This is a genomic window from Streptomyces scopuliridis (genome assembly GCF_042790125.1).
Taxonomy (GTDB): domain Bacteria; phylum Actinomycetota; class Actinomycetes; order Streptomycetales; family Streptomycetaceae; genus Streptomyces; species Streptomyces scopuliridis_A.
This window is the reverse complement of record NZ_JBHTZS010000008.1, coordinates 55,260-110,945: the sequence shown is the minus strand read 5'-3', so window position 1 is coordinate 110,945 and position 55,686 is coordinate 55,260. Positions and strand designations below refer to the sequence as shown.

Annotated in this window: 51 protein-coding genes and 2 pseudogenes (2 of these 53 running past the window's edge); 17 read left to right on the top strand and 36 right to left on the bottom strand. The window is 69.4% G+C overall.

Annotated features, from left to right (window positions below):
• The 7 genes from ACFRKB_RS15070 to ACFRKB_RS15040 form a co-directional block, all read right to left on the bottom strand.
• Window positions 1-1,755, bottom strand: the 5' portion of a protein-coding gene (locus tag ACFRKB_RS15070) for a DoxX family protein (protein WP_383106179.1). It extends 42 nt beyond the left edge of the window; only the first 1,755 of its 1,797 coding nucleotides appear in the window; its start codon is at window positions 1,753-1,755; its stop codon lies beyond the left edge, outside the window.
• Window positions 1,756-1,880: 125 nt separating this feature from the next.
• The gene (rlmB, locus tag ACFRKB_RS15065) at window positions 1,881-2,831 is read right to left on the bottom strand and encodes a 23S rRNA (guanosine(2251)-2'-O)-methyltransferase RlmB (protein WP_383106177.1); all 951 of its coding nucleotides are present in this window, start codon (window positions 2,829-2,831) and stop codon (window positions 1,881-1,883) included.
• A gap of 161 nt (window positions 2,832-2,992) precedes the next feature.
• Window positions 2,993-4,408: a cysteine--tRNA ligase gene (gene cysS, locus ACFRKB_RS15060; RefSeq protein WP_383106175.1), complete on the bottom strand. Its 1,416-nt coding sequence runs from the start codon at window positions 4,406-4,408 to the stop codon at window positions 2,993-2,995.
• A gap of 122 nt (window positions 4,409-4,530) precedes the next feature.
• Entirely contained in the window at window positions 4,531-4,935 is a 405-nt protein-coding gene (locus ACFRKB_RS15055) for a PPOX class F420-dependent oxidoreductase (protein ID WP_383106173.1), read from the bottom strand.
• 154 nt (window positions 4,936-5,089) lie between these two features.
• Window positions 5,090-5,596 carry a 2-C-methyl-D-erythritol 2,4-cyclodiphosphate synthase gene (ispF, locus tag ACFRKB_RS15050; protein ID WP_383106171.1) on the bottom strand — a complete coding sequence of 169 codons (507 nt, stop codon included), beginning with the start codon at window positions 5,594-5,596 and terminating at the stop codon, window positions 5,090-5,092.
• Window positions 5,586-6,332 carry a 2-C-methyl-D-erythritol 4-phosphate cytidylyltransferase gene (gene ispD, locus ACFRKB_RS15045; RefSeq protein WP_365975972.1) on the bottom strand — a complete coding sequence of 249 codons (747 nt, stop codon included), beginning with the start codon at window positions 6,330-6,332 and terminating at the stop codon, window positions 5,586-5,588. The genes ispF and ispD overlap by 11 nt, the downstream gene beginning before the upstream one ends.
• 307 nt (window positions 6,333-6,639) lie before the next feature.
• Window positions 6,640-7,122 (bottom strand): CarD family transcriptional regulator, encoded by a 483-nt coding sequence (locus tag ACFRKB_RS15040; protein ID WP_003953493.1) that lies wholly within the window; start codon window positions 7,120-7,122, stop codon window positions 6,640-6,642.
• Window positions 7,123-7,837: 715 nt separating this feature from the next.
• Here ACFRKB_RS15040 and ACFRKB_RS15035 point away from each other — a divergent pair.
• On the top strand, window positions 7,838-8,479 hold the full coding sequence (locus ACFRKB_RS15035) for a DUF461 domain-containing protein (RefSeq protein WP_383106169.1): 642 nt from the start codon (window positions 7,838-7,840) through the stop codon (window positions 8,477-8,479).
• Window positions 8,480-8,751: 272 nt separating this feature from the next.
• Here the strand turns inward: ACFRKB_RS15035 and ACFRKB_RS15030 are convergent, their stop codons facing one another.
• Both ACFRKB_RS15030 and ACFRKB_RS15025 read right to left on the bottom strand, forming a co-directional pair.
• Entirely contained in the window at window positions 8,752-9,432 is a 681-nt protein-coding gene (locus ACFRKB_RS15030; protein WP_030353388.1) for a two-component system response regulator PhoP, read from the bottom strand.
• The gene (locus tag ACFRKB_RS15025) at window positions 9,429-10,691 is read right to left on the bottom strand and encodes a two-component system sensor histidine kinase PhoR (RefSeq protein ID WP_365976003.1); all 1,263 of its coding nucleotides are present in this window, start codon (window positions 10,689-10,691) and stop codon (window positions 9,429-9,431) included. The genes ACFRKB_RS15030 and ACFRKB_RS15025 overlap by 4 nt, the downstream gene beginning before the upstream one ends.
• Window positions 10,692-10,897: 206 nt before the next feature.
• On the opposite strand from ACFRKB_RS15025, the gene phoU reads away from it, so the two are divergent.
• Both phoU and ACFRKB_RS15015 read left to right on the top strand, forming a co-directional pair.
• On the top strand, window positions 10,898-11,578 hold the full coding sequence (phoU, locus tag ACFRKB_RS15020) for a phosphate signaling complex protein PhoU (protein ID WP_030353390.1): 681 nt from the start codon (window positions 10,898-10,900) through the stop codon (window positions 11,576-11,578).
• Window positions 11,579-11,719: 141 nt separating this feature from the next.
• Window positions 11,720-11,878 (top strand): hypothetical protein, encoded by a 159-nt coding sequence (locus ACFRKB_RS15015; RefSeq protein ID WP_383106167.1) that lies wholly within the window; start codon window positions 11,720-11,722, stop codon window positions 11,876-11,878.
• Between the two features lie 69 nt (window positions 11,879-11,947).
• On the opposite strand, the gene ACFRKB_RS15010 is transcribed toward ACFRKB_RS15015, so the two are convergent.
• Window positions 11,948-12,706 (bottom strand): phosphoglyceromutase, encoded by a 759-nt coding sequence (locus tag ACFRKB_RS15010; protein WP_383106166.1) that lies wholly within the window; start codon window positions 12,704-12,706, stop codon window positions 11,948-11,950.
• A 155-nt stretch (window positions 12,707-12,861) separates the two neighbouring features.
• Between ACFRKB_RS15010 and ACFRKB_RS15005 the strand changes: the two genes are divergently transcribed.
• Complete coding sequence (locus tag ACFRKB_RS15005; protein WP_383106164.1) at window positions 12,862-14,277, top strand: MDR family MFS transporter; 1,416 nt, start codon at window positions 12,862-12,864, stop codon at window positions 14,275-14,277.
• Window positions 14,278-14,341: 64 nt separating this feature from the next.
• Here the strand turns inward: ACFRKB_RS15005 and ACFRKB_RS15000 are convergent, their stop codons facing one another.
• From ACFRKB_RS15000 to mshA, 4 genes are all read right to left on the bottom strand, one after another.
• Window positions 14,342-15,976 carry a N,N-dimethylformamidase beta subunit family domain-containing protein gene (locus ACFRKB_RS15000; RefSeq protein WP_383106162.1) on the bottom strand — a complete coding sequence of 545 codons (1,635 nt, stop codon included), beginning with the start codon at window positions 15,974-15,976 and terminating at the stop codon, window positions 14,342-14,344.
• 106 nt (window positions 15,977-16,082) lie between these two features.
• The gene (locus ACFRKB_RS14995; RefSeq protein WP_383106160.1) at window positions 16,083-17,777 is read right to left on the bottom strand and encodes a glycosyl hydrolase family 28-related protein; all 1,695 of its coding nucleotides are present in this window, start codon (window positions 17,775-17,777) and stop codon (window positions 16,083-16,085) included.
• A 172-nt stretch (window positions 17,778-17,949) separates the two neighbouring features.
• The gene (locus ACFRKB_RS14990) at window positions 17,950-18,486 is read right to left on the bottom strand and encodes a type III secretion system chaperone family protein (protein ID WP_383106158.1); all 537 of its coding nucleotides are present in this window, start codon (window positions 18,484-18,486) and stop codon (window positions 17,950-17,952) included.
• Between the two features lie 14 nt (window positions 18,487-18,500).
• Window positions 18,501-19,844, bottom strand: a complete 1,344-nt coding sequence (mshA, locus tag ACFRKB_RS14985) for a D-inositol-3-phosphate glycosyltransferase (RefSeq protein ID WP_383106157.1) — start codon at window positions 19,842-19,844, stop codon at window positions 18,501-18,503.
• Between the two features lie 188 nt (window positions 19,845-20,032).
• On the opposite strand from mshA, the gene ACFRKB_RS14980 reads away from it, so the two are divergent.
• From ACFRKB_RS14980 to ACFRKB_RS14970, 3 genes are all read left to right on the top strand, one after another.
• Window positions 20,033-20,851, top strand: coding sequence for a class I SAM-dependent methyltransferase (locus ACFRKB_RS14980; protein WP_383106155.1), 819 nt, complete (start codon window positions 20,033-20,035; stop codon window positions 20,849-20,851).
• Window positions 20,852-21,046: 195 nt separating this feature from the next.
• Window positions 21,047-22,168: a C40 family peptidase gene (locus ACFRKB_RS14975; RefSeq protein ID WP_383106153.1), complete on the top strand. Its 1,122-nt coding sequence runs from the start codon at window positions 21,047-21,049 to the stop codon at window positions 22,166-22,168.
• Between the two features lie 267 nt (window positions 22,169-22,435).
• Window positions 22,436-23,743, top strand: coding sequence for a PP2C family protein-serine/threonine phosphatase (locus ACFRKB_RS14970; RefSeq protein ID WP_383106151.1), 1,308 nt, complete (start codon window positions 22,436-22,438; stop codon window positions 23,741-23,743).
• Here ACFRKB_RS14970 and ACFRKB_RS14965 read toward each other — a convergent pair.
• The 3 genes from ACFRKB_RS14965 to ACFRKB_RS14955 all read right to left on the bottom strand — a co-directional run bounded on the left by ACFRKB_RS14965 (window position 23,740) and on the right by ACFRKB_RS14955 (window position 25,444).
• Window positions 23,740-24,081: a DUF2516 family protein gene (locus ACFRKB_RS14965; RefSeq protein ID WP_365975958.1), complete on the bottom strand. Its 342-nt coding sequence runs from the start codon at window positions 24,079-24,081 to the stop codon at window positions 23,740-23,742. The two genes, ACFRKB_RS14970 and ACFRKB_RS14965, sit on opposite strands and share 4 nt — an antisense overlap.
• Before the next feature lie 124 nt (window positions 24,082-24,205).
• A complete protein-coding gene (locus tag ACFRKB_RS14960) occupies window positions 24,206-24,886 on the bottom strand; it encodes a hypothetical protein (protein WP_383106150.1) in 681 nt (226 codons plus the stop codon).
• An 18-nt stretch (window positions 24,887-24,904) separates the two neighbouring features.
• Entirely contained in the window at window positions 24,905-25,444 is a 540-nt protein-coding gene (locus tag ACFRKB_RS14955; protein WP_383106148.1) for a helix-turn-helix domain-containing protein, read from the bottom strand.
• Window positions 25,445-25,790: 346 nt separating this feature from the next.
• Here ACFRKB_RS14955 and ACFRKB_RS14950 point away from each other — a divergent pair, with 346 nt between their 5' ends.
• From ACFRKB_RS14950 to ACFRKB_RS14940, 3 genes are all read left to right on the top strand, one after another.
• A complete protein-coding gene (locus ACFRKB_RS14950) occupies window positions 25,791-27,467 on the top strand; it encodes a CBS domain-containing protein (protein ID WP_383106146.1) in 1,677 nt (558 codons plus the stop codon).
• A gap of 396 nt (window positions 27,468-27,863) precedes the next feature.
• Window positions 27,864-28,739 (top strand): IS5 family transposase, encoded by an 876-nt coding sequence (locus tag ACFRKB_RS14945; RefSeq protein WP_383106144.1) that lies wholly within the window; start codon window positions 27,864-27,866, stop codon window positions 28,737-28,739.
• Between the two features lie 66 nt (window positions 28,740-28,805).
• The gene (locus tag ACFRKB_RS14940; protein WP_383106143.1) at window positions 28,806-29,048 is read left to right on the top strand and encodes a hypothetical protein; all 243 of its coding nucleotides are present in this window, start codon (window positions 28,806-28,808) and stop codon (window positions 29,046-29,048) included.
• Window positions 29,049-29,117: 69 nt separating this feature from the next.
• On the opposite strand, the gene ACFRKB_RS14935 is transcribed toward ACFRKB_RS14940, so the two are convergent.
• The 11 genes and pseudogenes from ACFRKB_RS14935 to ACFRKB_RS14885 form a co-directional block, all read right to left on the bottom strand.
• The gene (locus tag ACFRKB_RS14935; protein ID WP_383106141.1) at window positions 29,118-30,899 is read right to left on the bottom strand and encodes a serine/threonine-protein kinase; all 1,782 of its coding nucleotides are present in this window, start codon (window positions 30,897-30,899) and stop codon (window positions 29,118-29,120) included.
• Between the two features lie 122 nt (window positions 30,900-31,021).
• The gene (locus ACFRKB_RS14930; RefSeq protein WP_383106139.1) at window positions 31,022-32,959 is read right to left on the bottom strand and encodes an AAA family ATPase; all 1,938 of its coding nucleotides are present in this window, start codon (window positions 32,957-32,959) and stop codon (window positions 31,022-31,024) included.
• Window position 32,960: 1 nt separating this feature from the next.
• Window positions 32,961-33,533, bottom strand: a complete 573-nt coding sequence (locus ACFRKB_RS14925; protein WP_383106138.1) for a hypothetical protein — start codon at window positions 33,531-33,533, stop codon at window positions 32,961-32,963.
• Entirely contained in the window at window positions 33,530-34,909 is a 1,380-nt protein-coding gene (locus ACFRKB_RS14920; RefSeq protein ID WP_383106136.1) for a dsDNA nuclease domain-containing protein, read from the bottom strand. The genes ACFRKB_RS14925 and ACFRKB_RS14920 overlap by 4 nt, the downstream gene beginning before the upstream one ends.
• Before the next feature lie 130 nt (window positions 34,910-35,039).
• On the bottom strand, window positions 35,040-36,209 hold the full coding sequence (locus ACFRKB_RS14915; protein ID WP_383106135.1) for a TniQ family protein: 1,170 nt from the start codon (window positions 36,207-36,209) through the stop codon (window positions 35,040-35,042).
• A gap of 2 nt (window positions 36,210-36,211) precedes the next feature.
• Window positions 36,212-36,889, bottom strand: a complete 678-nt coding sequence (locus ACFRKB_RS14910) for a hypothetical protein (protein ID WP_383106402.1) — start codon at window positions 36,887-36,889, stop codon at window positions 36,212-36,214.
• 129 nt (window positions 36,890-37,018) lie between these two features.
• Window positions 37,019-37,261, bottom strand: a pseudogene (locus tag ACFRKB_RS14905) (TniQ family protein); the annotation flags it as partial.
• Between the two features lie 175 nt (window positions 37,262-37,436).
• Window positions 37,437-37,748, bottom strand: coding sequence for a hypothetical protein (locus ACFRKB_RS14900; protein WP_383106134.1), 312 nt, complete (start codon window positions 37,746-37,748; stop codon window positions 37,437-37,439).
• Between the two features lie 225 nt (window positions 37,749-37,973).
• Entirely contained in the window at window positions 37,974-38,738 is a 765-nt protein-coding gene (locus ACFRKB_RS14895; RefSeq protein WP_383106133.1) for an AAA family ATPase, read from the bottom strand.
• A 1-nt stretch (window position 38,739) separates the two neighbouring features.
• Window positions 38,740-41,034, bottom strand: a complete 2,295-nt coding sequence (locus ACFRKB_RS14890; protein ID WP_383106132.1) for a transposase — start codon at window positions 41,032-41,034, stop codon at window positions 38,740-38,742.
• Window positions 41,031-41,849, bottom strand: a complete 819-nt coding sequence (locus tag ACFRKB_RS14885; protein WP_383106131.1) for a TnsA-like heteromeric transposase endonuclease subunit — start codon at window positions 41,847-41,849, stop codon at window positions 41,031-41,033. Before ACFRKB_RS14885 ends, ACFRKB_RS14890 begins: the two co-directional genes overlap by 4 nt.
• Window positions 41,850-42,124: 275 nt before the next feature.
• Here ACFRKB_RS14885 and ACFRKB_RS14880 point away from each other — a divergent pair, with 275 nt between their 5' ends.
• The 4 genes and pseudogenes from ACFRKB_RS14880 (at window position 42,125) to ACFRKB_RS14865 (ending at window position 45,218) form a co-directional block, all read left to right on the top strand.
• Window positions 42,125-42,982 carry a helix-turn-helix transcriptional regulator gene (locus tag ACFRKB_RS14880; RefSeq protein WP_383106130.1) on the top strand — a complete coding sequence of 286 codons (858 nt, stop codon included), beginning with the start codon at window positions 42,125-42,127 and terminating at the stop codon, window positions 42,980-42,982.
• 182 nt (window positions 42,983-43,164) lie between these two features.
• Window positions 43,165-44,232, top strand: coding sequence for a zinc-dependent alcohol dehydrogenase family protein (locus ACFRKB_RS14875; protein WP_383106129.1), 1,068 nt, complete (start codon window positions 43,165-43,167; stop codon window positions 44,230-44,232).
• A 234-nt stretch (window positions 44,233-44,466) separates the two neighbouring features.
• Window positions 44,467-44,682, top strand: a pseudogene (locus tag ACFRKB_RS14870) (aldo/keto reductase); the annotation flags it as partial.
• Window positions 44,631-45,218 (top strand): aldo/keto reductase, encoded by a 588-nt coding sequence (locus ACFRKB_RS14865; RefSeq protein WP_383106386.1) that lies wholly within the window; start codon window positions 44,631-44,633, stop codon window positions 45,216-45,218. The pseudogene ACFRKB_RS14870 and the gene ACFRKB_RS14865, both read left to right, overlap by 52 nt.
• A 13-nt stretch (window positions 45,219-45,231) precedes the next feature.
• Here ACFRKB_RS14865 and ACFRKB_RS14860 read toward each other — a convergent pair whose 3' ends face one another.
• From ACFRKB_RS14860 to ACFRKB_RS14840, 5 genes are all read right to left on the bottom strand, one after another.
• Complete coding sequence (locus tag ACFRKB_RS14860) at window positions 45,232-45,696, bottom strand: hypothetical protein (RefSeq protein WP_383106128.1); 465 nt, start codon at window positions 45,694-45,696, stop codon at window positions 45,232-45,234.
• A 133-nt stretch (window positions 45,697-45,829) separates the two neighbouring features.
• On the bottom strand, window positions 45,830-47,641 hold the full coding sequence (locus ACFRKB_RS14855; protein ID WP_383106126.1) for an alpha/beta hydrolase: 1,812 nt from the start codon (window positions 47,639-47,641) through the stop codon (window positions 45,830-45,832).
• 9 nt (window positions 47,642-47,650) lie between these two features.
• Window positions 47,651-48,112 carry a hypothetical protein gene (locus tag ACFRKB_RS14850; protein ID WP_383106125.1) on the bottom strand — a complete coding sequence of 154 codons (462 nt, stop codon included), beginning with the start codon at window positions 48,110-48,112 and terminating at the stop codon, window positions 47,651-47,653.
• A 135-nt stretch (window positions 48,113-48,247) separates the two neighbouring features.
• Complete coding sequence (locus tag ACFRKB_RS14845) at window positions 48,248-49,126, bottom strand: class I SAM-dependent methyltransferase (RefSeq protein ID WP_383106124.1); 879 nt, start codon at window positions 49,124-49,126, stop codon at window positions 48,248-48,250.
• 119 nt (window positions 49,127-49,245) lie between these two features.
• The gene (locus ACFRKB_RS14840) at window positions 49,246-50,244 is read right to left on the bottom strand and encodes a sigma-70 family RNA polymerase sigma factor (protein ID WP_383106122.1); all 999 of its coding nucleotides are present in this window, start codon (window positions 50,242-50,244) and stop codon (window positions 49,246-49,248) included.
• 65 nt (window positions 50,245-50,309) lie between these two features.
• Between ACFRKB_RS14840 and ACFRKB_RS14835 the strand changes: the two genes are divergently transcribed.
• From ACFRKB_RS14835 to ACFRKB_RS14825, 3 genes are all read left to right on the top strand, one after another.
• Window positions 50,310-51,557 carry an oxidoreductase gene (locus ACFRKB_RS14835; RefSeq protein WP_383106121.1) on the top strand — a complete coding sequence of 416 codons (1,248 nt, stop codon included), beginning with the start codon at window positions 50,310-50,312 and terminating at the stop codon, window positions 51,555-51,557.
• 21 nt (window positions 51,558-51,578) lie between these two features.
• Window positions 51,579-52,118 (top strand): AAA family ATPase, encoded by a 540-nt coding sequence (locus tag ACFRKB_RS14830; RefSeq protein WP_383106120.1) that lies wholly within the window; start codon window positions 51,579-51,581, stop codon window positions 52,116-52,118.
• Between the two features lie 142 nt (window positions 52,119-52,260).
• The gene (locus ACFRKB_RS14825; protein WP_383106119.1) at window positions 52,261-53,259 is read left to right on the top strand and encodes a zinc-binding dehydrogenase; all 999 of its coding nucleotides are present in this window, start codon (window positions 52,261-52,263) and stop codon (window positions 53,257-53,259) included.
• A gap of 98 nt (window positions 53,260-53,357) precedes the next feature.
• Here ACFRKB_RS14825 and ACFRKB_RS14820 read toward each other — a convergent pair whose 3' ends face one another.
• The 3 genes from ACFRKB_RS14820 to ACFRKB_RS14810 all read right to left on the bottom strand — a co-directional run.
• A complete protein-coding gene (locus tag ACFRKB_RS14820) occupies window positions 53,358-54,296 on the bottom strand; it encodes a class I SAM-dependent methyltransferase (protein WP_383106117.1) in 939 nt (312 codons plus the stop codon).
• A 148-nt stretch (window positions 54,297-54,444) separates the two neighbouring features.
• Window positions 54,445-55,038: a helix-turn-helix domain-containing protein gene (locus ACFRKB_RS14815; RefSeq protein ID WP_383106116.1), complete on the bottom strand. Its 594-nt coding sequence runs from the start codon at window positions 55,036-55,038 to the stop codon at window positions 54,445-54,447.
• Between the two features lie 55 nt (window positions 55,039-55,093).
• Window positions 55,094-55,686, bottom strand: partial view of a TetR/AcrR family transcriptional regulator gene (locus ACFRKB_RS14810; RefSeq protein ID WP_383106115.1) — the 3' portion only. 214 nt of this gene lie beyond the right edge of the window; 593 of the gene's 807 nt are visible here — the last part of the coding sequence; its start codon lies off the right edge, out of view; the stop codon is at window positions 55,094-55,096.

Here is a 55,686-nt window from a genome sequence, read left to right as displayed (position 1 = left end):
CGAGGACGAGCCTCCGGTGCCCGATCCCCCGTCGCCGCCGCCGCTGCCGCTGCCGCCGCCTCCGCCGCTCCCGTCGCCCGTACCGCCCGTCGAGGACGGTCCCTGGCTGCTGGACGGCGGCGGGGCCTGCTCCGCGGTCCGCGGGGCCTGCTGAACCGTGCCCTGCGTCTGGCTGGGCTGCTGTGTCCGTCCCGTACCGGTCGTGGCGCCGCCGCTCTCGCGGACCTGGCCGTCACCGCCGGGCGCGGTCTGCGGGGCCGTGGGGCTGCCCGAGCGGGTCGCGGACGGTTCGGACGACGTACCGCCCTTGGCGCCCCCGCTGTCGGGCGAGCCGGACGCGCTGCTCGCCCCTCCGCCGTGCTTCTGCGGCAGCGGGACGCCCGGCAGCTGGTTGACCGGGTCCACATTGGGTCCCGGCACGGTCACCATCTCCGAGGACCGTACGGCTCCGCCCAGGACCGAGCCGACCAGCAGCGTGAGGCCGATGACGACGGTCGCCACGACCGCGCCCCGGCGCAGCACCCGGCGCCGCAGCTCCCAGATCTCCGAGCGCGGCCCGAGCCTGCGCCATGCCTCGCCCGCGAGCCGCCCGTCCACCGAGTAGACCGGTGCGCCCGCGATGATCAGCGGGGACCAGGCGGCGAGATAGATGATGTCCGGCGCGTCGTACGCCGGGACGGTCCGCCAGCTGACGGTGAGCAGCAGCGCCGCCGAGAGCAGCGCCCCGACACAGGCGGCGACCCGCTGCCAGAGACCGAGGACCGTCAGCACGCCGACCACGATCTGGAGGAAGGCGACGCTGAGGCCCGCGCCGACGGGGTGGGAGAGCGCGAAGTCCCGCAGCGGCTCCGCGAGCGCCCAGGGGTGCAGGGAGTGGAGCCACTTCACCATCGAGCCGCGCTCGCCGCCGTCGAAGTAGACGGGGTCGCAGAGCTTGCCCATGCCGGCGTAGATCGAGATGAATCCGAGGAAGACGCGGAGCGGGAGCAGCACCACGCCGAGGTTCATCCGGCGGCCCGGGTAGTAGGCGTGCCGTACGCCGGCGTCGGCGGCGCGCGCGCCCTCCGCGCCGTACCGCGGGGAGTGTTCGTGCTCGTCGGGGTCGGGACCGAGCTCGTACGGCTCCTCGTCGGGCGCGTCGTACGCGGAGTCGTAGCCCGAGTCGTAGCGGGAGTGGTGGCGCGAGTCGGTGTCGTAGGCCGTGTCGTACGCGCCGACCGCCTGCCGCATGGGCGGCAGCAGTGGTGTGGCGGAGGTACGGGGAGGACCGGCCGGAGCCGGTACGGTCGCGCGCGAGCCGCCGACGACGGGCGTCGGTACCGTCGTCTCGCCTTCGACATCGATCCGCGGGATGACCTGCGTGGCGCCGCTGTCGTACCCCCTTCCGGGTACCTCTGGCAGGCCGGGCGTCTCGCGGTACGCGCCGCGCGCCGGCCGGGCGGAGGAGTTCCGTACGGCCTGGAGGAGTCCGCTGGCCCCGGGGTCCCCCGGCGCGGACTTTCCGCTCCACACGACGGGCGCCCTGCGGCGCGCTCCCCCACCGCCCCCGCCGCCCCCGCCACTCGTGGCGGGCCTGCGCGCGGTGTCGGCCGCGGCGCCGCCGCGCGCGGCGCCGGGGCGCTGGGGCGTTGCGAGCTTCACCCGGAAGCTGGCGTGGTTCACGATGACCTGCGCGGGGTCGCAGTCCACTTTGAGCATGCTCAGCGGGGGCTGATCGTCGAACCCGGGCCGGGGCGTTCTGGTGTCCACACTCATCTAACCGAGTGACTTGTGTTTAGGACACTGCCTTGACGCGCGGGAAATGTCCGAGACCCGTCAAGATCACCAGGCGCCCCCGTTCAAGAGCCTCCAGGAGGTCTCAGGACCGGCCGCGGAAGGCCTCAGGACCGGCGGCGCGACGCCTCGTACAGCACCACTCCGGCGGCGACCCCGGCGTTCAGCGACTCGGCACCGCCCGGCATCGGGATCCGGACCCGGAAGTCGCAGGTCTCGCCGACCAGCCGGGACAGCCCCTTGCCCTCGCTGCCGACGACGATCACGACGGGACCGCCGAGGGCTTCGAGGTCACCGACCTCCGCCTCGCCGTCCGCCGCGAGGCCGACGACGGTCAGGCCCGCCTTCTGGTAAGCCTCCAGCGCCCGGGTCAGATTGGTGCAGCGGGCGACCGGCGTACGGGCCGCCGTACCGGCCGAGGACTTCCAGGCACCGGCCGTCATCCCGGCGGCGCGCCGCTCCGGTACGACGACACCGTGTCCGCCGAAGGCGGAGACGGAGCGGACGACCGCGCCGAGGTTGCGCGGGTCGGTGACCCCGTCGAGCGCGACGATCAGCGGGTCCTCGCCGTCGTCGAAGGCCGCGGCGGCGAGGTCGTCGGGGTGGGCGTACTCGTACGGCGGGACCTGGAGGACGAGGCCCTGGTGGTTCAGGCCGTTCGTCATCCGGTCCAGCTCGGGCTTGGGGGCCTCCATCAGATGGATGCCGCCGCGGTCGGCCGCGAGCTGGAGCGCCTCGCGGACGCGCTCGTCGTTGTCGATGAACTGCTGTACGTAGAGCGTCGACGCGGGCACGCCGTCGCGCAGCGCCTCGAAGACGGGGTTGCGGCCGACGACCATCTCGCTGGTGCCCTTGCCGCCACGGCGCGCCACCTGGCGGCGGGCGGCCTGCTTGGCCTTGGCGTTGGCCGCGCGGTTCTGGACATGGCCCTTGCGCGCGGACGCGGGCGGCGTCGGGCCCTTGCCCTCAAGCCCGCGGCGTCGCTTGCCACCGCTGCCGACCTGCGCGCCCTTCTTATTGGACGTGCGGCGGTTCCTGCGCTGGCTGTTCCCGGCCATGACCTACCTGTTTCGTTGCCTGAGTGCGTCAGAAGTTCTTCAGACGTGGGGATGCGTCAAGTTTTATGTGTCAAGTTTTGCGTGTCAGCTTGTACGTGTCAGCGTACGCAAGTGCGCCGCCCGGACGCCCTCGAAGCCCCCGGGCGGCACATACGCCCAGGTCAGCGCGGTCCGAGCGTCCAGCGCGGGCCGGAAGGACCGTCCTCGATGACGAGCCCGGTCTGCTGGAGCTGGTCCCGGATCGCGTCGGCGGAGGCCCAGTCCTTGCGGCCGCGCGCCGCCTCGCGCTGTTCCAGTACGAGCCGTACGAGCGTGTCCACGACACCGTGCACGCTTTTCATGGACCCAGTCTCGCCGCGGTCCGCCTCACCGGCCCAGTGCGGGTCGAGCGGGTCCAGACCGAGGACGCCGAGCATGGCCCGTACCTCGGCGAGCCGGGCGACGGCCGCTTCCTTGTCGTCGGCGGCCAGCGCGGAGTTGCCCTGCCGGACGGTGGTGTGGACGATCGCCAGCGCCTGCGGGACGCCCAGATCGTCGTCCATGGCCTCGGCGAAGGCGGGCGGCACCTCGCCCGCGGGCTCCACCATTCCCCCGGCCTTCTCCACGACCCGCTGGACGAAGCCCTCGATCCGCGCGAACGCGGACTCCGCCTCGCGCAGGGCGTCCTCGCTGTACTCGATCATCGAGCGGTAGTGCGGGGTGCCGAGGTAGTAGCGCAGCACGATGGGGCGCCAGTGCTTGACCATCTCGGAGACCAGCACCGAGTTGCCGAGCGACTTGGACATCTTCTCGCCGCTCATGGTGACCCAGGCGTTGTGCACCCAGTACTTGGCGAACTCGTCGCCGTACGCCTTGGCCTGCGCGATCTCGTTCTCGTGGTGCGGGAAGATCAGGTCGATGCCGCCGCCGTGGATGTCGAAGACGGTGCCCAGGTACTTGTGGGCCATCGCCGAGCACTCCAGGTGCCAGCCGGGCCTGCCGCGTCCCCAGGGGGTCTCCCAGGACGGCTCGCCGGGCTTGGCGGCCTTCCACATGGCGAAATCCCGCTGGTCGCGCTTGCCGGTCTCGCCCTCGCCTGACGGCTGGCGCAGATCGTCCAGGTCCTGGTTGGACAGCTCCAGATAGCCGGGGAAGGAACGGACGTCGAAGTAGACGTTGCCGTCGGCCTCGTACGCGTGACCGCGCTCGATCAGGCCGCGCATCATCTCGATCATCTCGGTGATGTGGCCGGTGGCGCGCGGTTCGTAGGTGGGCGGCAGGCAGCCGAGGACGTCGTAGCCCGCGTTGAAGGCGCGCTCGTTCTCGTAGCCGATGGACCACCACGGGCGGCCCTGGTCGGCCGACTTGGCGATGATCTTGTCGTCGATGTCCGTGACGTTGCGGATGAACGTCACGTCGTAGCCGCGGTACTCGAACCAGCGGCGCATGATGTCGAAATTCAGTCCCGACCGGATGTGCCCGATGTGCGGGGCGGCCTGCACGGTGGCGCCACACAGGTAGATCGAGACACAGCCCGGCGTGAGCGGGGTGAAGTCACGGATCTGCCGGGCGCCGGTGTCGTACAGCCGAATAGTCACGCGACAAGGGTAGTGCGCCCGGGGTAGTGCCCCGCGACCCTTTGGGCCACGGGGACACCGAAGCGTGACAATGATGACCTCGGCCGGCCCGGATACGGCCGGCTCGGATACGGCCGACGCGCTCAGATACGGCCGACGACCTTGCGCGGGGTGATACGGACGACCACGCGCTCGGCGTCGTCGGCGGAGGCCGGGTTGAACTCGGCGTACGGCTTGCCGGTGTACTTGAGCGACAGCTCGTTGATCAGCTCCTGGCCGCCCTCGGTGGTGAGGTCCGCGGTGCCGCGGATCTCCGCGTACGTGTACGGGGCGTCGGCGGGCTGCGCGACGACCGTCACCCGGGGGTCGCGGCGCAGGTTCAGCTCCTTGCGGCGGCCGACCGTCGTCGAGATGAGCACATCGTTCCCGTCGCGCTTCACCCAGACCGGCGACACCTGCGGGCTGCCGTCGGGCTGGATGGTGGCGATGCTGACGAAGATCGGCGCGTCGAGGAGCTGCTTGAGGTCTTCGGAGAGTTCGGCTGACATGACTGCCTTCCTGATGCCTGAGTCCTGATGACTGGCGCATGGGGTGGACCGGAGGGTCGGACGCCGGTTCGCGTACCCGTCGATGCTCCCTCAACCCGCGCCGACCGACCGGTATTTCAGGCCGGTCGGCGGCGGGCTGTCGGCCGTCGGCCGTTCAGTCGCTCCGTACCACCAGCGCCGTGGCGATCGCGGCCAGCCCCTCGCCCCGGCCCGTGAAGCCGAGCCCGTCGGAGGTGGCGGCGGAGACCGCGACCGGCGCGCCGACCGCCGCGGAGAGGACCTTCTGCGCCTCTTCCCTCCGCTTGCCGATCTTCGGCCGGAGGCCCACGACCTGCACGGCGACATTGCCGATCGTGAAGCCCCCGGCCCGCACGATGCGCGCGGCCTCCGTCAGGAGGGCGATCCCGGACGCGCCGGACCACTCGGGGCGGCTGGTGCCGAAATGGGCCCCCAGATCGCCGAGACCGGCGGCGGAGAACAGCGCGTTGCAGGCCGCGTGCGCGACGACGTCCGCGTCGGAGTGGCCGGCGAGCCCGGGGCCCTCGCCCTCCCAGAGCAGGCCCGCGCACCACAGCTCGCGGCCCTCCTCGAAGGCGTGGATGTCGGTGCCGATACCGACCCGCGGCAGCACCACGGCCGGCGGCGGGCTGTCAGAAGCCATCGTTGGCCCTCCTCCGGGCGAGTACCGCCTCGGCCAGTACCAGATCCAGCGGCCTGGTCACCTTGAACGCCTCCTCGTGTCCCGGTACGACCACCACGGGCGCGCCGAGCCGCTCGACCATGCCGGCGCAGTCCGTCGCGCCCTCACCGACCGCCGTCTCGCTCCGATGGGCGCGCTGGAGCGTCTCGCGGTCGAAGCCCTGCGGGGTCTGTACGGCGCGCAGCAGCGCGCGCTCGGGGGTGGCGACGACCGGCTCGGGCTCGCCCTTCTCGCGGGGCTCGACCTGCTTGACGGTGTCCGCGAGCGGCAGCGCGGGCACGACGGCCGGCGCTCCGTCGCGTACGGCCTCGACCACGGCGTCCACGGTGTCGACGGGCACGAGCGGCCGGGCCGCGTCATGGACCAGGACCGTGGTGATGCCGTCGGGCAGGGCCTCGATACCGAGCCGTACCGACTCCTGGCGGGTCTCGCCGCCGGGTACGACGAGATAGTCCGTGCGCTCGGGCAGCGCGTGTTCGTTGAGGAGGTTCTTCACCTCGGGGGCGCCCTCGGGCGGCGCGACCACGACGACGAGCGAGACGGCACGGGACGCGGCCATCGCGCGGACGGCGTGGATCAGCATCGGTGTGCCGCCCAGGGTGCGGAGCGCCTTGGGGGCGCCGGGACCGAGCCGTACGCCCCGGCCTGCGGCGGGGATCACCGCGGCGGTGCGGTGGGGCCTGGCTTCCTCTGACATCGGTTGCACTCCGGCAGGTTTGTTTCCTCGGCCGACATGGGTATGGCCACAGCGTGCCGGGCGCGACGCCTTGACCGGACCCTTCCGTGACACCGGGTCGAGACGTACCGCGCCGGCCGTGGGGACACGGCGCGACGCATGCGTGTTGCGTGCATCACGACAAGTGGAAATGTGTACGGGGGATCTATACGGAATGTCGGACGGGGTGCGGGTATACGGGCATGCCGCAGCGCCCGGCGACGCAGCCTTTTCCTCATAGCTGGTCAGCGGGCACCACGGCATTCAGTGCTTCACTGCGTCAAGATATTCAGGACGCGAGGACCTCGTCGAGCAGAGCCTCGGCCTTGTCTTCATTCGTGTTCTCCGCGAGAGCCAGCTCGCTGACAAGAATCTGCCGCGCCTTGGCGAGCATGCGCTTCTCACCCGCGGAGAGTCCGCGCTCACGTTCCCGGCGCCACAGGTCACGCACGACTTCGGCGACCTTGATGACATCGCCGGAGGCGAGCTTCTCGAGATTTGCCTTGTAGCGACGGGACCAGTTCGTCGGCTCCTCTGCGTACGGTGCCCTGAGCACCTCGAAGACCCGGTCCAGCCCGTCCTGACCGACCACATCGCGCACGCCGACGAACTCCGCATTGTCCGCCGGTACGCGCACCGTCAAGTCGCCCTGGGCGACCTTGAGCACCAAGTAGGTCTTGTCCACGCCTTTGATCTGGCGAGTTTCGATGGCCTCGATCAGCGCGGCCCCGTGATGGGGATAGACCACGGTGTCGCCAACCTTGAACGTCATGTGACAGGTACCCCTTCCGTGGCTATCCAGGGTAACACGAGAATGGCATCTTCTGAATGGCGTTTTCGCAGGTCAGGGCGCATCTCGGGGCTTGACAACAGCGCCAGGAACGTGCTGCGAGCGGCTTCCGGAACGGGGTATTCGCAGGTCGGAGGCGCTGCACGGGCACCCGGAAACACGCGCGTCACCTGTCGCGGAACGCCACCCGAAGAGGCTGAACGTCCCGATTTGCCGGATTCCAGGGGGCAGACTTCCTGTACTCCGTTCGGATGTCGGGCACTCGTACGACGGGAAGTGCGACGGAAGTACAGCGGAAGTACGAGGGATTCTGAATTTGATCACCATGGCCTCCCACGCGGTATTCGTAAGGAATGTGTGGCGGCCGGAGAAATTGATCACCGGCATTATGTGAACGGCGTGCGAAACACTGCGATCGCGTGGCTGATCAGGCGGTGATCCGGACATGATCCAGGAGTGATCCGGGAGTGATCCGGGAGTGATCCGGGGCGTGATCGGCAAGGCGATCAGCAGGGTGATCCGGTGCGCCCGGCACCGTCGGGACCGGCCGGAACCGGTGGGGGGCGGGTCGGGTGCGGGGCCCCGACAACGGCTCGGTAATCTGGGGGCCGCTGACTCTCCTTTAGCCCGATCCCAGGGTGGTCGGCTTGTCCGTCCTCAGCCCCTCCGTCCGTACGTCCTAGGAGTTGCCGCCGCCGTGAGCCGCAGCCTTCGACGCGGCGCCCTCGCCGCTACCGCCCTCGTGTTCTCGCTCGCCACGCTCACCGCGTGCGGTGCCGGCAACAACGCGCAGACCCTCGGCGTCAAGCCGGACAACGCCGCCACCTCCGTCGACGTCATCACCATCCAGAACGCGACGGTCGTCACCCAGCCCGAGGCCAACGCGGCGGGTCCGGCGGTCGTCACCGGCACGGTCTTCAACAACGGCGGGAGCCCGCAGACCCTCGACTCGGTCAAGCTGCCCGGCACCAGCACGACGGTGAAGCTCTCCCCGGCCAAGGGCTCGGGCCCGGTCACCGTGCCGCCGCACGGCTCCGTCCAGCTCGGTGGCGCGGGCAACGCCTCCGCCGTGATCGAGAACGGCAACGAGGCCACGCGGAACGGCGACGCGCAGCAGGTCGTCTTCACGTTCAGCAAGACCGGCGACGTGGGGCTGCGCGCCTTCGTCTGGCCGGCGAACAGCTTCTTCAAGGACGTCGGCCCGAGCACGCAGCCGACCCCGGCCGGAACGCCCTCGGGCTCCCCGTCCGGGACGCCCGCCGCGGGCGCCGAGGGCGAGAGCGGCGCGGCGGACGCTCCGTCGGGTACGCCGTCGGACTCCGCGTCCGCCTCGCACTAGTGCCGCGACCGGCAACGTTTGCCCGTCGAGGAGCGGCGTCCAGTGCGTGTGATCGCAAGGCGGCCGGAAGCCCTTGTAGCGGAGCTACCTGGGCTTTTGGCCAACGCCGCGAGCGCGCGTGCTGGGCGTCGCGACGGGGCAAACATTGCCGGGAGGGGCACTGGACATGGCTGTGGCGCCCTGTCCGGGATCCGGGCAGGGCGCCACACCACAGCCACGCGTGACACGTCAGTCAGTCGTCACACGTCACGCGGAGACCGGTTCAGGCCGGTTTACGGCTCGAACTTGTAGCCCAGGCCGCGGACCGTCACCAGGTACCGCGGGGCCCCCGGGTCGGGCTCGATCTTGGCGCGGAGCCGCTTGACGTGGACGTCCAGGGTCTTGGTGTCGCCGACGTAGTCCGCGCCCCACACCCGGTCGATCAGCTGCATCCGGGTCAGCACCCGGCCCGCGTTGCGGAGCAGCATCTCCAGCAGGTCGAACTCCTTGAGCGGCAGGTCGACCTTGCCGCCGGAGACCGTCACGACATGGCGGTCCACGTCCATCCGGACCGGACCCGCCTCCAGGGCGGCCGGGGTCACCTCTTCCGGCTCACCTCGACGGCGCAGGACCGCGCGGATACGGGCGACCAGCTCCCGCGAGGAGAAGGGCTTGGTGACATAGTCGTCAGCCCCTATCTCCAGGCCGACGACCTTGTCGATCTCGCTGTCCTTGGCGGTCACCATGATCACCGGGACATTGGACTTGCCACGCAGCTGGCGGCAGACCTCGGTGCCCGGCAGGCCGGGCAGCATGAGGTCGAGCAGGACGAGGTCGGCGCCGTTGCGTTCGAACTCGTCGAGCCCCGCGGGCCCCGTGGTCGCGATCGCGACCTCGAAGCCTTCCTTGCGGAGCATGTAGGAAAGGGCGTCGCTGAAGGATTCCTCATCCTCGACGACGAGCACTCGGGTCACGGGAGGACCTCCGGGGCAGGAATCACGGTCGGGGGATCCAGCTCGATGCTGGGGTCAGTGTCATAGCGCCGGTCGACATCGTCCGGGCCGGTGGATGTACGGTCCCGTCCGGCGCCCGCCTCGGGCAGCCTCAGGGTGAAGGTGGAGCCCTGGCCTTCGGAGCTCCATACGGTGACCTCCCCGCCGTGCGAGGCGGCCACGTGCTTGACGATGGCGAGTCCGAGCCCCGTACCGCCCGTGGCCCGGGAGCGGGCCGGGTCCACGCGGTAGAAGCGTTCGAAGATCCGCTCGCGGTCCTTCTCGGAGATACCTATGCCCTGATCGGTCACGGCTATCTCGATCAGGTCCCCGCCGGTGGCGGAGACGCGGTGCGCGGCGATACCGACGCGCGTGCGGGCCGGGGAGTAGTTGACAGCGTTCTCGACGAGATTGCCGAGAGCGGCGGCCAGCTGGCCGCGGTTGCCCCATACATGCAGATCGGCCGTACCGCCCGAGGCCATGGTGATCTGCTTGGTGGACGCGGGCTGCCGGGACCGGTCAATGGCCTCGGCGACCAGTTCGTCCACCCGTACGGACTCCGAGTCCTCCAGCGGGTCGTCGTTCTGCACCCGGGAGAGATCGATGAGTTCCTGTACGAGATTGGTGAGCCGGGTCGCCTCGATCTGCATGCGGCCGGCGAAGCGGGTGACCGCCTCGGGGTCGTCCGAGGCGTCCATCACGGCCTCGGAGAGCAGGGAGAGCGCGCCGGTGGGAGTCTTGAGCTCGTGGCTGACATTCGCCACGAAATCGCGCCGTACCGCTTCGATACGGCGGGCTTCCGTGAGGTCCTCGACCAGAAGGAGGACGAGGCGGGAGCCGAGCGGGGCTACCCGGGCGGAGACGGCCAGGGCCTCGCCCCGGCCCGTACCGCGCCGGGGGAGATCCAGCTCCACCTGTCTTATCTCGCCGTCGCGCCGGGTGTCGCGCGCCATGTGCAGCATCGGTTCGACAGCGAGCTTGCCGCCCCTGACCAGGCCCAGCGCATACGCCGCCGAGCTGGCCTTGACCACGGAGTCGCTCTCGTCGAGAACGACCGCGGAGGAGCGGAGCACGGACAGCACGGTGTCGACGCCCGGGGGCAGTACGGCATCCGTGTGCAGGGAGGTACGTGTGGGTCTCGCCTGGTCGCGTTCGCTCCAGCGAAACGCCAGCATGGCGATCACGCCGGTGCACACCCCGGCGATCGCTGCCAATGCGGCGACCGCCGCGTTCACGTCCATGTATCCCAGGTTATGCGCGGCCACGGACACTCTCCCAGCCATCGGGGTGTCTCCTCCGACACTCGTCGCCCAGAGTTCACTGAGGAGAAAGTGCTGGTTCATTTGGGAGGGAGGAGCAGGACGCGTAGCGGCCGGAACGTGGGAGCGTGGGGGCACAGCCCCCGGCCTCCGGCCCCGGGCAGGAACGTGAAGAGAGGGACAACCCCATGCGGGACGCGTACCACGAGGAACTGGACTCGATAGGCGAGGACCTGGTCGAAATGGCCCGGCTGGTCGGTTCCGCCATCGGGCGGGCCACCACGGCCATGCTGGACGCGGATCTCAAGCTCGCCGAGAGCGTGATCGCCGCCGATCAGCGGGTCGACGATCTGCAGCACGACCTGGAGGCCAGGGCCATCGCGCTGCTGGCACGGCAGCAGCCGGTCGCGACCGATCTGCGGATCGTGGTCACATCGCTGCGGATGAGCGCCGACCTGGAGCGCTCCGGCGACCTGGCGCAGCATGTCGCCAAGCTGGCCAGGCTCCGCTTCCCGGTCTCGCCCGTGCCGCACGATCTGCACGCGACGATCCTGGAGATGGGTCAGCTGGCGCAGCGCCTGATGGCGAAGGCCGCCGAGGTGATCATCACCAAGGACGTGGAGCTGGCGCTCCAGCTGGAGCAGGACGACGACGAGATGGACCTGCTGCACCGCACGCTCTTCCAGCACCTGATGGACGACCGCTGGAAGCACGGCATCGAGACGGCGGTGGACGTGACGCTGCTGGGCCGCTACTACGAGCGGTTCGCGGACCACGCGGTGGCGGTCGCCAAGCGCGTCGTCTTCCTGGTGACGGGCGAGCACGCGGACGAGATCCAGCCAGTGGACACGCCGGTCGAAGGGGCGTAGCTGGTGCGAGGCGTGAAGGAGTGGGGACGGGCGTGAAGGAGCGCGCGGCAGCGCCTGCGCGCATGCGCCGTTGATGCGCCCGCCCCCTTGGGCATGCAATGGGGTCAGGCGCCATCCACGTACGCCTTCGAGGAGGATCCCATGGCCGATTCCCCTACCCACGTCTCCCAGCAGGAAGCCCCCGCGGCCCCTGCCCCGGTGACCCGTCTGCCCGTCCTCGGCGCATGCGGCTGCGGCTCGGGCTGCGGCTGCGGCTGCCAGTCGGGCGGCTCGTGCCAGTGCGGCGGCGGCTGCGGTTGAGCGGCCGCGGTCACCCGAAGGGCCCCGTCCGGCGACGCGTCGCCGGACGGGGCCCTTTCGTGCGGTGGGCTACTTCTTGCCCTGGTTCTTCACGGCCTCGATCGCAGCGGCCGCCGCGTCCGCGTCCAGGTACGTGCCGCCCGGGGTGACCGGGTGGAAGTCGGCGTCCAGTTCGTAGACGAGCGGGATGCCGGTCGGGATGTTCAGGCCCGCGATGTCGGCGTCCGAGATCCCGTCCAGGTGCTTGACCAGCGCGCGCAGGCTGTTGCCGTGGGCGGCGATCAGGACCGTACGGCCGGTCAGCAGGTCCGGGACGATCGCGTCGTACCAGTACGGCAGCATCCGCTCGACGACGTCCTTGAGGCACTCGGTGCGCGGGCGCAGCTCGCTCGGGATCGTCGCGTAGCGCGGGTCGTCGCTCTGCGAGAACTCCGTGCCGTCCTCCAGGGCCGGCGGCGGGGTGTCGTACGAGCGGCGCCACAGCATGAACTGCTCCTCGCCGAACTCGGCGAGCGTCTGGGCCTTGTCCTTGCCCTGGAGCGCACCGTAGTGGCGCTCGTTCAGCCGCCAGGAGCGCTGGACCGGGATCCAGTGGCGGTCCGCCGCCTCCAGCGCGAGCTGCGCGGTGCGGATGGCGCGCTTCTGGAGGGAGGTGTGCAGTACGTCGGGCAGCAGGCCGGCGTCCTTGAGCAGCTCACCGCCGCGGACCGCTTCCTTCTCGCCCTTGTCGGTGAGGTTGACGTCCACCCAGCCGGTGAACAGGTTCTTGGCGTTCCACTCGCTCTCGCCATGGCGGAGGAGGATCAGCTTGTACGGTGCGTCGGCCATGGGCCAAAGCCTAATGGACCCGCGGAACGGGCTTCGATTGACGTCCGCCGTCAATTGAGTGGCGGTCCTGGAGCCGCGGTACGTAAGTTTCCCCTGGCCGATCGGCCACTTACCGGGCCGTCCGGCCACTACCGCTGTCTCCGGGGGGATTCCGCATGTCCTTCACCACATCGGCCGCCGCGTCGGCCGCCGGTCTGAGACGGGCGGTGAGGGAGAGCGTCTCGGGGCTGCCCCGGGAGTTCTGGTGGCTGTGGACCAGCACGCTGGTCAACCGGCTGGGCGCCTTCGTCGCCACGTTCATGGCGCTCTATCTCACCCTGGACCAGGGCTACTCCGCCTCGTACGCGGGTCTGGTGGCCTCGCTGCACGGCCTCGGCGGGGTCATCTCGTCGCTGGTCGCCGGGGTGATGACCGACCGGCTCGGCCGGCGGCCCACGCTGCTGATCGCGCAGTCGTCCACCGCCGCGTCCGTCGCGCTGCTCGGCTTCATGCGGGAGCCGGTGGCGATCGCGGCCGTGGCGTTCCTGGTCGGCATGGCCTCCAACGCCTCGCGCCCCGCCGTGCAGGCGATGATGGCGGACATCGTGAAGCCCGAGGACCGGGTGCGGGCGTTCTCGCTGAACTACTGGGCGATCAACCTGGGGTTCGCGATCTCGTCGGCGGGCGCGGGCTTCGTCGCGCAGTACAGCTATCTCGCCGGGTTCCTGGGCGAGGCCGCGATGACGCTCGTCTGCGCCGTACTCGTCTTCCTGAAACTGCCGGAGTCCCGACCGGAACGGGGGCCGGCCGGGGCTCCGGCGCGCGCCACCGCCGGCAAGAGCACGGGGACCGGTGCGGACGCGTCGTCCGAGCCGGAGATCGGGATGGGGACGGTCCTGCGGGACGGCCGCTTCATGAGCGTCGTCACGCTCTCCTTCGTCGTGGCGCTGATCTTCCAGCAGGGTTTCGTCGGGCTGCCGGTGGCGATGGGGGCGGATGGGTTCACCAGCGCCGACTACGGCTTCGCCATCGCGGTCAACGGCGTCCTGATCGTGGTCATGCAGCTCCCGGTCACCCGCTTCATCGAGCACCGCGACCCGCGCCGGCTGCTGATCATCTCGTCGGTGCTCGCGGGGTACGGCTTCGGTCTGACGGCGTTCGCCGGGTCGATCGCCGTGTACGCGCTGACGGTCTGCGTGTGGACCCTGGCCGAGATCGTCAACGCCCCCACCCAGACAGGGCTGGTGGTACGCCTCTCGCCGGTCCATGGCCGGGGGCGCTATCAGGGCATGTACACGATGTCCTGGTCGGTGGCGGCCCTGGTCGCCCCGCTGATGTCCGGCGTCGTGATCGACCGCTTCGGCGCCGCCTGGCTCTGGGGCTCGTGCGCGGTCCTGGGGACGGTGGCGGGCGCGGGGTACTGGCTGCTGATGCGGGGCCTGTCCGAGCCGGAAGACGAGGAAGAGAAGAAGGACGAGCGGACGGAAGAGGGGACGGAAGAGGGGACGGGAGGGGATCCCGCGGCGGCACCGGCGCACGCACCCGCCGACGCACCGGTGAAGGCGACCGCTCCGGAGGCGGGGGTCGCGTAGGCGGGGCCGCGCAGGCGGCGGTCGCGCAGGCGCGGTGCGGCTTCGCCCGTCACGTCGCCGTCCGTCACGCCGTCGCCGCGTCCCCGTACACACTCCGTACGTTCTCCCTCGGCTCCGGCATCGTCCGCCCGGCCGGGCCCTTCGCGAAGGCGCGGAGCACGTTCTCGGTCGTGCGCGTGACGAAGGCCCCGGTCCGCGCGTCCAGTCCGTGGTTACGGCCGTTCTCCCGCGTCCCGGCCATCAGCCCCTCGACCCACCGCATCGTCCCGGACGCGAAGACCCCCGCGCCGCTCGGCACGGTGTAGTACGCGGAGTCCGCGTGGCTGCGGCGCCCCTTGCAGACGAGCGGAGAGTGGGCGACGATCTCCAGCCGCGCCGGGGCCGGCTGCCCCGGCGTGACCCGGTCGTACTCCACCCCCACCAGGTGGTCGAAGGAATCGCCCCGCTTCACCCCCGTCCCCGCGAACAGCCAGTGGCCCGCCTGGTGGACGACATAGGGGGCGTCGGTCGGATAGCCCTCGTACAGGACGCCGGTCAGGGAGGATTCCGGGTCGGCGGCGGGCGGCACCCGGAAGTCGGTGGTCGCCATCTCGGGGTGGGCCTCCAGATAGGGGTCGTCCCGGTAGGCGGTCTTGTAGCAGACCACCGTACGGACAGCGCCTGTTGAGCCCTTCTCCAGCCTGATCCGGCGGAAGCAGGTGTTGGCGCCGAGGAAGGCCAGATTGGTCCCGGCGTCGCGCGCCCGGGTCACGTGCAGGCGCTGCTCCGGGGTCCAGTACTCGTCGTGGCCGAGCGCGACCGCCGTCGTGGCGTCCCGCAGGACGGACGGGGCGAGATGCACGTCCACCCCCGTGGTGTACGCGAGCGGAATGCCGAGCCGTTCCGCGAGGACCACGAGGGCGCGCTCGTACACCAGGAACTTCTCCGCGCCGCTCTTGTCGTACGGCCGGTCGAAGGAGACGGCGAACGAACGCGTCGCGTACGCGCCGTCGTCGCCCTCGTAGAGGCTGGAGCCGCCCCACAGGTTGTACGCCTGCCAGGTCGCGGGGGCGTGCATCAGCAGCGTCCTGCCCGCCGCGCTCGCCGAGCGGACGATCAGCGGGACGTAGCGCTGGTGCCCGTTCTCCGCGTCCAGCCGGAGCAGATACGCGCCCTCCGGCCAGCCGTCGGTACGGACCGCGGCGGTACGGTCCCAGTCCGTCCGTACGCTCCGGGTCCCGGCGATCAGCAGCGGGCGACGCTGGACCCGGCCCGCGATCCGGCCGGAGCGCCAGACCAGCCGTGCCTGGGCGCCGCCGTACCAGCCGATCCGGTACGCCGAGACGCGGAAGCCGGGCGCGGTCGTCGAGACGTACAGCCCGAACTCCTCGCCCGGCAGCACGCTCACCCTGTCGGTATGGCCCTCGACGGCCTCGGGCGGGCCCGCCGAGCGGATACGCCAGTCCGGGCTGCCGGGCCGCTTCCGCTCCGCCGCGTCGGCGGCCGGCCGGTCCGTACCGCCGGCGCTCGGGGCGGGGGTGGGGGTGCCGCCGGAGACCTCGCCCGCGCCGCCCGCGGAGTCGCAGCCGGCCGCCGCGCCCAGCGCCAGACCGGCGGCCCCGCCCGCGGCGGCCCCGAGGAAGCGCCTGCGGTCCAGCCCTCCCCCGCCCTCCCCTCCGCCGCCTTCGGGGCGATCGCGGTGCTCTGCGTCCTCGTCCATCGAACCCGTCCCGCGCACGTCAGGCCCACTGTGCTGTCAGAACGATCCTGGGTCGGCGCGGGCCGTCCGGCGACCGCGCGGGGGCCGAACAGGGAGGAGGACGGCGTCAGCGCAGCTCGCGCTGTGCCTCGTACAGATTGCGCGGCCTGAGGTCCCCGGGACTGCCGTACGCCTCCAGCCGCGTGTGCAACTCGCCCTGGAAGTCCGGCACATCGATCTGGTCGAACTCCCGCACCTCGCTGATCCCGGCCGTCACGCTGTACGGGGCGATCTCGTCGATCTTGATCAGCCCCGCGCGCTCATTGGTGACGGTGACGTTCCAGTGCGCGAACCGCGCCCCGTACAGCGGCCCCGCGATCGCGTCGCCGCCGTGCCGGCCGTCGTTGCTGACCGTGATCTCGGTCCGTACGTTGGCGAAGGGCATCCCCCGGTGCGTGTCGAACGTCCCCATCTCCATGCGCCCGCGCGACCAGACGTTGTAGCTGGACAGCCCCTCGACATTGATGCCGTGCAGCTGTGTGCCCGCCGGCGCCGGGACCGTACGCCGCTCGATCACGAAGTCCTCGATCAGATTGTCGTGCGAGCCCTCGCGGCAGTAGTACGGGTGGTGCGAGCCGCGGCCCGCGACCCGGGTACGGCGCAGGGTGCAGGCGGAGGCGCCGATCAGGCCGAAGCCGTTGTCGACATGGCGTACGACGACGTCCTCGGCCCAGCAGTCGTACGCGCACTGGAACGCGACCCCGTTGTAGCCCTTGTCGAGGAGGTGCGGGGACTGCGGGGTCTCGACGGCCTCCAGGGTCAGTCCCTCGACTCCGGATCCGGTGAGCGGGGTGACCGAGGTGGTGAACTTCGGGTCCCACTCCGGGCGTACGTCCAGCGGGAGCGGACGTTCCAGGGTGACCTCACGGCCCCGTACGGCGGTGATGCGCACCGGCCACTCGTACGGCACGTACGACGTCAGCTTGGTCATGGCGGGCCAGTCGTACGCCTCGGGGCCCGGCCCGCCGCCCGCGATGTGCTTCAGGAGGGTGTGGTCCGTGTCGTCGGTGAGCTGGAGGAGAACGAACTGGCCGCGCCGGAGCTTCGAGGCGTCCCGGACGGTCACGGACCGGTCGCCCCGCCTGCCCCTGGCGACGGCGGTGAGGGTGCGCCACTCGTCGCGCGCGTTGCCCGTCCAGCCCTCGAAGGGCCAGTTCCGCGCCTTGATGGCGGTGGTGAGCGTGTCCCAACGCTCCTGCGGACAGAGCCAGATGAGGCCGCCGGCCCAGGACCAGCTGGATTTGTCGCCGCCGTAGCGGCTGCCGTAGGGGCCGATCACCTCGGTCAGATTCCGGGTCGCGTACAGCTTCGTACGGTCGCTGCCGGCGCCGCGCAGGACGACGCCGCTGTGCGCGATCCGGATCACGTCGTCGACGCGGTACGTCCCGGGCGGGATGGAGACCGTGCCCCCGCCACGCTCCGCGGCAGCGGCGAGGGCACGGTTGATGGCGGGGGCGTCGTCCACGGAGCCGTCGCCCTTGGCGCCGTACGCGCGGACATCGGCCACGACCGGGTACCGGGGAAGGCTTCGCGCGCCGGCGTGCGAGCCCGCGCGTCCCACGTACGGGATCTGCGGGTGGGTGTACGGCGACTCGGCGAACTCGCGCCAGAGCGCGGACGTCCTCGGCGGCCTGCGCTCGCCGGCGGCGGCGGTTCCGGTGACTCCGGTGGCCATCGCTCCGGCCGTGGCGGCGACGGCGATCGCGCTGACGAGCAGCGTCCGTCTGCCGAGGGCGCGTTGACGCCGGGGCTCCGTCGACATGATCTCGCCTCCATATATATGAACGATGTTCAGGTCTGCGTCTGGAGGTGAGCATGCCATGCCCTCGGGCGGCCGGGAAGATGTCGAACGCCGAGTCGTTGAGCGAAAGTTCGGGCCGGACGGGCAGGCACGTCGGACCGGCTCGGGTCGGGCCGGTTCAGGCGAGTTCAGGTCAGGCGGAAGGCCCGGCCGGACCCTGGGTCAGATGGGCGAACGCGTCCAGGTTCCGGGTGGATTCCCCCCGGGACACCCGCCACGCGTACTCCTTGCGGATCGCACGCGCGAACCCCAGCTCCAGCAGGGTGTTGAACGACCCGTCCGCCGCTTCGAGCACCGAGCCGAGCAGCCGGTCGATCTCGTCCTCGGTGACGGCGGCCAGCGGGAGTTTGCCCGTCAGATAGATGTCCCCGAGCCCGTCGACCGCGTAACTCACCCCGTACAGCCTGAGGTTGCGCTCCAGCAGCCAGCGGTGGACGCCCTCCGCGTTCTCGTCGGGGTGCCGGATGACAAAGGCGTTGAGGGACAGCGCGTGCCGGCCGACGCGCAGGGAGCAGGTCGTGGAGAGCTTGCGGGTGCCGGGGAGGGTGACGACGTACGAGCCGGGCTCCGGGCTCTCCCACGCCAGCTCGGCGTTCTTCAGCGTCTGCTCGATGACCCGCGCCGCCTGCGCCTGTACGGCGTCCCGGGAGGTCTGCTGTCCATCGGCCATGGAGCGAGCGTACGTCAGCGGTGGTGCGCGCGCCCGCGCCGCCGGTGGTCGTGCACCGCGGCCGTATAGACCTCCGCCGTCGCCGACGCCGCCGTGTCCCAGCCGAAGGACTGGGCATGGCGCGAGGCCGCCGCGCCCATCCGGTCCACCAGCTCCGGGTGGTCGAGGAATTCACGCAGCGCCCGTGCGTAGGCCGCCGGTTCGTGGCCCCGGACCAGAAAGCCGGTCGTCCCGTCCCGTACCGCCACCGGCAGCCCGCCCACGGCCGCCGCCACCACCGGGGTGCCCGCCGCCTGGGCCTCTATCGCGACCAGGCCGAAGGACTCGCTGTACGAGGGCATGACGAGCACGGACGCGGCCCGGAACCAGTCCGCCAGCCGAGCCTGGCCCACCGGCGGCCGGAACTGTACGACATCGGCGATCCCGAGCCGCGCGGCGAGCTTCTGGAGCCCTTCCGGCTTGGCCAGACCGCTGCCGCTCGGGCCGCCGACGACCGGCACGACCAGCTTTCGGCGCAGCGAGGGATCCCGCTCCAGGAGCACGGCCACGGCGCGCAGCAGCACGTCGGGGGCCTTCAGCGGCTGGATTCGGCCCGCGAAGAGCGGGATGAAGGCGTCCCGCGGAAGCCCGAGCCGGGACCGGGCGGCGGCGCGGCCGTCGGCCGGACAGAAACACTCCAGGTTCACCCCGGGGTGGACGACGGCGGCCTTGGCAGGGTCCGCGTCGTAGAAGCGGACGAGCTCCGCGGCCTCCTCGTCCGTATTGGCGATCAGCCGGTCGGCGGCGCGCACGATCTGGGTCTCGCCGATGACCCGGGCCGCGGGCTCGGGCCGGTCGCCCTCGGCGAGCGCGGCGTTCTTGACCTTCGCCATGGTGTGCATGGCGTGGACGAGCGGGACACCCCACCGCTCGGAGGCGAGCCAGCCGACATGTCCGGACAGCCAGTAGTGGGAGTGGACCAGGTCGTAGTAGCCGGGGCGCTGGCCGGCCCATGCCTGCATCACCCCGTGGGTGAAGGCGCACAGCTGCGCGGGCAGCTCCTCCTTGGCCAGGCCCTCGTAGGGGCCCGCGTCCACATGCCGTACGAGCACACCGGGGGCCAGCTCGACCTCGGGGTCCAGGCCGCCGGTGGTGGCGCGGGTGAAGATCTCCACCTCGATGTCGATGGCGGCCAGCCGCTTCGCCAGCTCGACGATATAGACGTTCATGCCGCCCGCGTCGCCCGTCCCCGGCTGGTGCAGCGGGGAGGTGTGCACGCTGAGCATGGCGATCCGGCGTGGCCGGCGGTGCTGGCCGGGGAGCCTGAGACGGGGCGGTCCCACGAACGTGCCGGCGATACGGGACACGTACTGGCTCACGTCTACGGTCCTCTCGCGCGGAGATTCGGAGCATGGCGAAGGGAGGGTGTGCGACGCCCTCCGAAGGCCGACAACAGCGGAATCCCCTCCCGCATTTCCGTTTTGCCAAATCATTACCGGCCGTAACTCAACCGTCCCCCGCCCCGTGCCGGGCGGCCCGGCCGCCCGGTGTCGTTACGCTCGTTCCCATGGCGCCCGCGACCTCCCGTTCTCCCCGCCCGGTGGGCACGGTGACCCGTGGCACCACCCACCAGAACCGGCTGCGCCGCATGGACCGCTGGATCACCGCCACGCACGGCCCGGCGCTGCGCCGCGCGGCGGACCCGGTGGTGGTGGATCTGGGGTACGGCGCCGCCCCCTGGACGGCGGTCGAGCTGCTGCGGCGGCTGCGGACGGCGGAGCCGCGTACCGAGGTCGTCGGCGTCGAGATCGATCCGGCCCGGGTCGCCGCCGCGCGCCCGTACGAGCGCGACGGGCTCCGGTTCCGGCACGGCGGCTTCGAGGTCCCGCTGCCCGGGGGCGTACGGCCGGTGCTCATCCGCGCGGCCAATGTGCTGCGGCAGTACGACGAGGACGAGGTCACCGCGGTCTGGGCGCGGCTGTGCGCCCGGCTCGCGCCCGGCGGACTGCTGGTCGAGGGGACCTGCGACGAGATCGGCCGGCGGCATGTGTGGGTGGCGCTCGGCCCCGAGGGGCCGCGGACTGTGACGTTCGCTACCCGGCTCGGCTCGCTGGACCGGCCCTCCGATCTGGCCGAGCGGCTGCCGAAGGCGCTGATCCACCGCAATGTGCCGGGCGAGCCGGTCCACGCGTTCCTGCGCGATTTCGACCGGGCGTGGGCCGCGGCGGCTCCGTACGCCTCGCTGGGCGCGCGGCAGCGGTGGATCAGGGCCGTACGGGAGCTGGCGGCCGACTGGCCGCTCGTGGACGATCCGCGCCGGCGGCGGCAGGGCGAGCTGACGGTGAACTGGTCGGCGCTCGCGCCCGGTTCGGGCATCGGAGCCTGACCGGGGGAACGCGGGCGGCTGCCCGTTCGTCCTCATGGGGGCCGGTGCTTCCGGTGAGATGCCTGGACCCTCTGTCCCTTTGACCAAGGGCATGACACGATCGCGGCGTTGGAAGAGTTTCCTGACACTTCGTCAGATTCCTTCGCGTTCGTTCGTGTCATGTCGTGCAGTGGGTTGGCTCGGAGGGGGAGCTTGGTGAACCGACGTCGCAGCGCCGCTGCCGCGATCACCGTGGTCTGCGCGCTCGCCGTACTGGCGTCGCCGGTCATGATGAACGGGGCGTACGCGGCCCCAGGCCCGGACCCCAGCCCCGCGCCGTCCGCGCCGGCCGTCGCCCCGCCACCGGTCGAACTCCCGCCCGGCTCCGCCACCCGCTCGGGCAAGAAGTCCCTCGAAGACATCCGCAAGGAGATCGAGGCGCTCTACCAGAAGGCCGCGTCCGCCACCGACGCCTACAACCTCGCCGAGGAAGAGACCAAGAAGCAGTCGACCGAGGTCATCGAGCTGGCCGAGGACATCGTCAGCGGCCAGCTGCGGATCGACGAGCTGAAGAAGCGCGCGGGCGCCGCCGCCCGCGCGCAGTACAGGGGCGGCGGGCTGCCGCCCGAGGCGCAGCTCGTCCTCGTCGACGATCCACGGCTCTTCCTGGACGCGGTCGGACGAATACAGCAGGGCCAGAAGGCCACCCACGATCTCATCGCCGAACTCTCCCGGGCGCAGGAAGACCTGAAGACGTACACCGCCGACGCGTCCACGCAGTGGCAGCGGCTGGAGGCCGGCCGGGTCAAGAAGGAGAAGGCGAAGAAGGAGATCACGGAGCGGATCGCCGCCGCCGAGAAGCTCGAAGCGAGCCTGGAGAAGGACGAGCGGGCGCGGCTGGCGCGGCTGGAGAGCGACGCGGCGCTGAAGGCGCAGACGGCCTGGCTCGGCTCCGGGGCACTGAAGGACATCAACCGCTCGTCGAGCGCGCGGGGCAAGAAGGCGATCGCGTTCGCGACGGAGCAGATCGGCAAGCCGTACGTCTGGGGCGCGGAGGGACCGGACTCGTACGACTGCTCCGGGCTCACCTCCCGGGCGTGGGCGGCGGCGGGGCGGCCCATACCGCGCACCTCGCAGGAGCAGTGGCGGCTGCTGCCCAGGATCGACATCAAGGACATGCGCCCCGGCGACCTGATCATTTATCACCAGGACGCGAGCCATGTCGGGATGTACATCGGGGACGGCGCGATCGTGCACTCGCCGCGGCCGGGCCGGAACGTGACGCTGGCCGGGGCCGGATCGATGCGAATTCTCGGAGTCGTCCGCCCGGACAAATAGGGCGGATTCACGACAACTCGCCTCGCACGGACACGCGCCGGCTCGCACGCCTCGACGGTGAGCCCGGAGCAGCCGTACGTGATGTTTGTCATGGCCATTGGGCGCCCGATCACGCCGGATGCGTGACGGGAAGCGGCATATGACGCTGGCTCTTCATCTGTATGCCATTCCGCTGGGGCGGCGGCTAACGCTATGGTCCCCGTCTGGTGAGGCGTCGATCGTCGCCCCACCCGCGCCCTCGGGGGGAGGGAAAGGAATCCCAGACCGATGCCCGTACCCGTACCCGTTCCGCGGCAGCGCACAGGTTCAGCAGTGGAGAAACAGCCCGCCGCGGAGACCGCCGCCAAGGGCGGCGACCTCGTCCTCCTGGTGATCGAGGACGACCCGGCGGGCTTCTTCACCGCCCCGGAGCTGTCGGAGGGGACCGGCACGCGCCTGCGTATCCGCACCGCCCGCAACCTCACCGAGGCCGAGCGGCTGCTCACCGACGACATCCACTGCATCCTGGTGGACCTCGCCCTTCCCGGCACGAAGGGCAGCGACGAGCTGGCCCCGCTCAGGGACGTCCTGCGGCTCGCACCGCGCCATGCCGTCCTCGCGCTGGCGGCGGAGGGCGACGCCGAGCGCGCCGCCGCGGCGGTGCGGGTCGGCGCCCAGGACTATCTGTTCCGCGACGAGCTGGACGGGCGGCTACTGAGCCGCGCCATCCGGTACGCCGTCGAGCGCAAGCGGGCGGATGTCGCGCAGCGCCAGCTGACCGAGTCCCGGCTGCGCGCGCAGGAGAACGCCCGGCTGGAGCGCGGCCTGCTGCCCACTCCCCTGCTCCAGGGCTCGGACCTGAGCTTCGCGGCCCGCTACCGGCCCGGCCGCTCCAGGGCCCTGCTGGGCGGGGACTTCTACGACACGGTCCGTACGCCGGACGGCACGGTGCACGCGATGATCGGCGATGTATGCGGCCATGGCCCCGACGAGGCGGCGCTCGGTGTGGAGCTGCGGATCGCGTGGCGCGCGCTGACGCTGGCGGGGCTCTGCGGCGACCAGCTGCTCTCCACACTCCAGGAGGTCCTGGAGCACGAGCGGGAGAGCGAGGAGATCTTCGCGACGCTCTGCACGGTCGACATCGCGCCAGACGGCCGGCGGGCGGGCCTCTGCCTGGCGGGCCATCCGTCACCGCTGGTGACCCGCCGGGGGCGGGCGGCCCAGCTGCTCCCGCACGAGGAGGGCGGCCCGGCCCTGGGGCTGCTGCCGCGCGCACGCTGGCCGCGCCGACAGGTCGAGCTGGGCGGGTCGTGGAGTCTGATGATGTACACGGACGGGCTGATCGAGGGCCGGATCGGTCCGGGCACCACACAGCGGCTCGGCCAGGAGGGCATGGTCGAGATGATCAACCGCCAGCTGGCCGAGGGCCTGAGCGGCGACGACCTGCTGGAGGCGGCGGTCGCCCAGGCCCGCGAGCTGAACGGCGGGGAGCTGACCGACGACGTGGCGGTGCTGCTCCTGGGCCGGGGCGGCCCTGCCGGGCCGGTCGGGTCTGCTGGGGCTGCTGGGCCGGTCGGGTCTGCCGGGGCTGCCTAGCGCCCGCCGTTGTAGGGCCCGTAAGGACCGTCACTGCTGGAACCGCCGCCCCGGCGCCCGCCGCCGCCACCGGAGATCGCGTGGACGGCCGGCCGTACGTCGACCATGAAGACGATCGTGGCGACAAGCCCGGCGATCTGCAGGAACAGCATCGGTACGAAGAGGTTCACGGCGACCGTGACCCCGAGAATGATCAGCCAGAACTTCTTCGTCTGCTTGTCCGCCGCGCGATAGGCGTCCTCACGAGCCGTGGCGGAGAGGAACAGCGCGATGATGGCCAGGACAAGCATGGCCAGATTGAGCAGCCAGAGAAGAGTGCCGAATCCTTCGAGCAACATGCGGAGCACCGCCTAAGGGGTGGAGGAGACGTCGCGGCCCGTACGCCAAGGTACCTGGATAACGGGCCGGACACCCCCGAGGTGCCCGGCCCGCTTCCGTCGCGGGTGTGCGGTTCGCGGTCGGTTACTTGCCGGCCGGCGGGGTGGTCTTCTTCGCCGTCGTCTTGCGCGGGGCGGTCTTCTTCGCGGCGGCGGTCTTGGGCTCGGCCTTCGGTGCGGGCTTGACGGCGGACTTGACCGCGGGCTTCCCCGCGGGCTTGACGGCGGGCTTGACGGCGCCCCTGGTCTGCGCCTTCGTCTCCGCCTTGGGAACCGTCTTCGGAACCGGCTTCGGGGTGGCCTTCCGCGCCGCCGCGGGCTCGACGGCGACGGCGATCTCGGTGATCTCGTCCGCGGCCTCACCGCGCCAGGCGCGTACGGTCTGCTCGCCACGCTCGGCGACCTTCTCGTAGGTCTCGCGCGCCCTGACCGCGTACTCCGCGGCGACGCCCACACTCCGCAGCGCCAGGTCCTGAGCGGTCTCGCCCAGCTTCTTCAGATCGGTGTCGAGCGAGCCGATCACTTCGGTGACCTTGGCCTGCACGGTCGCCTGGGCCTCCTTGGCCTGGACGGAGACCTTCTCCTGGACGGCCTTGGGGTCGGAATTCCGCATGGCCTCCAACCGCCCCGGGGCCTCGGCCCGCAGCTGCTCGATCAGACCGGGCACCTTCTTGGCCTGCTCGACGGCGATATCGGCGGTACCGGCCGCGAAGTAGAGGGGCGTCGGGTCGGTGAGGGTCTTACGCAGGTCATCGGTGATGGCCATGACTGTGGTCCTCCCGGATCAGTGTGAGGGTGGGGTGGCAGCACTGCCGTCTGTCGCGCGGGAGCCGCCGGAGGAGCCCCGGGAACTCCCGGAACCACCGGCGTCCGTACCGGTCTCTCGTCCGGAGGCCTTCACAGGGGCTCCGATTTCGGGGGCTTCCGTTCCGGAGGCTTCCGTTCCGGAGGCGTCCATGCCCTCCGTACTCTCCGCGTCGAGTGCGTTCTCCTTGCGGAACGACTCGTAGATCTGGAGAAGCACCTGCTTCTGCCGCTCGTTTATCGAGGGGTCGGCGAGGATGACGGCACGCGTCTCCAACTCCTCCCGCTCCCGCTCGTCGAGCATCCCGGCCTGCACATACAGCGTCTCGGCGGAGATCCGCAGCGCCTTGGCCAGCTGCTGCAGAATGTCCGCGCTCGGCTTGCGCAGCCCGCGCTCGATCTGGCTCAGATACGGATTGGACACCCCGGCGGCGTCGGCGAGCTGCCGCAGCGACAGCTGCGCGTTGCGCCGCTGCTCGCGCAGATACTCACCGAGGTTGCCGACGTTGAGTGATGCCATACGCACATCCTGCGTCGCCCCGCTAACTATTGCAAGCGCATGCTTGCAAAAGTGTTCCAAGCAACAGTCCGGGCGCTGTGAGCCTGAGCACGATAGGTGTCGTATTTGCAGGACATCTGTCGTGCCGCTGCTGCGGCCTCAAGGCGATGCGGGACGCCGGTTGCCTGGCGCACGTGAGCGCCGGGTCAGCGCGTCGGCAAAGGTTCCTTTCCTCTGTAGGCGACGGTCCAGTGAGGAGCATCCTGCCTTCCCGGCTACTCCCATAGCCCAAGTACCCTCCCCCTGGCCAAGCCCGCGATACTCAGACGAGTACGTTTTCCAGTGACCTGCCTGAGGGGGCTGCGTAGTGAAGGCATGGATGATCCGGGCCGGGGCTGACGGCGAACGCGAGGACGCCTCACTCAGCGAAGGCCTAACTATCGCTGGCTGGCCCGAGGTCGGTGACCTCACCCACTGCTCATCCTGGGACGACCTCCGCACAGAGATCGACAAGGCTTACCCACGCGAAAACCCGCGGGTCCTGAGCAACTGGCAAGGCCAGTTGTGGCGCTTTCGTGCCGTTCTAACTCCTGGCGACATCATCGTGCTCCCTCTGAAGGCCGGCAGCGTTGCGATCGGGTACCTCACCGGCGACTACCAATACCGGGCTGACTCGCCCCCCGGGTTGCGCCACGTACGCACTGTTACCTGGAGCCGTACCGATGTGCCACGCTCCGAGTTTCGTGCGGACCTGCGTGCCACGCTCGGCTCACTCCTCACGGTGAGCGAGCTGCGCCGTCTCGACGCAGCATCCCGGCTCACCGCCCTTGCCAATGGCAGCCCTGATCCGGGAAACCCCGACGCTCCCAAGCACTTGAGGCTCCTGGAAGGCCCGGCTGCCCTGGCCGAGAAAGTGGCTGAAGCAGCCAAGGGCCGCCCCATAGAACTTGCCGTACGCGACTTCCTAAGCATCTGGGACGTCGTGAGCCGCTCGTCCAAGGCCATAGCCACCATCCGGCGTGATCTGGCTGAGTTCGGCCTCTCGACCGTCCCGCCTTTTACCGAGGTCCCGATCGACCACACCATCCGTGTCATCCCCATCGGGCAGGCCCCGGAAGCCGAGCGGCAGCTCCTGGGGCAAGAGACGGGTGCCCTCGAACTGGAAACCGTGGAACCTGACGATCCAGGACCTGAACTCCTCGACGTTCCCGACGAGGACACAGCGACCGACGCTGGGACGGCGATCGGCGCTGTGGAAGGGGACGAAGACGAGGACGGAGATGAGCAGCAGGCTTCGCGAACAGTCCCGGTGGTGGTGACGGTGGGACGGCTTCCCTCAGCCCGCAGTCGCCTGAAGTCGGTCCACCTGTCCGACCCGCTGAACCTCGCTATAGAGATCATGTCCGAGCACTCCTTCGATCAGCTACCCGTTCTCGACGATGACGGTCACCTACGTGGCTCCATCACCTGGCGGGAAATCGGCGCGACGAATCGCCCCACGAACGCGCTGGTCAAGGATGCTGCTGTTCTGAAGGTCCGATCGGTACGTACTGACGACCCCCTGGTGGACTGCCTAGTCAACGTCGCGGACCACGGCTGCGTGTTCGTCGTCAACCCGGACGGGACCCTGTCGGGCATCGTGACAGGGCACGATCTAGCCCACCGATTCGAACAGGAGCTGCGGCCCTACGCCCTCCTGGAGGAACTGGAACGCCGACTGCGCCGCGCCCTCATCCTCGCCCTGCGCCGGATCAAGGAGACGACCGGCGGGTACGGCCTGCCGGGCGACCCGACCAAGATCCAGAAACTCGCCACGAAGGGGATGAACTTCAGCGACTACGTGCAGCTGTTGAAACGTTCCGACGTGTGGGAGGCGACGGGCTGGCAGTTCCCCCAGGTGCGCTTCACCGAGCGCTTGGACCGAGTCAGAACGATCCGCAACGAGACGATGCACTTTCACGAGATGGATGACGACCGCGCCAGTGCGGTCGAAGAAATCCGTGTCGCCCTGCAGATGCTCAAGACGGTTCAGCCACAGGCCTGAACGCCGCGTCGCACAGTCGCTGGACGAGTGGGTCAGACGCTTCCGCGCTTCGGGCAGGTCGGCAGCTTGGAGAAGCTGCGAGGCGATGGATGTCCAGGACGGCCCCGGCGCCAGATAGCCGCATCGTCCCTGGTCGGCTGGATCTTCGAACGTAGCAGCAGGTCCAGCCCACCCAGATCGAGCGCGGCCTGCGCGCTCGCCCGACCCTCCGCACACGCCAGCACGATCCTCGACCGCAACATCAACGCCTGAGACGCCGTCCGCTTGCGCAACCGGCCACGCAGCACCTGTCGTTCGTCGATCGGACAACTCCAGCGACAACGGCTTCGAACCAGGCACCACCCCGCCCTAGGCCGTGTATCGAAGTGGATCTTGAGTTGTGAATGATCACGGTTCATGGGTCGGGGAGATCTCACGGACGAGCAGTGGGCGGCGCTGGAGCCGTTGTTGCCGAAGGGTGCCAAGGCGGGGCGACCGCCCGCCTGGCCTCGGCGGCAGTTGATCGACGGCATACGGTTCCGGGTCCGCACCGGTGTTCCATGGCGAGACGTCCCCGTCGGATACGGGCCGTGGAGCCGGGTCTACGACCTGTTCCGCCGATGGCAGCGGAACGGCACCTGGCAGCGGATCCTCACCCAGCTCCAGTCCCTGGCCGACGCGAAGGGTGCGATCACGTGGGACCTGAGCGTCGACTCCACGGTATGCCGCGCCCATCAGCATGCGGCCGGGGCGCGCAATCAGGGCGACCTGCAGAAAGAACCGCCGGGAGGCATCTTCACCGAGCCCCGTGATCATGGGCTGGGAAGGTCGCGCGGCGGGTTCACCACCAAGCTTCACCTGGCAGTTGAGCAGGGTCAGAAGCCTATGTCGATCGTGGTGACGGCAGGGCAGCGCGGCGACTCGCCGCAGTTCGAACCTGTGCTGAACAAGGTCCGAGTGCCCCGCATCGGGCCGGGCCGGCCACGCGTCCGTCCCGATCGGGTGCGTGCTGACAAGGCGTACGCCTCCCGCAAGAACCGCGCCTACCTGCGCCGCCGCGGGATCCGCTGCACGATCCCGGAAAAGGCTGACCAGGCGCGCAACCGCCAAAAGCTCGGCTTCCGCGGCGGTCGGCCGCCGCATTTCGACCGGGCCGACTACCGCGAGCGCCATGCGGTCGAGTGCGGGATCAACCGCCTCAAGAGACATCGCGCTGTCGCCACCCGGTATGACAAGCTCGCCGTCCGCTACGAGGCGACCGTGCTGGTCGCAGTCCTTAACGAGTGGCTGTGACGGGCGCCTTGCTGGGACCATGCGCCGGTGAACTCAGGACTCCCCGCCGGATGGACGATCGAGCGCGTGCGTGCTCTTTCCGGAGACCCAAGCGCCGCCCCGCTCTCCTTCGATCGGCTCGTAGTCGTCGAGGTGGCCGGTCAGGGCGACTACGAGCTGCTCCGGCCCGATGTGATTCTTGCGTTCCACGAGTTGTGCCTCGTGAGGGACGACGGTGAGTGGTTCATGGGGCAGCTCGATGATGACGGCTCGGTGATCTGCTGGGCCTCCTACGGATCCGACCTGGCCGAGGCCATCCGCAGTCTCTGAACGACCCCGCACCTTCAGCCACTTTCGCAACAGGCCCTAGGACCGCCCTTGAACTTTGGACTCAGGACACTAGCGCGTGAGGGCGCCGAGGACCTTCCCGAGCGTGGTGGCCACGTCGAAGTCCCGATCCCATGTGAGTGCGACGAGGTCGTCGAACTCGGCCTCAGGGCGGAGCAGATTGAGGACGTCGGCTTCGAATACTGAGCCCGGTTCCGCGAGGCTGAGCGCCACGTCGCGGAAGCAGTGGTACGTGTTGCGTGACCGGAACATGACCGAGTACTCACCGTCTACGAGCTCTCCCACGGAGACATCCCACTTAGCTTCAAGCACCTGCAGTGTGCCGGCGACCCTGTCGGCGTTGAGCGGCTCGGTCAACAGATCCACTCCCACCGCTTCTCGGGCCGAATCCAACGGAAGCGTCTCGTCCCAGACCACCGAGAGGTGGCGCTCGAAACCGATTTCCTCGCGAACTGTTTTGTTGAACTCCAGGTAGTCGGTGTCCAGTTTCGTACGCATCCAGCGGGTGATCCAGAGGATCGGGGCGCTGATCAGATTCGCCCGCAACGATCCATTGCCGTCACCGTAGACAGATTCGCGGATGCTCGTCAGCAGCTCTTTGCAGTGGTAGTCCTTGCAGAACCGGAACAAGTGAGCCGACCGCCGTGGCAGACCGCCCCAGAGGGAGGAGCGGGGGAGGGGGAAATCAGCCAGAATCGTCTCCAGTTCGCGTTGGAGTCCCGGCTTGGCGGCCGACAACACGAGGGCGTCGTCGTTCTCGTCCCACCGCCCGGCGCCCTCATAGTCGAACTTCGCCTTGCACGAAGCATATATAACGGCTTGAGCACATGTATTGAACAGCACCGTGCTCACCCGGTACGCAACCTCGCAGTGATAGTTGAGGTTGAATCGGTCGAGCTCTCCGTCGGCGACCCGCTCGAAGATATGCTTCGCCGACAGCACGTCTCTGGCGGCACGGCCGAGGATCCGCTCGACCTCGCCGGACGAGCTGTCGGCGGACGCTTCGTTGGGGCGCAGATCATCGGAGACCTCCTCGATTGCCGAGTCGAGCCGCTGGAGGGTTACCCGAAGCATGCCGCGTACGGTGTCGATGCGGAGCCGCTGGGCCTCATCTTGGAGCAGCATCTGTTCAATGATCAGGTCAAGGTCGGCCAGGAAGGGGTAGCGGTCACGCACAAGCGCGTGTCGTCGCCCTCGGGCGTTCTGCTTCGTGAACATCTCGGTTATGACGAGGCCGAGTGCAAAGATGTCCGCCGGCTTACCGATACCCAGGGCGTTGTTCCTCACCATCTGCTCGGGAGCGAGGTAGTTCCGGTTCACTAGGAGGTCCCCGCGATTCGTGAGCGAGGAGTCCTTGAAATGTGCGATGCCGAAGTCAGCCAGGACGAGCCGACGCGCATCAGGATCGACGAGGACATTCTCAGGTTTGATGTCGCGATGCACTATGCCGTCACCGTGCACGTACGCGAGCGCATCGCAGAGCTGACGCGCGTAGTCGAGAAGCACGTCAGCATCGGTTTCGTCGTTGATCACGTTTCGCAGCGTCATAGGGTAGAAGTCCATGACGTAGTAGAAGAAGTTCGCGTCCTCGGAGCGCGCGTGGATACTCACGACGTTCGGGTGGCTCGATGTCTGCCCGTACTCGATCTCCTGCTTGAAACGCTTGTTACGAGCGGAGTCCGCGTCGCGGGCCTTCTTAATCCGTTTGACTGCGAACACCTGACCGTCCGGCTTACGGCGAGCCTTCCACACCACGGCCGATCCGCCCTCTCCCGGAGCTGAATCGCGCTCGTAAGTGACTCCGTCGATGATGAACGGTTCGTTCTTCGGCATGAAGCCACCCTACTGACCCTCGGGGCGGTGACGTCGGCCAATTGCCGCCAGGCTCTCCCGCCGGTTCGCGGCGAACCGGAGACCGCCACTTGCGTACCGCCTCTCGCGAGACACCCAGAACGTCAGCTATCTAGCTGGCTCTCGATGCGAGTGACCTGATCAGGGCCGGGATGATCCACACCGGGCACCATGGGGTTCTCGTAGTCGAACTCCACCTTGCCGAAGGAGTCGCTGGTGATGGGCGGGGGGTCATTGTCGGCGATGATCAGTTGCAAGCGTTCGCCATAAGCGTCAGCCAGCGTCCTGAAGCGACTGTAGATCTCGGCCGCGCGTTGCCGGTCGGAGGCGTTGTTACCAAATGCCTTGCGCGGTGAATCGATCACGAGGAGCGATGGAACGAGGACGTCGGAGTGGTCGAGTCCGAAGGCAAGGAGCGTGAGGCTGTAGGCGAGGTTGACGGAGGTGGCGATGCCCCCGCCGGAAGCCTGCAGGGTCTCGAATGGCCGTCCGTTGACCACCGGCAGGTAGGTGTCGCGGTCGATGACGGCCGTGTCGACCCACGGCAGGTTCCAGCTGGTGAGCAGTCGGCTGAACTCAGTGCTGAGATCACCGAGCAGAGTCTGGTTGGCCTTGAGCTGCTCGGACTTCTCCTTGATGTCTTTGTTCACCTGCCGGCGGTCGGCCTTGAGTGAGCGGATGTCCGCGTCGATGGTGCGCACCCGTGCCCAGGATTCGCGCAGTTGGGTGATGGCATCAATGCTGGCCTTGAGCGAGGCGACGCGGGAGCTGGCCTCGGCGATGGCGTCGAAGCGCGGGGCGACCGCATCACGGGTCTGGGCGTCGAGCTCTCGGCGCAGGCTGGTGACGGCGAAGCTGAGTTGCTGCGACCGCTCCTGGACGGTCTGCAGGTGCGCCTCGTCCGACTGCTGGATGCGCTGTGCGTCCTCAAGCTGCTGCTGCAGGGCCGTGCGTGTCTCTTCGATGGCAGCCGGGTCGATGTCGGCCTCGACGGGGTCGGGTTGGAGACAGACGAGGCAGTGACCGTCCTCGACGGCCCGGGCCGCCAGCGACTGCATGCACCGCGGGCAGACGACGAACTCGAAAGGGGAGAGCTGGTCGATGGCTGTGACCGACCGTGCGAGACGGGAGAGGTCGAGCTGTACCTGAGCAACGACGGCATGCCGCGCCTCCACGAGGTCGGCGGCCGCGGACACTTCTTCTTCGGTCTGCCGCGCGGCGCGGATGGCGTTCTGCAGCTCGTCACGCACCGCGGTGTCGGCGGCGGTCTGTTCCTGAAGTTCGGTGCGGAGGCTGGCCAGGGCGGACGATGCGCGCTCCAGAGTGTCGCGCAACTGAGTTAATTCGGCCCGCAGTTCGTCGTCACTGCGGTGGTCGGAGGCTGCCAGGAAGGAGCTGACGTTGAAGTGCTCGGCGGTTCTGGCCTTCAGTGTGTCCAAGAGCTGGTTCCTGGTGCGTTTGAGCTCCATGAGCGCACTGTCGGTGAGCCCGAACATCAGGCGGAAGAGCTCTCTGCGCTTGGTCTCAAACCAGCTGTCCAGGTGACCGACGACCTGGCGGTCGATCTCGCGTGCCTGGAGGTAGGCGTAGGCGTACAGGTCGTTGAAGGTGAGGTTCTGCGGCCTCGCTGCTCCTTCTCGCCGTGCGGCGATCTGTTCGCGCGGGAAGCCGAGCGCGTCCAGGAGGTGGTCGGAGAGCGTGGTGACGCCTTCCGAGGCCCGCAGAGGCAGGGTGCGTTCCAGCGCGAGGGAGTGTGGATCGAGGAGATCCACAGAGTCGGCGGTGTCTCCCTCGATGGTCCGCCGGAGGACGACACGTTCGTCGCCAGCCGCGACCTCGGCCTGGACCGACAGGACGTGGTCGCGGACCGCCGGGGTGAGCATGGCACTGCCGCCGAGGGCGTGCTTGAAAAGCATCAGCAGACTCGACTTGCCAGTGCCGATGGGGCCGGTGATCACTGTGGCCGGACGGTCGAAGCGGTAGGTCTGCTCCGCCTCGGCGGTCGTGACGGTCAAAGAGACGATGCGCAGGTGGACGGCCATGTCAGATCTCCGTCCGCCAGGGCCGGTCGACAGCGTCGGGCAGACGGTCGTAGATGAGGTTCTTCAAGGCCGATCCTGACTTGTTGAAATGCCGCTTGAGCAGCTTGATCCGGCTGGCGACAACGGCCCATTCCTGCGTTGTGGCAAGAGAGGCCGCGGCGGCGGCGCCCTGCGGCGTGGCGCGGAATTCGGCTCTGGCGCTGTTGCTGTAGACGATCAGGCCGCGGGCGGCGAGCGAGCCGAGGACGCTGTAGTAGCGCTGGTCCCAGGGACCGTACTTGTAGCGGGTCATACGGCTTTCGACCGCGAGGCGCTCGGGTGATGTGGGGGCGGTTCCTGCCGGCCACGACGCCTCGCCAGCGGGCAGGAGACGTTCCAGCATCGCTGGATAGCGCAGCAGGAAGTCGAGTTTAGCGAGCTTTGTCAGGCCGTCGAGCCCCCCTTTGGGGGTCGTGAACTGCGAGATGAGCAGGAGAATGCGCGCCTCGTGGTAATGGACCTCACGCTGCTCTGCCTGCCGCCGCTGCGTCCGCATGCGCGCTACCGCGGTCTCGAAGTCAGCGCTGTGGGTCATGAGGCTTCCTCATCCGTGTTGAAATTCACGGAGAAGAAGAAGAGGCACTCGTCGCACAACTGGTAGGCCAGTCCCCGCAAATGCAGGTTGCTGAGCAGGAACGGCGGCGGCGACGGTAGAGCGTCGACCTTCAGTTTCTCGGCCAGCAAGTCGTTCATCTTGTTGCCGAACTCGCTGCCCTCGGCGACCTGAGCGCGCGCATGGCGTCGGCACTCGAAGGCCATCTCCAGCACGTCCATGGACAGGTTCAAAAGGTCGGTTTCATCCCCGACCAGGCCGGAGCGGCGCTCGGACCAGGTCGTGTACCACGCGGAGCGGAGCCGTTCGGCGAACGCCGCCTCGTCCAAGGGAACCAGGCCCCGGCGCAGCTTGCGGCCGAGCTTTGCCCCTCCCGGTGCGAGCACGGGCGTCTGACCTCGGGGGAACGTGGGCAGCTGAACCGTCGTGTACGCGATCGCCTGGCGGACGATCTCGCGGGTGATGCTGCGCCGGCCGATGCGCTGCTGCATCCGCGTGCTGTGACGGACGCGGCTCGGGTCGGCGATGTAGACAGCAAGTTGGCTGCGGTCGCTCTCATCACGGTTGGCACGCTCGATCCGGTCCACGACGGCCCGGTAGGTGCTCTCAAGGTCGACATGCACCAGCTGCAGTTGCTCGACGGCAGGTACCAGAAGCCGTTGGATGTTGACGTCGGTGATGTGCGCTCGCTGGGGTGGATCGCAAGAGATCTCCAGGACTGCGAGGAAGCGAAGGACCCTCTCCACGAACCCCGTTGGCACCTGAATGTCAGCGAGCTTGCTCACCTGGGGTGTGTCCGGGACATTGGGATAGGGCTGTTTCCAACGAACTTTGAGCATCTGGCGGGCGATTGTCTCCGCCATAGAGGACAGCCCATCCGTGAGTTCCGGCTCCGGGCCGCACATCCGAGCCAGCGTGCCGGCATTACCCTTGATCGGACTGAGCGCCGCGTTCGTCGCCAGTCTGAGTCGGACATTGGCGGCACACTCGCATGCGCACCAGCGGTCAAAGAGATGGGTAAGGCCGCCGCTCTTGCACAACTCCGTAAGCGACCAGGTGCCCTGATTTTCTTCGCGATGCTTGACCGATACCAGTTCCACCGAACCATCGGCCCACGCCACGACGAAGTCCTCGTGCCACTCGCAGACGACGAAGTCAATTGCGTCCTCCGTGAGCATGGCGAGACACTCTCGGGCGGCTACCTCCGCCTGGTACCGGTAACGGCCCAGCGTGTCCGAGCCACTGTCTTCTTCCGGAGCCAGTTCGAAGATGGCGTGCGGTGAACCGTCCGGACCCTCCGGCTCAGCGGACGCTCTAGCGCCTCCAGCCCCAACACCCGTGCCCGCCGTGTCGACCATCGACGCCCCCGATCCGGCCCCGTATCAGGGCACGTCCCCCGCCGCTTCCATCCCGGCACCGGGATTGAAGATCCCTACCTTTATCACACTCCAGCATCGCTACGTAACAGTCCGTCGTAATTTGGCGCCTTTAGCAGTCGCCGACCGCAGCCCTCATGGGCGTTGAGATCCAGGCAGCGCGGCACAAGTAGGCGCTGAGCGCACGGTCGGCATCGCGAAGTCTGTGAACGAGCGGGGTCATCGACTCTCGCGCCTCGCAGGGATCCGACGCTCGGAGCAACCGCGTCGCGATCTGCAGAACCGCGCCCGTTGCCAAGGAATCGGTCGGCGGCGCGGTGTAGGGCTTGGAGGTCTTCTTCTTCCCGGCGGTGTTAAGCAAGGGCTGAGCCTCCGCAGTGCGGGAAGCATGCTCGTCATCGAGCACGGCGGCCAGGAACGATGTGCCGGCGCACGGGCGTGCTTCGGGCCAGGTTCGGAAGATCATGGCGACCGTCGCGCGCAGATCGGCGAAGTAGTGGGCGACGGGAACGGGCGCCCCCGCGCTCGTCGTGCTCTCAGGGCCTCCCGCAGCGAGCAAGCCCGCAAGGTGTCGTTGAACTTGGACGAGCACGGCCATAGTGGCCGAATCGAGTTCCCCGACGGGGGCGCTTTCCCGGCTCAGGTCGGCTCCGCAGGCATGTGCGGGATGCTCGGCCGGTTCCGAACGCGCCTCAGCCGACCGGCATTGCCACGGGTTCAGAGCATCGTCCGACAGGCAGGCGATGGCGCTGCCTGCGTGGGGGGACTGCGCAAGTGCGCCGCAACCGGGGCACTGGTGGGCGAGGAGTCGTTGGTGTCGGACACATAGGAAGGTCACCGGAAGGCGCCACAGCCGTTGCCAAGGACCGCCGTGCCGGTCCTGGATGGGGGTGCCGTTCCCGGTGAGACAGGGAGGACAGTAGCGCGTGGAGCGGGTCAGCACCCACGGGTTGTCGTAGATCATCCGGGCTGGGGTGCTGCGTGGCGTGAACGCAGGGTTCAGTGGCCCATACCGCTGCCCGAGCGGCACGAGGAGCATGTCGGCGACCTCGGCGGGCATCAAGAGGGTGGCGCGGGCAAAGGCCGCGAGGTGGGCCTCGTCCAAGTGGTAATGGAAGCTCAAGGGCAGGCGGGTAGGCAGACCAGGACTGCCGCCGGGTGCCAGACCGGTGCGGAGCAGGATCTCTGCGGGGGTGGTGCCCAGTCGATGAGCCAGGCGAAGCACGAATCCGGTGAGCGTCTCGTCGTGAAGCGGATCGAGGCTGCGGGGCAGGGAGCGCATGGTCAGCCGTTTCGTGGGCCGCGGACGTGGATCTCGAGGTTCGGAGTGTCCGATGCCTCCTTTGCGACTCCAAGCACCTGCTGCAGCGCAAGGGATGTGCCGGGGAGGCGTGCGAGGCGTCGGAAGGTGTCGCGGTTCAATGCAAGGGCGGTGTCGTAGAACGGGCGTAGCACTCGCTGTGTCCAGTTCTTGTCGCGGGCTTCGAGTACGGACACAGCGATGCCCAGTACCGCGCCCATGGTCAGGGCTGAGTCCATAGGTGAGAGCAGCGAGTTGATCCCGTATGGGCTCTTCGATCCGCCCCGCCGCGTGCGGCGTCGGCTGTCGCGCATCCGCTGCACCGCTTCCCGTTCGATCGCCTGCGCCAGGGCGGGTGTCGCTGCGAAACGGCTTGCTTCCGGCCAGGAGGCGAGGATCAACGTGGCCACCACCCGCAAATCGATGAAGTATTGGGCGACCGGCACGAGTCTGCCGCAACCCCCCACGTTTTGAGGCCCGTTGGTGGCCAGCAGTTCGTCGAGGCGGCCTTGGAGGGCCAGCAGCGCCTTGAGGGAGTCGGCGTCCTCCGGGATACAAGCTGGGCCGGCGCGTGAGAGGTCGGCCCCGCAGACCGACAGGCGGATACCGCCCGAGCCCGGAAAGGATGGCGATCGGCACTGGGCCGGGTGGAGTTCTTCCATCCCCGGGCGAGCGATCATGCCAGCGCGGGCGAACTGACCAGAGGTGCGGCAAGCAGGACAGACCCGATGGAGGAGCTGCCTGTGCCGAACGCAAGCGAAGACCACCGGCAGGCGCCACGACCGTCTCCAGGCACCGCCGTTCAGAGCCTCTTGCGGACTTCCGTCGCCCGCGAGGCAGGATGGGCAGTACTGGGAGGTCCGTACGAGGATCCATCGATTGGGACGGTCCAGCTGCCGGGGACTCGTCCACGGCCGGTACCTCCTGCTCACCAGACCGTATCGATGCCCTATGGGGGCGAGCAGTAACTTGTCGGCCTCCGCCACGGTCAGATGTGCCGCGCGTGCCGCCCGGGCAAGGCGTGGCTTGTCCATGTCCACCAGCAGCCAGGGGAGACGGCGCCGGGGGTCTCACCCAGCCCATCCATCAACCCCAAACGGGCTGCGACTTGCTCCGGGGTCGTGCCGTTGTGACGGGCGAGGCGGAGAGTGAAGCCAACAAGGGTTTCGTCTTCGAGTGGGTCGAGGCTGCGGGGCAAGGGACGCAGGGTCATGCCTCGGCCGCCGGAGGTGTGCCGCGGTCGTCGAGAACCGTGTTGCGCCCTTTCCGGGCCTTCGGGATCTTCCGGGCTGCTTTCGCCTTCGGCTGTGGGGCAGTGTCCACGTCGGGGATTTCTCCGGCTTCGGCGTCGCGTATGCCGTCCTTGCCGGGGACGTTGCCCAGGTTGATGGCGATCTCGTCGAGGAGGTCGATGGTCAGATTCTCCAAGCCGCTCTCCATTGCCTTGGTCAGCCCGTCCTCGATCAGGCGCCGCAGGAGACCGACGATGCCGTGGGTTCGGCGGTAGAGGTACTCGGGCATCAGCCCCTGGGACAGCGTGCCGGGGCCGGCGTTGAAGAGCCGAATCTGATTCTCGACACCGACGAGGTGGTCGATGAAAGCCGCGATGCCCGCGTCACTGCTGTAGTCGAAGGGGTCGAGTGTGACCAGGTCGAAGCGGCGCTCAGTCTGGGTGGAGGCGTCGGGGTTGTAGCTCTTGCCCTTCTTCAGTGGTGCGTAGACCCACTGGTTGGTGCGGGGGTCGTGTCAGCCCTCCCTGAGCAGGCCGGAGCGGGGAATGTTCACGCCGATAAGGACAAGCGTGACGTCCAAGTCCATAAGGCCGCGGATCAGGTCGAGGGTGTCCTGGTCGTCTTCCCGGTGCATCTTCAGGCGGGTGATGTCGTCGATGATCAGGACGGTGGTGGCGTGCGCCTTGATCGATTCGCGGGCGTTGCGGATCATGCCGCGCAGGTTCTTGCCGTAGGGGGCGCCGTAGTAGTCGAGAATTGCCTCGCACAGGCCGATCGGAGTGGCCTTCACCGGGGTCTGGCAGTAGGCGACCGGCGCGATCAGGTCCCGGGTGCCGGGCATTGGATCGAAGTAGCACTCGGGGTACTGCTCGAACAGGTCACGCCAGGTGTCCTCGAACTCGGTGGCGGTCCGGCAGGCGGTCTCCGTCTTGCCCTGGTAGCCACCGCCGTTGATCATCAGCCCGTCCAGGGTGCTCGGACCGATACGCATCGCGTTGTTCTGGATCCGTGAACGCATCAGCGTGGTGACCACCTCGCTCATCGGGGTGTCCAGCATCTGCATGTTGACGTGCGTGGCCGCGCGGTGCAGGTCATGCAAGGACTTCTTGCGCGGGCTCATCAGCCCGTACTCGGCCAAGGAAATCTTCCTGACCGGCACAAACAGATCCCGTGTCCGGCGGAACTCCTGCCAACCCTCATACCGGGTCCGGTCCGGCCTCGGGCCGAAGCGCAGGAACGGCACAGGAGCGTTTGGCGGCTCCGGGGGCAGGGTGCTCATCTCACGTCTCCTCCGTCGGCTGCGGGCCCGGTTTGTCGGATCCGTCATCGTCGTCGGCGATGACGAAGAGGTTGCGACCGCGGCGGCTCGATCCCAGCGGGGCAGGTACCGACGGCTGCTGCGCTGGCTTGGCCGTCTCACGCCGTCGGCGCCGGTGCGCGTCCAGGCTCTCGGTGGCTTCCCGGGCCCGTTCCCGCCACGGCGGCTCCGCACCCGGTGCACCGAGGGCAGCCAGGCGCGGTGGCTTGTTCGACTTCGGCAGCTGTTGCGGTCGGTCCGCGGCTGCCGCCTGGGCCTGGGTGATCTCCCGCGCATGCTGCGTCCTCTGGGATTTGGTCAGCTGGGACGGCCACTTCGCGACCGGATCGACGGCCCCCAGCATCTCCAGGAGTTTGGGGACGAGTTCGCTGTCAGAACGCGGCTTGAGGCCTGCTTCCCGTACACGGGTGAGGAGTTCCTCGACCCGGGCGTCACCGAAGGCTGGCATCTCGCCCTCCGGCGGCAGGCCCGTCCAGCGCAGTTCGTGCCATTCATGGGTGTCGGGATCCTGGAAATACACCACCCGCCGGTCGCGGGGTTCGCGGTGAATGACCCAGTGCTGCTTGTAGCGACCCCCGCGCGCGGAGTTCATGTCGGGCTGGTGCAGTAACGCGGCGTCGTACCAGAGCCCCTTGACCTTCACACCCCGCCGGTGGATCCGCTTCACGTGGTGCTCGGGCAGGAAGCGGTAGTACGTCTCCCGGGCGGGAATGTCCAGAACGAAACCCTCCTGGGCGAAGGAGGCGGCGAACAGGGTGTTGGGGCTGTGGTCACCGCCGGGATCCCAGCTGGGTGCGAACTCGCCGAGCCTGCGGTTCTGCCAGACCTTCACGACCCAGGTCGCGATGAAGTGTTCCATCTCGGCCATAGTCAGCACCGCGTCGCCCTCCGGGTCCGCGCCGCGATCGGAGACGTCAACCCCCGTGTAACCGGCCAGCTTCTCGAACACCAGCGAGCGGATACTGCCGAAGACGCGCTCCACCGCGCTCTTGTCCTGCGGGCGCAGCACGCGCCCCGGAAGAATCCGGCAGCCCATCGCCTCTTGGACATCCACCAGATGGTGATTGCGGTAGACGGAACCGTGGTCGGAGGTGACGGTCTCGGGGGTGAAGAACGGCAGCCCGGCCACCTCGTACCCGGCGAACTCGGAGACCATGGCGGCCGACAGCCCCGGATAGGGCCACTCCATGTCCTCGCCCCACTCCTCCCGCATGGGCAACGGCAGCATGACGTCGCGCAACACCATCGCGACGTCCACCGAGGAGTCCGACACCAGCGTGAGCCGGAACGCACAGATGGAGTGGGTGTAGACGTCCAGCGCCAAAGTGAGGTGGGCAGTGACCGGGTCGCCGAAAACGTTCTCGCGGACCATCACCGGCAGGATCGTCGTGTCCAGCGCGACGACCTGGCCGGGGCGGGTCACGAGCACATGCCCGTTCTTGGTGGGCAGTTCGGCCGAGCGCTCGTACTTCTGTCGGGCGCCGCCCGGCCCGAACCACTCCTTCCACACCCGCAGCAGCGTGTGGTAGCTGGGAACCTCGATCTTCGCGCTCTCGTCCCCGTCTTCGTTCTCAAAGGTCTCCCGCACATAGCGACGGATCATGATCTCGCGGGTGCGTGCGCTCACCCGGGACCGGTGGTGCTGCGTTTCCGCCCTGACCGCGAAGATCGCCTCGCGAACCTCCTCGCTGATGCTCGGGTGTCCCCCGCTCGCCCGCAGCCACCGGTGATCAGCGCAGCCCACCATCCCGTACTTTCTGCGCCTGCGCTCCCAGCGCTCCAGCGTGCGCACCCCGACGTGCGCGACACCCAGAAGCAGCTTGGCCTCTTCGGGCCTCAGCGCCGACAATTCAGCGGTCTTCGCAGCGCGCCGCTCAGTCAGCGTCGTCCGGTCCGGGTCGTACTCAGGGTGCGGTTCCCCCGGCTCGGGACGGAACGGATCACCACTGCGGAAACCGCAGTTGACCTCCATCAGATGCGCGAAACGCTGCTCCATCAAAGGCCGCTTCTCCGGCCTCACATCACTCCACGAAGCTGGCTGCCGCCCACGGTTGGCGCCCTCCGCCGCTGTACGCGACGACGGCCGACAACGCGGGTGGTTGGCCAGGAAGCGGAAGCTCGCCCGCTGGCGCTCGCCGTCCGCACGCACCAGGTGGACCCGCCCCAGATGCGGCTCCTGCCGTTCGACCAGCCACTCCACCTCGCCGAGTACCACGCCCGCTCCGGGCGAGAGATCCAGTGCCGACGCCCCCATCATGAGATGCCTCCCGCCAGCACCACCCGCGAGCTGTCCGTCAACGGCTGAGCAAGGTCGATCCCGAGCCTGCGATGCCATAGCAGGTGCAGCAACTGGGCCCGTGCAACCGGCCAGTACGTCTGCGCGGACGCCAACTCCCCTAATGTGACGCCCCTTTCGGCATGAGCCAGCAGATCGGCCTGAATGCCGAGCACGTCGCGTGTCAGACGGCGCTTCCCGTACAACGCGCCGAGCGTGGGCCGCACATGCGGACGCCACTCGGCCGCGACCGCGTAGTGCCATCCGCAGACCAACGCCACTTCCTCCGCGGCCGCGAACGACTCCAGGTCCTCGGGCTCGATCAGGTCTCGGGGCCGCACGTCGATCAGCCAGGCCCCCACCCGCGTGACTGCGAAAAAGTCCGGGGTGTGGTTGCGCCACTTCTCCGCCGTACGGAATCGGATACGCAACGGCTGCGACAGCACTTCCGCCAGATCACCGGCAAAGTCCAGAGATACCAGCAGCTGATCCTCTTCGAGACTTTCGAACCCATGCAGGCGCCCCGTCGACACCAGGGACTCAAGACCGGGCCTGTGCCGCTGCTCTCGCCGCCAGGTGAACCCCCGCATCGGCCCACGGCTCGCCACCGGCACCTGCCCCAGGTGTCGGACCGGCCCCGCAATCTCGTCCCCGGCGTACTTCCACGTTGCCGTCCACCGGTCCGGCCAGCCATCGGACAGGTCTAGGCCGCCCCGCCCCGCGTCCAGCGAGACAGGGACCAGCAGATCTGTCCACGTACAGCTATGGGACCAGAAGGAGCCCCGGGTATCGCTCATAGTCCCAGGTAAACCGCGCGCATCCCGCCGGAGGAGCGATCTTCGAAGTTTGCGACAATTTGCCTGCAAAAAGCGCGGAACACGTCAACAACGATGCGAATTCGGCGACAGATGTCCTGCTCCGCGCATCAAGAAAGGCCAGATCGGGGCGGGAGGTTACGACAGCTATCGTGCTCAGTCTCACGCTGCTCTCCGTGCTCTTCTCCGCGCTCATCTCTGTGCTCATCTCCGTTGCTCATCTCCGTGCTCCACGGCTGTTCCCTACGATGGATCGCATGGGCAAGGACAGTGACCTGCGCAGTCGGGTCCGCGCGTTCCTGATGTCCCGGGCCGCGCGTATCTCCCCCGGCGATGCCGGACTCCCCGAGGACCCCCACCGCCGGGTCCAGGGACTGCGGCGCGACGAGGTCGCCATGCTGGCCGGGGTGAGCGTCGAGTACTACACGCGCCTCGAACGCGGCGACGCCCCCGGCGCCTCACCGGCGGTTCTCGACTCCGTCGCCCGCGCCCTGCGGCTGGACGACGTGGAGCGTGAGCACTGGCGCAGGCTGCACCGGACGCTCTCGGACGGGGCCGCCGCGGCGCCGGTGCGCCTGGTGACGGCGGTCCGTCCCGGCGTGCAGCGCCTCCTCGACTCCATGGAGCACAGCGCCGCCTTCGCCATCAACCGCCGCGGCGATGTCGTGGCCGCGAACCGCCTCGGCCGCGCCTTCTACGCCCCCGTCTTCGACACCCCCCGCACCCCCGTCAACCACACCTGGTTCGTCTTCGGGAACCAGCCCGCCTCCCGCGACTTCTGGGTGGACTGGGACGTCATCGCCGACAACGGCGCCGCCATCCTGCGCGCCGAGATCGGCACCGGCCCCCAGGACCCCGAGACGTCCGATCTGGTCGCCGATCTGCTCCGGGTGGAGGAGTTCGCCCAGCGCTGGGCAGCGCATGATCTGCGCCGGCACACCACAGGTCTGAAGCGGGTCAACCACCCGCGGGTCGGCCGCATGGACCTCACCTACGAGAGCCTGCACCTCGCCGGCGACAACGATCTCTCCATCCTCACCTTCGGCGCGGAACCGGACAGTCACTCCCGCGATCGCGTGGAAGACCTGCATCACCTCGCCCACGAGGCGGTCTGACCCCGACGGACGCCGGGCCGGACGAGGGACGTGCCGGACGTGACGGGCGTGAGGGACGTGACGGGCGTGGGGGACGTGACGGGCGTGGGGGGTACTCGGCGTGACTCCCTCACCGGAGGAAGGCTCCCTAGCGTGGCAAGCGGTGGCATCGCTGCCGCCACCACGGCAACGAGGAGTGAACTGTGCGCGCAACCGTCATCCACGGAGAACGGGACATCCGTGTCGAAGACGTCCCGGACCCCCGGCTCGTCACCGGGCCGGAGGCCGGAGGCCGGGACGCGATCGTCCGGGTCGTGGCGTCCTGCGTCTGCGGCTCGGACCTGTGGCCCTACCGCGGGATCCAGCCCACCACCGAGCCACACCGCATCGGACACGAGTTCGTCGGCGTGATCGAGGCGATCGGCGACCACGTGACGACCCTCAAGCCCGGCGACTTCGTCATCGCCCCCTTCTCCATCTCCGACAACACCTGCGTCAACTGCCGCAACGGCTTCACCGGAGCCTGTCTGCACGGCGGCTTCTGGGGCGTCGGCACGGAGGAGGAGGGCTACGCGGACGGCGGACAGGGCGAACAGGTCCGTGTCCCCCTCGCCGACGGCACCCTGGTCGCCGTTCCGGGCGGTACGCCGGACCCGGCGCTGATCCCCGGCCTGCTCACGCTGTCGGACGTCATGGTCACCGGACACCACGCCGCCGTCTCGGCCGGCGTCACCTCCGGCTCCACCGTGGCCGTGGTCGGCGACGGCGCCGTCGGACTGTGCGCCGTCATCGCCGCCAAGCGGCTGGGCGCCTCCCGGATCGTCGCCATGTCGCGGCACGAGGACCGGCAGAAGCTGGCCCTCGAACTCGGCGCCACCGACATCGTGCCCGAGCGCGGCGAGGCGGGCATCGCCGCGCTCAAGGAGATGTTCGACGGCGTCGGCCCCGACTGCGTCCTTGAGTGCGTCGGTACCAAGGAGTCCATGGACCAGGCCCTGAGCTCGGCCCGGCCCGGCGGCCAGGTCGGATTCGTCGGCGCTCCCCGAGGCGGCCCGGAACTCCCGGTCGGCCAGATGTTCGTCACGAACGTCGGGGTCCGCGGTGGCATGGCGCCGGTCCGCGCCTACCTCGACGAACTCCTGCCCGATGCCCTCTCGGGCGCGATACAGCCCGGCAAGGTGTTCGACGCCGAGGTCACCCTCGACAACATCGCCGAGGCCTACCGCGCCATGGACGAACGTCGCGCCATCAAGGTCCTCGTCCGCCCCTGAGCGCCTGCCTCCCTGACCGGACAGGGCCCGGCACCACCGCACGGCCACGTCCGCCACGTCCGCCACGTCCGCCACGTCCGCCATGTCAGACAACGGACCTACCAACCGAGCGCCGCGGCGGCACCCCGCCGCCGCGGCGCGGAAATGACACACGATGCGCTACCGCCGCCTGGGCAACTCCGACCTCGAAGTCTCCGAGAATCGGCCTCGGATCCTGGCTCACCGTGACCGACGGTGACGCCCTGGAAAAGACCCGAGCCGTCACGAACGCGGCCTTCGACGGCCGGAATCACCTTCTTCGACACGGCCAACATCTACGGACAGGGCGCCGCCGAGAGCGCCTGGGGCACGATCCTGTCCCGGCGCCCGCGGGACTCCTACGTCCTGGCCACCAAGGTCTGGGGCCGGATGTCCCCGGACGACGCCGGCCTGTCGGCCGAGCAGATCGCCCGGCAGATCGACGCCTCACTGCGCCGTCTGCGCACCGACTACGTGGACCTCTACCAGGCCCCCACCGCTTCGACTCGGACACCCCGGTCGAGGAGACGCTGGAGGCGTTCCAGCGCGTCGTCGACCAGGGCAAGGCACGCTACCTGGGCTTCAGCGAATGGACTCCCGAGCAGATCCGCACGGCGATCGACATCGCCGGACCCGACCTGTTCGTGGCGAGTCAGCCCCAGTACTCCATGCTCTGGCAGGCCCCGGAACGCGAGGTCTTTCCCCTGGCCGCGGCCCACCACATGTCCCAGGTCGTCTGGTCCCCCCTCGCCCAGGGCATCCTCACCGGCAAGTACCTGCCGGGCCGGTCCGCCCCGGCGGGCTCCCGGTTCGCCGACCCGGCTACGAGTGTCACCAAGGACGTCGTCTGGAGCGAGGCCGCGCTGGAAGCCGTCGACCGGGCCCTCGGCACCGCGCCCGTCACGGAACCGACCCTCGCCACGGCCGCCACGCCGGGCATCACCCACCGCGACCGGGCGCGGCCCTGACGAAGCAGCGTCCTCAGAACCGCTGGACCTTCTCGCCGTCCGGCACCTGGTAGCAGCCGGAGACGACCATCAGGCTCAGCTTCGGCGGGTTGTTCTTTGCGCGATGGGAGATGTTCACGCTGTGCTTCTTCGCGTCGTTGTCGGCCGTGAGATTGAGGTTCTGGTTCTTGCTCGTGTCACGCCCGTACTCAACGACCTTCCAGCCGTGCTTGGGCAACTCCTCCTTGAGCCGCTCCATCACCCCACCGAACTGGTCGGCCGATTCGGGCACGAAGCTCCAGGGATGAAAGATCTGGAAGAACTTCTCCGGGTCCTTGCCGTCGCACTCCGTGACACCTGGGCCGGTGTCGGATGCCTTCCCCTTGATGCCGATCAGGTCGTAGAGCTCGCTGGAGACCTTTTCCGTCCGATCGGCAGCAGCAATTGAGGTACTCGTGCCTGCGGACGGGAGGTCGGAGGAGTCCTTGTCGTCAGTCATGCTGCATCCAGTAAGGGTCGTGAGAGCGATTGATGCGAGGAGTGCGGACGCACCCAGTTTGATCTTCACGTCGATGAGCCTCGGTTGGTCGGAACAGGACACGTAACGCAGAACACGCAGGACATGGTCATCCCTACTTCGTGTACGCATAGCGGTCCGGCGGCGGTTTGAGTTCGGCGCTTTCACCCTGGCCCGCCACCACGAGACCCTGGTTCCGCAGGCTTTCGGTGCCCTCTTTCCAGTAGTCGCTGTGGCCTTCGGTGTCCGTGTTCAACTGGTTGGCGCCGAAGCGTTCGTCGCTGGGAGTCGTAAAGGCTCCGTACCAGTCTGTTCCCCCGTGCCCGTAGCGACCGACGTCGGGAACGACATCGCCCTCGGCCTCCTGGTTCCAGACGTGCCCCTTCGGGACGTCCATCTGATCAGCGTTGCTCACCTGGACTCCGGGGCTGCCGGCGAGGATCACATCGTCCGCGTTCAGGTCACCCTGCCGGGCCGCCGACCCGATGAGCGTCGTGCCGTACGAGTGGCCGATCGCCGTGCGGTGCGGATCCGACTCGACGGTACGTGACGCGTCGAGGCCGTCGAGAAAACGGTTGTAGGCCGGGGCGCCGTCATCCGCGTAATGGCTGAACGGCGAATCCTTGACGATGTTCTGCGGAGCGTCGTACCCGAGCCAGGTGATCGTGGACACCGAGTCGCCGTCGGCCTCGTCGTCGGCCACACGCCACACATTCACCATCCGGTTGATGTCTCCGCCGATGCTGCCCAGGTTCGACGTCGTACCCGGCACATAGACCGCCTGGTGATCAGCCGTGTCCGGATTGCCGTTGGCGACGATCGCCCGGCCATTGCCTTCCGCGCTGAATCCCAGCAGGTAAGCCTCGGGCAGGCCCTTCACACCGGTCGAGTCGAAGCGTTCCTGAATGCTCTTCATGCCGTTGAGGGACTTGTTCAGCTGCTCGTACCGGTCCCCGTACTTGTTGTGCCACTCCATCCATTCGTCGGTGTGCACCTTGGACGGGTACATACCTGCGGTAATCCATGTCCACTCGTTGGCGGGCGGCTTCGGGATGGAGTCCAGTTCCATCTGGAGCTCGCCCCGCTTCTCCTCGAAGACGACGCGATTCGCCTCGTCCCGCACCGTGGACGGCAGCCCGTCGAGCGCCCCCACGGCATCGGGCCGGAGGGCCGACCACGCCGCCTGCTCCTCCGGGCTGAGCCCCTTCCACCACGACGCGTTGTCCTTCGGACTGCCGTCCTTCGGGGGCTGTGGCAGGGAGTCGAGGTAGCTCTTGCCCGCCTCACGGACCCCGCCCATGTCCGACTTCGCGTCGGCCCAGTCCTGCTTGGAGACCGTCAGGTCGTCGTCGGCCTTCAGTGCCCGCAGCTTCGGCGCCCACTCCGCGTCCGCGTCCGTCGCTTCCTTCAACGCGTCGGCGATCCGGTTCGCGTACCCCATCGCCCTGCCGTAGTTCGGGTTCGGGTGGATGTTCGCCGCCTGGCGCTCCATGGCGTCCGACGTCGGGGTACCCCCGGCGCTCCCGGTCACCGTGCCGCCGTCGGCGGTCTTCTCGTCGCCGGGCTTCTTGCCCGCCGGAAAAGTGACCGAACCGTCCGGATTCTCCGTGCAGTTGTCGGCACGAGCGTCCTCGATCGCCGCGTCCAGCTTCCGTTTGGCCGCCGCCATGTCGAAGGCGAGACCGTTCAGCGCCGTGGTCGCCAGACCGCACTCGGTCTGCACGTAGTGGAAGTTCTTCGACAATTCCCGTAGCTCCCGGAGGGCGGCCGTCGCCGTCTCACCCTCAAGGCGATTACGCACCCCCGCGCTGATCTGGTTGTCGATCGTGTCCTTGGCCGCACTGGCCATGTCACCGGTCGCCCGGTAGCCGTCCCCGGCGTCCTCGTACTCCGACGGCTTGAACGCTTTCAGCGTGGCGAGGTCCATGACCGCGAATCACCTCTCCTTCGCCTGGCCGCCGACGGCCTCGGTGTCCTGGTACTTCAGCTTGAGCCCGTCCAGCTCCTCCTTGAGCGCCTGGTCGGGCTTCGACAGATCGTGCCCCGACCGCTCCAGCAGCCCGCCCAACTCGTCGCATCGGCCGCGCACATCACCGACGTACTTCTTCCAGGAGTCGTACAGCTCCTTCTGCGCCGCCGCGCTCTGGCAGCCGCTGGTGTCACCCAGCCCCGCCTGCCCGTCGTCCAGCGTGGTCAACGCCTTGCCGATGCCGTCCTTCAGGCCTCTTACGCCCTCGCCGGCCGTCACCCACGCCTTCTTGTCCGACTTCAGATCCCCCGAAGCGCCGGCCGCGGGAGTGCCGCCGCCTTGATCGGCCGGAGTCTGATTCAACTGCATCTGTGTGGAGCCGCGTTCCGCCGCGTCGGCTTTGAGCCGCTCCCACTCGTCCCACGCCATCCGTGAAACCTTCCCCGTTCCCCGTTTCCCCGTTCCCCGGCTGTCCCGGGCCGAGTTGCCATGATCTCGGGCTCCGAGGGACGAAATCAATCGCTCACGTGTCCCGGCGCGGAGGGGCTCATACCGGCGGCGAACTCACCGGGCGGAAGGCTCGCGCCAGACGAAGACCTCGGTGCTCGGCTGACGTTCGGAGAACCGGCCCTCCGGTGAGGTCTCCCGCAGCAGCCGGCCGAGGTCCGCCTCGAAGTCGCCGCGCCGCGTACCGAAAAGGTGCGGCGCGGAAGAGGACGTCGAGAACACCCATGCCACGACGTCACCACAGGTGCGTTCCAGCGCCTGCCCCCCGCGTACGACATAACGCTCCGGTCCCGAAAAGCCCGCCCGGCCGAACACCTCGGCCTCGCCGCTGGGCGTTCCGTACAGCAGGACCCCACGGCCGGCCCGCCGGACCGGTCCCAGGTACCGCCCGACCAGATCGCCGATGGCGGCGTAGGGCACCCCCGGATACGGGAGACCGTCGAGCGGCAGCGCCTCCGTCTCCGTCTTCAGGTCCGAGATATGCACCAGGGCGCCCGCCGGCCGGAGCATGTCCCTGACGGTCGCCGCCACCAGATCACGGTCCATCCAGTGGAAGGACTGACCGAAGGTCGCGACGGTGAACGTCCCGAGCCCCGCGGGCAGTTCCTCGGCGCGGGCCCGCACCCACCTCGCCTTCCGCGCCACGCGCGCTTCTTCCGCCTCGTCGACCTTGTCGGCCTCGTCTGCCAGTCGTCCGGCCTCGGCGATCATGCCGCCGTCCGGGTCCACCCCGACCACCTCGCCGAACAGATGCGCCAAGCCCAGAGCGAGGATGCCGGGCCCACAGCCCACATCGAGCAGCCGCCCCCGGCCGTCGAGCGCCAGGACCTCGGCGAGCAGGTCAGCGAGTCCGGGCGCGTACGGGAGCCGCCCACGCCGGTAATAGGGGGCAGAGCCCAAGAACAGCGTGTCGTCCCACTCCCAGCCCTCCGGCATACCGCCCGACCGCCCTTCTCCTGTCTCACACGAACTCACGAATCCATGGACCCGCAGACTCGCAGACTCGCAGACGCGGAGGCGTGGAGGCGTGGAGGCGCTGGGCGGCGTCTCGTGCGCTACGAGCCGACAGGGGCGTCGAGTACGGCCAGTTCGAGCCGCTGGAGTCGGGCCGGGTCGGCGATCACCTCGTAACCCGTGATCCTCTCGCCCTCGATCGTGAGGGTGAGCGCGAGGAGCAGCCGGCCGCGCGGAGCGACGACGATTCCCACGGTGCCGTTCACGAGCGCCGCTGCCGCGAATCGTGCCCTGCGGCCGAAGACCAGCGTCTCCTCGGCCACGACGCGCGCCCCGCGGGCCTCCGTCGCCGCGCCCGGTGGGAGGGCGGCGGGGTCGGCACGGCGTACGACGTCCGGGGCCAGCACCGCGAGAAGCGCGTTCAGGTCGCCGCCGCGCGAGGCGGCGAGGAAGGCCTCGACGACATGCCGGTGCCGGCCGAGATCGGCGCCGGGCACCGCCGGGGTGCCCCGCACCTTGCGGCGCGCGCGGCTGGCGAGCTTCTTCGTGGTGACCGGTGAGCGCTCCACGATGGGTGCGATCCGGTCGAACGGTACGGCGAAGAGGTCGTGCAGTACGAAGGCGATCCGCTCGTCAGGACCCAGCGTGTCGAGCACCACCAGCAGCGCCCGGCCGACCGAGTCGACCAGCAGCGCCTCCTCTTCGGGATCGCCCGCGGCACCGGCGCCGCTCCCGGCACCGCTCCCACCGCCCCCGTCGCCGTCCCGCGCGGCCACGATCCGGTCCGGCAGCCGCTGCCCCACCAGGTCCTCCCGTCGTGACGTACGGGAGCGCAGCATGTCGAGGCAGATACGGGAGACGACCGTCGTCAGCCAACCGGCCAGGTTGTCGACACCGTCCGCATCGACCCGGCTGAGCCGCAGCCACGCTTCCTGGACCGCGTCGTCCGCCTCGCCGACCGAGCCGAGCATCCGGTAGGCGACCGCCCGCAGCCGGCCGCGGTGCGTCTCGAAGCGTTCCGCCAGCCGGTCCTGGTCAGGAAACCGCACCCGCTGCCCGTCCCCCGCGTCCTGCCCGTCCCCCGCGTCCTGCCCGTCCATCGGTCACCTTTTCCCGTCGCGCTTCGTCAACTTCAGCAGCCACCTGTTGACGAGGAGATACGCACATGACCACCACGACCACCACGACTACTACTACACCGCCGGCCACCCTCGATCAGCCGCTGCTCCGGCCCGCGCGCCTCGGGGATCTCAGCCTCCCCAACCGCGTGGTGATGGCCCCCACCACCCGCGCCCGCGCGGCCAACGCCGGGCTGCTGCCGACCGAGATGCACGCCGCCTACTACGGCCAGCGGGCCGCCGCCGGGCTCATCATCACCGAGGGGACCTGGGTCAGCGAGCGCGCGATCGGTTTCTCCGCCGTCCCCGGCGTCTACAGCGAGGCGCAGGTCGCCGCGTGGCGCCGGGTCACCGACGTCGTACACGCCCTCGGTGGCCGTATCGTCCTCCAGCTCTGGCACACCGGCGCCGCCTCGCACCCCGATCACCTCGGGGGAGCGCTGCCGGCCGGGCCCTCGGCGGTCAACCCGCACGAGAGGTCGTACACCCCGAGCGGTTTCAAGTCCACCGTCACGCCCCGGGAGATGACCACCGCCGACATCGGGACGACGATCGGGGAGTACGGCGCCGCCGCGGCGAACGCTCGGCGCGCCGGGTTCGACGGGGTCGAGGTCCATGCCCTCGGCCCGTTCCTGATACCGCAGTTCCTCAACCCGCGGCTGAACCGCCGCTCCGACGGGTACGGCGCCGGTCGCGCCGGCCGGCGGCGCCTGCTGTTCGAGATCATCGACGCGGTCGCCGCGCCCTGGAGCGGACGGGACGGACGGGACGGACGGGACGGACGGGACGGACGGGACGGACGGGACGGACGGCGGGTCGGGGTGCGTCTGTCGCCCTACTGGACCACCGGTGACCGCTTCACCGCCGACGAGGCGACCCTCGCCGACTACGACGAACTCGTGGCGGAACTGAGCGCCCGCCCCGTCGCGTATCTGCATCTGCGCGGACCGGCCCCCGCCACGCCGGGTGGCGGCCCCGACTTCGACGCGTTCGCGCGCTACCGGCGGCTGTTCGACGGTCCCCTGATCGCGAACCTCGGATTCGGCCGCGAGTCCGGGAACGCCGTCATCGAGTCGGGGACCGCCGACGCCGTCTCGTTCGCCACGCACTTCATCGCCAACCCCGACCTGGTCACGCGGTTCGCGCTGGGCCGCGAACTGGCGGCCGGCGACCCCGGTACGTACTACACCGGCGGGGCCGAAGGGTACGTCGACTACCCCGTGAGCGCCTGGCGGGCGGAACGGACCGAGCCCGCCGTCGGCGCCCGCGAGGAGGGCGACCGCGTAAGCCCCTGAGCAGCCCCTAAGCTCGGTCCGGTGATTATCTGGCTGAACGGCACCTTCGGGGCGGGCAAGACGACCACTGCCAAAGAACTGACCGCGCTCCTCCCCCAGTCGAGGCTCTTCGACGCCGAGGAGGTCGGGTACATGCTCGGGCACGTCCTGGAGTCCGTACCCGTCAAGAACTTCCAGGACTGGCCGCCCTGGCGCGGCCTCGTCGTCGACACGGCCGCGCGGGTGCTCGGCTATCTCGGGGGCGCGCTCGTCGTCACGCAGACCGTGCTCTCGGAGCAGTACTGGACGGAGATCCGCACCGGGCTGGAGAACCGGGGCATCCCGGTTCACCACTTCGTCCTCCACACCGACCGCGATACCCTCACCGAGCGCATCCGCACGGACACGAAGCCCGACAGCGTGGGCGCCGTGCAGTGGCGTCTCGACCATCTCTCCGCGTACGAGGACGCTGTGCCCTGGCTGCACCGGGAGGGCACGTCCATCGACACGACCGCGATCACGCCCGCGCAGGCCGCTCGGCGGATCATCGACAGCGTGGGCGACGTACCCACCCGGGCGTAGTGCGCGGCACCGCCGGCGGCGGGGCTCGCAGCGTACGCGGCGCTTGACCTCAACCGGACTTGAAGTTCAAGACTCGTCGTAAGGAAGAACGCGAGGGCGTACGGCGCGTACGGCGCGACGGGTACTGACGGGTGTGATGCATATGCGTGCGGCTCGGGTGACGGCTTTCGGGGGTCCCGAGGTCCTGGTGACGGCGGAGGCGCCCGATCCGGTGGCGGGCCCCGGCGAGGTGGTGATCGCCGTCGAGGTGGTGGACACGATCTTCGTACAGACGCAGGTACGGGCGGGCTGGGGGCAGGAGTACTTCCCCGTGCGGCCCCCGTACATCCTGGGCGGCGGCGTCGCCGGCACGGTGCGCTCGGTCGGCGAGGGGGTGGACGGGGCGCACGGGGCGGACGGGGCGGACGCCGACTGGACCGGCCGTCGCGTCGTGGCCTCGATCGGCATCACCGGCGGCTCGGCGGAACTGGTCGCGACCCCGGTCGAGTCGCTGGTGCCCGTACCGGACGGGCTCCCGTTCACGACGGCCGCCGCGGTCTTCCAGGACGGCGTCACCGCCCTGGCCCTGATGGACCTCACCGGCGTGACCGCGGGCGAACGCATACTGATCACAGGCGCGTCGGGCGGCATGGGCACGCTGCTGGTCCAACTCGCCAAGGCCCGGGGCGCGTACGTCGTGGGCGTCGCGCGCGGTGAGCGGAAGACCGCTCTCGTACGGGAGTTGGGCGCCGACGCCGTGGTCGACGGCGCCCACGACGGCTGGCCGGCGCGCGCCCGCGAGGCGCTCGGCGCGGCGGGCGCGGAGGTCGTCCTGGACGGCGTGGGCGGCGAAACGGGCCTGGCGGCCTTCCCGTTGACGGCGGACGGCGGACGCTTCTCGGCCCACGGCGCACCGACGGGCGGCTTCGCCCCGGTGGACCCGGCCCGTGCGGCGGACCGGAAGATCAGACTGCTGGGCATCGCGGACGTGCGGATCCCGCGGCGGGAGACCGTACGGCTGGCGGCCCGAGCCCTGACGGAAACGGCGTCGGGCCGCCTGCGCCCGGTGATCGGCGGCACGTTCCCCCTGGACAGGGCGGCGGACGCGCACCGTGCGATCGAGGGCCGGGGCCTGCTGGGAAAGGTGCTGCTGACGACCTGACCACCTGACGGACCGCGGACGAACTGCGGACGGACCGCGCCGCCCCGGTTCGCGCCGCCCCGGTCGGCGCCGGGGCGCGCTCCGCCCGTGCCCGAGGGTCAGTTGCGACGCGCGGCCCAGACGGTGCGTTCGGTACGCACCGTCAGGTCCGCACGGCGCAGGATGCTGTGCGGGCTGTCGGTGTCGAGGAGTTGGTCGAGCGCGGCGAGGTCCTCGGCGGCGAGCGCCTCGGCGGCGGCGCCGCGGATGCGTCGCATGCTGCCGAGGGCGTAGCGGCCGATCGCTTCGCTGCGGGAGCCCTCGATGTTCACGGCGATGGTGCGTTCACCCTCGACCGTGAATCCGGCGGTGGTCAGCATCGGGCCCCAGTCGGCGCCACGGTGGGGAACGTGTTCGGCGTGGAAGCGGTCGGTCGCGGCGTGGCAGCGCTCCTCCAGGCCGGGACGGTTTTCGGGGGCGCCTTCGGGCAGGAAGCGGGGGAAGCCGGCCAGCTCGACGACGGCGAACAGGCCGCCGGGCGCGAGCATGTCGTGGACGTTGCGCAGGGCGCGGCCGGGGTGGGTCATGTGGTGCATCGAGGCCGAGGCCCAGGCCAGGTCCGGTGAGCCGAGGTCGGGCCAGCCGGAGGCGTCAAGGTCGGCCCGCACGGTACGCACGCGTTCCGCCACGCCTTGGGCGCGTGCCTTCTCGCGCAGGCGCTGGAGATGTGCGGCCGACGTGTCGACGGCGGTGACGTGCGCGTCGGGGAAGCGATCGAGCAGGGCGAAGGTGCCCGCTCCCGTGCCGCAGCCCAGATCGACGATCCGACGCGGACTGGTCCTCAGCGGAAGCCATGCGGTGACGGAGGCGATGTGCTCGGCGAGAACCTCGGCGTCCAGGTCGAGGATCTCCATCTGGTCGAGAACCTCTGTCTGATCGAGGATCTCCGTCTGATCGAGGATCTCCGTCTGGCCGTCCTCGCCGTGCGCCTGGTGGTGCCCGTGCTGGGCGCCGTGGTGGGCGCCGTGGTGGGGGATGTGCGGGTGCGCTTGGGTCATGCCTTCACACTAGAAAGGCTATGCGCCTACAGCACAGCAGCTTGCCGTTTACGCAAGACGATGGCCGGGTCTGCTGCCCGACGCGCAAGCCGCCACCGCCGCGGGGCCACTGCGGGGCCACTACGGGGCCGTCGCGCCGGACCCGCCGTCATGCGCGAGTGCCCTGGGCGTCGCCGTCGCCGCCCTCGCGCTGGTGGCCGCGGCGGGCGTCGCGGTCGAAGATGCCCAGGATCTCGCAGGGTCCGCCCTCGGCGCCGATCGCGTGCGGCATCATCGTGGGGAACTCGGCGGCCTGGTTGGTCTCGACGCGGAAGCGGCGCTGGCCGAGCATGAGGATCGCCGTACCGGACAGGACGACGAGCCATTCGCGCCCCGGGTGGGCACGCATGCGCGCCGGGTTCTCGGGCGGCGGCTCGGTCACGCGCTGGCGCACCACGCTCATGCCGGGGTCACCCTTCACGGGCCAGCGCATCTGGCCGCGGGCGCCGTCGATCATCGGGCTGGTGACCACGTCGTCGGCGGCGGTCTCCACGAGCTGATCCAACGTGGTGTCCAGGGCGCGGGCGAGCGTGACCAGCTGATCCAGCGCGAGGCGGCGCCGACCGTTCTCGATGCGGCTCAATGAGGACTGGCTGAGGTGGGCGCGGGTGGCCAGTTCCTCCAGGGACCAGCCCTGCGCCACCCGCAGAGCGCGGATGCGTTTGCGTACGAGGCCGTCCAGCTCTCCACCTTCTTGCGTCATGGGCAACACCGTATGCCCCTGATGCAAAGCGGGCGTGGCGTACGCCCGGGAAGAGTCACGCCCGGGAAGAATCCACCGTCCCCCGCCCCCGTCTCCGCACCAGCGCCTCGACCCCGTCCAGCACGCAGTCGAGACCGAAGATGAACTCCGTGTCCGGGCCGTCCTCGCCGTCCAGGCCGCCGGCCGCAAGGAATTCGGCGACCGCCGGGTAGCGGGAGGGGTCGGCGAGCCTGCGGAGGGTGCGTTCGTACCCGGCCATGACCTGCTGGGCCGAGGAGCCGCTCGCCTTGATGGCCGAGTCCAGGTCGGACATCATCGTCGCCTCGTTCCGTACGAAGCCGCTGACCAGCAGGATCACCGATATCTTCGCGCCGTCGTCCAGCCCCGTGCCGGACAGGGCACCGAGGCCGCGTTCCCACCAGGCCACCGAGTTGGGGGTGGCGGGCGGGCCGGAGATCGGGATGCGGAGCGCCCACAGGTTACGGAGGTACGCCTCGCGCTGCGCCCAGGCCCATTGGGACAGCGCCTCGCGCCAGCCGGTGCCGGGCGGCGGCGGAGCGGGGGGCTCGCCCACGGCCACCTCCTGCATCAGTACGTACAGCTCGTCCTTGGCGGCGACATAGCGGTACAGCGACATCGTCGAGACGC

Excerpts from the sequence above, each read along its gene's own strand:
- rlmB (WP_383106177.1), bottom strand. The coding sequence starts at position 2,831 with ATGGCCGGGAACAGCCAGCGCAGGAACCGCCGCACGTCCAATAAGAAG.
- ACFRKB_RS15055 (WP_383106173.1), bottom strand. The coding sequence starts at position 4,935 with ATGTCAGCCGAACTCTCCGAAGACCTCAAGCAGCTCCTCGACGCGCCG.
- ispF (WP_383106171.1), bottom strand. The coding sequence starts at position 5,596 with ATGGCTTCTGACAGCCCGCCGCCGGCCGTGGTGCTGCCGCGGGTCGGT.
- ispD (WP_365975972.1), bottom strand. The coding sequence starts at position 6,332 with ATGTCAGAGGAAGCCAGGCCCCACCGCACCGCCGCGGTGATCCCCGCC.
- ACFRKB_RS15040 (WP_003953493.1), bottom strand. The coding sequence starts at position 7,122 with ATGACGTTCAAGGTTGGCGACACCGTGGTCTATCCCCATCACGGGGCC.
- ACFRKB_RS15025 (WP_365976003.1), bottom strand. The coding sequence starts at position 10,691 with ATGGACGTGAACGCGGCGGTCGCCGCATTGGCAGCGATCGCCGGGGTG.
- phoU (WP_030353390.1), top strand. The coding sequence starts at position 10,898 with ATGCGGGACGCGTACCACGAGGAACTGGACTCGATAGGCGAGGACCTG.
- ACFRKB_RS15015 (WP_383106167.1), top strand. The coding sequence starts at position 11,720 with ATGGCCGATTCCCCTACCCACGTCTCCCAGCAGGAAGCCCCCGCGGCC.
- ACFRKB_RS15010 (WP_383106166.1), bottom strand. The coding sequence starts at position 12,706 with ATGGCCGACGCACCGTACAAGCTGATCCTCCTCCGCCATGGCGAGAGC.
- ACFRKB_RS15005 (WP_383106164.1), top strand. The coding sequence starts at position 12,862 with ATGTCCTTCACCACATCGGCCGCCGCGTCGGCCGCCGGTCTGAGACGG.
- ACFRKB_RS15000 (WP_383106162.1), bottom strand. The coding sequence starts at position 15,976 with ATGGACGAGGACGCAGAGCACCGCGATCGCCCCGAAGGCGGCGGAGGG.
- ACFRKB_RS14995 (WP_383106160.1), bottom strand. The coding sequence starts at position 17,777 with ATGTCGACGGAGCCCCGGCGTCAACGCGCCCTCGGCAGACGGACGCTG.
- ACFRKB_RS14990 (WP_383106158.1), bottom strand. The coding sequence starts at position 18,486 with ATGGCCGATGGACAGCAGACCTCCCGGGACGCCGTACAGGCGCAGGCG.
- ACFRKB_RS14980 (WP_383106155.1), top strand. The coding sequence starts at position 20,033 with ATGGCGCCCGCGACCTCCCGTTCTCCCCGCCCGGTGGGCACGGTGACC.
- ACFRKB_RS14970 (WP_383106151.1), top strand. The coding sequence starts at position 22,436 with ATGCCCGTACCCGTACCCGTTCCGCGGCAGCGCACAGGTTCAGCAGTG.
- ACFRKB_RS14965 (WP_365975958.1), bottom strand. The coding sequence starts at position 24,081 with ATGTTGCTCGAAGGATTCGGCACTCTTCTCTGGCTGCTCAATCTGGCC.
- ACFRKB_RS14960 (WP_383106150.1), bottom strand. The coding sequence starts at position 24,886 with ATGGCCATCACCGATGACCTGCGTAAGACCCTCACCGACCCGACGCCC.
- ACFRKB_RS14955 (WP_383106148.1), bottom strand. The coding sequence starts at position 25,444 with ATGGCATCACTCAACGTCGGCAACCTCGGTGAGTATCTGCGCGAGCAG.
- ACFRKB_RS14945 (WP_383106144.1), top strand. The coding sequence starts at position 27,864 with ATGGGTCGGGGAGATCTCACGGACGAGCAGTGGGCGGCGCTGGAGCCG.
- ACFRKB_RS14935 (WP_383106141.1), bottom strand. The coding sequence starts at position 30,899 with ATGCCGAAGAACGAACCGTTCATCATCGACGGAGTCACTTACGAGCGC.
- ACFRKB_RS14930 (WP_383106139.1), bottom strand. The coding sequence starts at position 32,959 with ATGGCCGTCCACCTGCGCATCGTCTCTTTGACCGTCACGACCGCCGAG.
- ACFRKB_RS14925 (WP_383106138.1), bottom strand. The coding sequence starts at position 33,533 with ATGACCCACAGCGCTGACTTCGAGACCGCGGTAGCGCGCATGCGGACG.
- ACFRKB_RS14920 (WP_383106136.1), bottom strand. The coding sequence starts at position 34,909 with ATGGTCGACACGGCGGGCACGGGTGTTGGGGCTGGAGGCGCTAGAGCG.
- ACFRKB_RS14915 (WP_383106135.1), bottom strand. The coding sequence starts at position 36,209 with ATGCGCTCCCTGCCCCGCAGCCTCGATCCGCTTCACGACGAGACGCTC.
- ACFRKB_RS14910 (WP_383106402.1), bottom strand. The coding sequence starts at position 36,889 with ATGGAAGAACTCCACCCGGCCCAGTGCCGATCGCCATCCTTTCCGGGC.
- ACFRKB_RS14900 (WP_383106134.1), bottom strand. The coding sequence starts at position 37,748 with ATGCCCGAGTACCTCTACCGCCGAACCCACGGCATCGTCGGTCTCCTG.
- ACFRKB_RS14895 (WP_383106133.1), bottom strand. The coding sequence starts at position 38,738 with ATGAGCACCCTGCCCCCGGAGCCGCCAAACGCTCCTGTGCCGTTCCTG.
- ACFRKB_RS14890 (WP_383106132.1), bottom strand. The coding sequence starts at position 41,034 with ATGATGGGGGCGTCGGCACTGGATCTCTCGCCCGGAGCGGGCGTGGTA.
- ACFRKB_RS14885 (WP_383106131.1), bottom strand. The coding sequence starts at position 41,849 with ATGAGCGATACCCGGGGCTCCTTCTGGTCCCATAGCTGTACGTGGACA.
- ACFRKB_RS14880 (WP_383106130.1), top strand. The coding sequence starts at position 42,125 with ATGGGCAAGGACAGTGACCTGCGCAGTCGGGTCCGCGCGTTCCTGATG.
- ACFRKB_RS14860 (WP_383106128.1), bottom strand. The coding sequence starts at position 45,696 with ATGACTGACGACAAGGACTCCTCCGACCTCCCGTCCGCAGGCACGAGT.
- ACFRKB_RS14855 (WP_383106126.1), bottom strand. The coding sequence starts at position 47,641 with ATGGACCTCGCCACGCTGAAAGCGTTCAAGCCGTCGGAGTACGAGGAC.
- ACFRKB_RS14850 (WP_383106125.1), bottom strand. The coding sequence starts at position 48,112 with ATGGCGTGGGACGAGTGGGAGCGGCTCAAAGCCGACGCGGCGGAACGC.
- ACFRKB_RS14845 (WP_383106124.1), bottom strand. The coding sequence starts at position 49,126 with ATGCCGGAGGGCTGGGAGTGGGACGACACGCTGTTCTTGGGCTCTGCC.
- ACFRKB_RS14840 (WP_383106122.1), bottom strand. The coding sequence starts at position 50,244 with ATGGACGGGCAGGACGCGGGGGACGGGCAGGACGCGGGGGACGGGCAG.
- ACFRKB_RS14835 (WP_383106121.1), top strand. The coding sequence starts at position 50,310 with ATGACCACCACGACCACCACGACTACTACTACACCGCCGGCCACCCTC.
- ACFRKB_RS14825 (WP_383106119.1), top strand. The coding sequence starts at position 52,261 with ATGCGTGCGGCTCGGGTGACGGCTTTCGGGGGTCCCGAGGTCCTGGTG.
- ACFRKB_RS14820 (WP_383106117.1), bottom strand. The coding sequence starts at position 54,296 with ATGACCCAAGCGCACCCGCACATCCCCCACCACGGCGCCCACCACGGC.
- ACFRKB_RS14815 (WP_383106116.1), bottom strand. The coding sequence starts at position 55,038 with ATGACGCAAGAAGGTGGAGAGCTGGACGGCCTCGTACGCAAACGCATC.